This window comes from Synechococcales cyanobacterium CNB, assembly GCA_030263455.1.
In the GTDB taxonomy this organism is placed as follows: domain Bacteria; phylum Planctomycetota; class Phycisphaerae; order Phycisphaerales; family UBA1924; genus CAADGN01.
Window position 1 is genome coordinate 113,527 of record SZOZ01000005.1, and the last position, 57,671, is coordinate 171,197.

At 69.3% G+C, this 57,671-nt stretch carries 45 protein-coding genes, 1 tRNA gene and 3 pseudogenes (2 of these 49 only partly in view); 25 read left to right on the forward strand and 24 right to left on the reverse strand.

The genetic code is table 11. The features are described from left to right. A protein-coding gene (locus FBT69_06640) for a tetratricopeptide repeat protein (protein ID MDL1904478.1) crosses the window boundary here: on the reverse strand, positions 1-251 show its 5' portion. The gene continues 1,219 nt to the left of window position 1, outside the view; 251 of the gene's 1,470 nt are visible here — the first part of the coding sequence; it begins with the start codon at positions 249-251; its stop codon lies off the left edge, out of view. Positions 252-307: 56 nt separating this feature from the next. Here FBT69_06640 and FBT69_06645 point away from each other — a divergent pair, with 56 nt between their 5' ends. From FBT69_06645 to speB, 5 genes are all read left to right on the forward strand, one after another. Further along, complete coding sequence (locus FBT69_06645; GenBank protein ID MDL1904479.1) at positions 308-1,540, forward strand: M20/M25/M40 family metallo-hydrolase; 1,233 nt, start codon at positions 308-310, stop codon at positions 1,538-1,540. After that, complete coding sequence (locus FBT69_06650; GenBank protein ID MDL1904480.1) at positions 1,483-3,060, forward strand: aminotransferase class III-fold pyridoxal phosphate-dependent enzyme; 1,578 nt, start codon at positions 1,483-1,485, stop codon at positions 3,058-3,060. Before FBT69_06645 ends, FBT69_06650 begins: the two co-directional genes overlap by 58 nt. Positions 3,061-3,091: 31 nt before the next feature. Beyond that, positions 3,092-4,261: an arginine N-succinyltransferase gene (locus FBT69_06655; protein MDL1904481.1), complete on the forward strand. Its 1,170-nt coding sequence runs from the start codon at positions 3,092-3,094 to the stop codon at positions 4,259-4,261. Beyond that, positions 4,258-5,811 (forward strand): aldehyde dehydrogenase family protein, encoded by a 1,554-nt coding sequence (locus FBT69_06660; protein MDL1904482.1) that lies wholly within the window; start codon positions 4,258-4,260, stop codon positions 5,809-5,811. The genes FBT69_06655 and FBT69_06660 overlap by 4 nt, the downstream gene beginning before the upstream one ends. Before the next feature lie 89 nt (positions 5,812-5,900). Continuing rightward, on the forward strand, positions 5,901-6,866 hold the full coding sequence (gene speB, locus FBT69_06665) for an agmatinase (GenBank protein ID MDL1904483.1): 966 nt from the start codon (positions 5,901-5,903) through the stop codon (positions 6,864-6,866). On the opposite strand, the gene FBT69_06670 is transcribed toward speB, so the two are convergent. The 3 genes from FBT69_06670 to def are packed head-to-tail and all read right to left on the reverse strand — an operon-like array spanning position 6,796 to position 8,927. Further along, positions 6,796-7,410 carry a hypothetical protein gene (locus FBT69_06670; protein MDL1904484.1) on the reverse strand — a complete coding sequence of 205 codons (615 nt, stop codon included), beginning with the start codon at positions 7,408-7,410 and terminating at the stop codon, positions 6,796-6,798. The two genes, speB and FBT69_06670, sit on opposite strands and share 71 nt — an antisense overlap. After that, entirely contained in the window at positions 7,404-8,375 is a 972-nt protein-coding gene (locus tag FBT69_06675; GenBank protein ID MDL1904485.1) for a methionyl-tRNA formyltransferase, read from the reverse strand. Before FBT69_06675 ends, FBT69_06670 begins: the two co-directional genes overlap by 7 nt. A gap of 3 nt (positions 8,376-8,378) precedes the next feature. After that, positions 8,379-8,927, reverse strand: a complete 549-nt coding sequence (gene def, locus FBT69_06680; protein MDL1904486.1) for a peptide deformylase — start codon at positions 8,925-8,927, stop codon at positions 8,379-8,381. 133 nt (positions 8,928-9,060) lie between these two features. Between def and FBT69_06685 the strand changes: the two genes are divergently transcribed. Genes FBT69_06685 through FBT69_06700 form a run of 4 tightly spaced genes read left to right on the forward strand, consistent with a single transcriptional unit; the run spans position 9,061 to position 15,139 of the window. Then, positions 9,061-10,584, forward strand: coding sequence for a hypothetical protein (locus FBT69_06685; GenBank protein ID MDL1904487.1), 1,524 nt, complete (start codon positions 9,061-9,063; stop codon positions 10,582-10,584). A 6-nt stretch (positions 10,585-10,590) separates the two neighbouring features. Then, positions 10,591-11,382, forward strand: coding sequence for a 3-deoxy-manno-octulosonate cytidylyltransferase (gene kdsB, locus FBT69_06690; protein MDL1904488.1), 792 nt, complete (start codon positions 10,591-10,593; stop codon positions 11,380-11,382). Between the two features lie 30 nt (positions 11,383-11,412). Further along, on the forward strand, positions 11,413-13,146 hold the full coding sequence (gene ade / locus FBT69_06695) for an adenine deaminase (protein MDL1904489.1): 1,734 nt from the start codon (positions 11,413-11,415) through the stop codon (positions 13,144-13,146). Then, positions 13,139-15,139 carry a hypothetical protein gene (locus FBT69_06700; GenBank protein MDL1904490.1) on the forward strand — a complete coding sequence of 667 codons (2,001 nt, stop codon included), beginning with the start codon at positions 13,139-13,141 and terminating at the stop codon, positions 15,137-15,139. The genes ade and FBT69_06700 overlap by 8 nt, the downstream gene beginning before the upstream one ends. A gap of 9 nt (positions 15,140-15,148) precedes the next feature. On the opposite strand, the gene FBT69_06705 is transcribed toward FBT69_06700, so the two are convergent. After that, positions 15,149-15,670, reverse strand: coding sequence for a hypothetical protein (locus tag FBT69_06705; protein MDL1904491.1), 522 nt, complete (start codon positions 15,668-15,670; stop codon positions 15,149-15,151). A gap of 53 nt (positions 15,671-15,723) precedes the next feature. On the opposite strand from FBT69_06705, the gene tilS reads away from it, so the two are divergent. The 3 genes from tilS to FBT69_06720 are packed head-to-tail and all read left to right on the forward strand — an operon-like array spanning position 15,724 to position 18,424. Next, a complete protein-coding gene (gene tilS, locus FBT69_06710) occupies positions 15,724-16,782 on the forward strand; it encodes a tRNA lysidine(34) synthetase TilS (protein ID MDL1904492.1) in 1,059 nt (352 codons plus the stop codon). Continuing rightward, entirely contained in the window at positions 16,775-17,167 is a 393-nt protein-coding gene (locus FBT69_06715) for a hypothetical protein (GenBank protein ID MDL1904493.1), read from the forward strand. The genes tilS and FBT69_06715 overlap by 8 nt, the downstream gene beginning before the upstream one ends. 15 nt (positions 17,168-17,182) lie before the next feature. Continuing rightward, positions 17,183-18,424 (forward strand): aminopeptidase P family protein, encoded by a 1,242-nt coding sequence (locus FBT69_06720; protein ID MDL1904494.1) that lies wholly within the window; start codon positions 17,183-17,185, stop codon positions 18,422-18,424. A 6-nt stretch (positions 18,425-18,430) separates the two neighbouring features. On the opposite strand, the gene FBT69_06725 is transcribed toward FBT69_06720, so the two are convergent. Genes FBT69_06725 through cyoE form a run of 4 tightly spaced genes read right to left on the reverse strand, consistent with a single transcriptional unit; the run spans position 18,431 to position 22,060 of the window. Beyond that, positions 18,431-19,177: an SCO family protein gene (locus FBT69_06725; protein MDL1904495.1), complete on the reverse strand. Its 747-nt coding sequence runs from the start codon at positions 19,175-19,177 to the stop codon at positions 18,431-18,433. A gap of 14 nt (positions 19,178-19,191) precedes the next feature. After that, entirely contained in the window at positions 19,192-19,947 is a 756-nt protein-coding gene (locus FBT69_06730) for a hypothetical protein (protein MDL1904496.1), read from the reverse strand. Further along, a complete protein-coding gene (locus FBT69_06735; protein MDL1904497.1) occupies positions 19,944-20,936 on the reverse strand; it encodes an ABC transporter ATP-binding protein in 993 nt (330 codons plus the stop codon). The genes FBT69_06730 and FBT69_06735 overlap by 4 nt, the downstream gene beginning before the upstream one ends. Continuing rightward, the gene (cyoE, locus tag FBT69_06740; GenBank protein ID MDL1904498.1) at positions 20,936-22,060 is read right to left on the reverse strand and encodes a protoheme IX farnesyltransferase; all 1,125 of its coding nucleotides are present in this window, start codon (positions 22,058-22,060) and stop codon (positions 20,936-20,938) included. Before cyoE ends, FBT69_06735 begins: the two co-directional genes overlap by 1 nt. 638 nt (positions 22,061-22,698) lie before the next feature. Between cyoE and FBT69_06745 the strand changes: the two genes are divergently transcribed. The 7 genes from FBT69_06745 to FBT69_06775 all read left to right on the forward strand — a co-directional run bounded on the left by FBT69_06745 (position 22,699) and on the right by FBT69_06775 (position 38,143). Beyond that, a complete protein-coding gene (locus tag FBT69_06745) occupies positions 22,699-25,329 on the forward strand; it encodes a hypothetical protein (protein MDL1904499.1) in 2,631 nt (876 codons plus the stop codon). Further along, complete coding sequence (rbsK, locus tag FBT69_06750; GenBank protein ID MDL1904500.1) at positions 25,326-26,270, forward strand: ribokinase; 945 nt, start codon at positions 25,326-25,328, stop codon at positions 26,268-26,270. The genes FBT69_06745 and rbsK overlap by 4 nt, the downstream gene beginning before the upstream one ends. Then, positions 26,267-27,481, forward strand: coding sequence for a Gfo/Idh/MocA family oxidoreductase (locus FBT69_06755; protein ID MDL1904501.1), 1,215 nt, complete (start codon positions 26,267-26,269; stop codon positions 27,479-27,481). Before rbsK ends, FBT69_06755 begins: the two co-directional genes overlap by 4 nt. Positions 27,482-27,511: 30 nt before the next feature. After that, entirely contained in the window at positions 27,512-31,378 is a 3,867-nt protein-coding gene (hrpA, locus tag FBT69_06760) for an ATP-dependent RNA helicase HrpA (protein ID MDL1904502.1), read from the forward strand. 73 nt (positions 31,379-31,451) lie between these two features. Further along, a complete protein-coding gene (locus FBT69_06765) occupies positions 31,452-33,038 on the forward strand; it encodes a Re/Si-specific NAD(P)(+) transhydrogenase subunit alpha (GenBank protein ID MDL1904503.1) in 1,587 nt (528 codons plus the stop codon). Continuing rightward, positions 33,038-34,432 carry an NAD(P)(+) transhydrogenase (Re/Si-specific) subunit beta gene (locus FBT69_06770; protein MDL1904504.1) on the forward strand — a complete coding sequence of 465 codons (1,395 nt, stop codon included), beginning with the start codon at positions 33,038-33,040 and terminating at the stop codon, positions 34,430-34,432. The genes FBT69_06765 and FBT69_06770 overlap by 1 nt, the downstream gene beginning before the upstream one ends. Positions 34,433-34,513: 81 nt before the next feature. Then, complete coding sequence (locus FBT69_06775; GenBank protein MDL1904505.1) at positions 34,514-38,143, forward strand: VCBS repeat-containing protein; 3,630 nt, start codon at positions 34,514-34,516, stop codon at positions 38,141-38,143. 9 nt (positions 38,144-38,152) lie between these two features. Here the strand turns inward: FBT69_06775 and FBT69_06780 are convergent, their stop codons facing one another. From FBT69_06780 to FBT69_06790, 3 genes are all read right to left on the reverse strand, one after another. Beyond that, positions 38,153-38,548 carry a hypothetical protein gene (locus tag FBT69_06780; GenBank protein ID MDL1904506.1) on the reverse strand — a complete coding sequence of 132 codons (396 nt, stop codon included), beginning with the start codon at positions 38,546-38,548 and terminating at the stop codon, positions 38,153-38,155. Next, positions 38,545-40,209: a diguanylate cyclase gene (locus FBT69_06785; protein MDL1904507.1), complete on the reverse strand. Its 1,665-nt coding sequence runs from the start codon at positions 40,207-40,209 to the stop codon at positions 38,545-38,547. Before FBT69_06785 ends, FBT69_06780 begins: the two co-directional genes overlap by 4 nt. Positions 40,210-40,274: 65 nt before the next feature. Then, complete coding sequence (locus FBT69_06790) at positions 40,275-41,021, reverse strand: gamma-glutamyl-gamma-aminobutyrate hydrolase family protein (GenBank protein MDL1904508.1); 747 nt, start codon at positions 41,019-41,021, stop codon at positions 40,275-40,277. 48 nt (positions 41,022-41,069) lie between these two features. On the opposite strand from FBT69_06790, the gene FBT69_06795 reads away from it, so the two are divergent. Continuing rightward, positions 41,070-42,479 carry a hypothetical protein gene (locus tag FBT69_06795; GenBank protein ID MDL1904509.1) on the forward strand — a complete coding sequence of 470 codons (1,410 nt, stop codon included), beginning with the start codon at positions 41,070-41,072 and terminating at the stop codon, positions 42,477-42,479. A 10-nt stretch (positions 42,480-42,489) separates the two neighbouring features. On the opposite strand, the gene purD is transcribed toward FBT69_06795, so the two are convergent. Then, positions 42,490-43,833, reverse strand: coding sequence for a phosphoribosylamine--glycine ligase (gene purD / locus FBT69_06800; GenBank protein ID MDL1904510.1), 1,344 nt, complete (start codon positions 43,831-43,833; stop codon positions 42,490-42,492). Between the two features lie 179 nt (positions 43,834-44,012). Between purD and FBT69_06805 the strand changes: the two genes are divergently transcribed. Continuing rightward, positions 44,013-44,086, forward strand: a tRNA-Met gene (locus tag FBT69_06805). A gap of 138 nt (positions 44,087-44,224) precedes the next feature. Next, a pseudogene (locus FBT69_06810) lies at positions 44,225-44,323 on the forward strand (peptide-binding protein). Positions 44,324-44,552: 229 nt separating this feature from the next. Here FBT69_06810 and FBT69_06815 read toward each other — a convergent pair. The 7 genes and pseudogenes from FBT69_06815 to FBT69_06845 form a co-directional block, all read right to left on the reverse strand. After that, positions 44,553-44,825, reverse strand: a pseudogene (locus FBT69_06815) (hypothetical protein). A gap of 354 nt (positions 44,826-45,179) precedes the next feature. Continuing rightward, positions 45,180-45,635, reverse strand: a pseudogene (locus FBT69_06820) (recombinase family protein). Positions 45,636-45,869: 234 nt separating this feature from the next. Further along, positions 45,870-46,637 (reverse strand): J domain-containing protein, encoded by a 768-nt coding sequence (locus FBT69_06825; GenBank protein ID MDL1904511.1) that lies wholly within the window; start codon positions 46,635-46,637, stop codon positions 45,870-45,872. A gap of 449 nt (positions 46,638-47,086) precedes the next feature. Beyond that, positions 47,087-47,392 (reverse strand): hypothetical protein, encoded by a 306-nt coding sequence (locus FBT69_06830; protein MDL1904512.1) that lies wholly within the window; start codon positions 47,390-47,392, stop codon positions 47,087-47,089. 24 nt (positions 47,393-47,416) lie between these two features. Beyond that, positions 47,417-48,013 (reverse strand): hypothetical protein, encoded by a 597-nt coding sequence (locus FBT69_06835; GenBank protein ID MDL1904513.1) that lies wholly within the window; start codon positions 48,011-48,013, stop codon positions 47,417-47,419. An 85-nt stretch (positions 48,014-48,098) separates the two neighbouring features. Beyond that, complete coding sequence (locus FBT69_06840; protein ID MDL1904514.1) at positions 48,099-49,619, reverse strand: hypothetical protein; 1,521 nt, start codon at positions 49,617-49,619, stop codon at positions 48,099-48,101. A gap of 171 nt (positions 49,620-49,790) precedes the next feature. Then, a complete protein-coding gene (locus tag FBT69_06845; GenBank protein MDL1904515.1) occupies positions 49,791-50,921 on the reverse strand; it encodes a ParB/RepB/Spo0J family partition protein in 1,131 nt (376 codons plus the stop codon). Between FBT69_06845 and FBT69_06850 the strand changes: the two genes are divergently transcribed. Further along, on the forward strand, positions 50,902-51,480 hold the full coding sequence (locus FBT69_06850; GenBank protein ID MDL1904516.1) for a sigma-70 family RNA polymerase sigma factor: 579 nt from the start codon (positions 50,902-50,904) through the stop codon (positions 51,478-51,480). The two genes, FBT69_06845 and FBT69_06850, sit on opposite strands and share 20 nt — an antisense overlap. A gap of 12 nt (positions 51,481-51,492) precedes the next feature. Then, positions 51,493-54,786 carry a hypothetical protein gene (locus tag FBT69_06855; protein ID MDL1904517.1) on the forward strand — a complete coding sequence of 1,098 codons (3,294 nt, stop codon included), beginning with the start codon at positions 51,493-51,495 and terminating at the stop codon, positions 54,784-54,786. A gap of 5 nt (positions 54,787-54,791) precedes the next feature. Here the strand turns inward: FBT69_06855 and FBT69_06860 are convergent, their stop codons facing one another. Continuing rightward, on the reverse strand, positions 54,792-55,253 hold the full coding sequence (locus FBT69_06860; GenBank protein ID MDL1904518.1) for a hypothetical protein: 462 nt from the start codon (positions 55,251-55,253) through the stop codon (positions 54,792-54,794). 213 nt (positions 55,254-55,466) lie between these two features. On the opposite strand from FBT69_06860, the gene FBT69_06865 reads away from it, so the two are divergent. Then, entirely contained in the window at positions 55,467-55,670 is a 204-nt protein-coding gene (locus FBT69_06865) for a hypothetical protein (GenBank protein MDL1904519.1), read from the forward strand. Positions 55,671-55,703: 33 nt separating this feature from the next. On the opposite strand, the gene FBT69_06870 is transcribed toward FBT69_06865, so the two are convergent. The 3 genes in view from FBT69_06870 to FBT69_06880 are tightly spaced (at most 9 nt apart) and all read right to left on the reverse strand, a layout consistent with a single transcriptional unit that may run on beyond the window. Beyond that, entirely contained in the window at positions 55,704-56,684 is a 981-nt protein-coding gene (locus FBT69_06870; GenBank protein MDL1904520.1) for a prepilin-type N-terminal cleavage/methylation domain-containing protein, read from the reverse strand. A gap of 9 nt (positions 56,685-56,693) precedes the next feature. Further along, on the reverse strand, positions 56,694-57,098 hold the full coding sequence (locus FBT69_06875) for a hypothetical protein (protein MDL1904521.1): 405 nt from the start codon (positions 57,096-57,098) through the stop codon (positions 56,694-56,696). Next, positions 57,088-57,671: the 3' portion of a conjugative relaxase gene (locus FBT69_06880; protein MDL1904522.1), read on the reverse strand. Its footprint extends 2,023 nt past the window's final position; 584 of the gene's 2,607 nt are visible here — the last part of the coding sequence; its start codon lies beyond the right edge, outside the window — the gene reads right to left on this strand; its stop codon occupies positions 57,088-57,090. Before FBT69_06880 ends, FBT69_06875 begins: the two co-directional genes overlap by 11 nt.

Below are 57,671 nucleotides of genomic sequence, written 5' to 3' on the forward strand. Positions count from 1 at the left end.
AGGAGCTGGAGCAGCTCGGGATCGTCCGGCGTGATCTCGACGCCGCGCCGGGCGTGCTGCCGGGCGTCGGCGTAACGCCCGAGGGCGTTGAGACACAGGCCCATGAGATGCCAGGCCCGCGGGTTCGACTTCTCGCGGCGCAGGGCGTCACGGCAGGCGGCTTCCGCGCCGAGCGGATCGCCGCTCAGGTACAGCCGGAGAGCCTCGTGCAACTGAGGCGAAGGGCGAGCAGTCGCTGGTCGTGGGGGCATGACGAAAGGCAGGGTAGCGGGCGTGCGGCGCACGGCAAAGGGCCTACGGTTGCGTCATGCCAACACTCGGCGCGGCGGGACTGTCGGAACGCGAGCACGCCCTGTGTCGCGCCGTGGAGCGACGGCGCGACGATCTGCTCGCGGACCTTCGGTTGCACGTCGGGCTGCCGACCGGCGGCAACAACGCGGCGGCGCTGGACGAGACGCGCGAGCGGCTCACGGACCGGCTGCGGGCGATCGGCGCGACGGTTGAGCTGATCCCTGGCGATCCGAGGCCGGACTGGCTTTACGGGCAGTCGGGGTCTGGGCCGATCCCGCCGACGGCCGTGTGCAGGAAGCGATCGAAGCGAGGCGACGCACCGCGTGTGCTGCTTGTCGGTCATCTGGACACGGTGCATGACCCTGCGGGGCCGTTCCGAGAGTTGACGGTCGGCGCGGACGGCCGGACGGCGACGGGGCCGGGTTGCGTGGACATGAAGGGCGGGCTGGTGATCCTCGTGGCCGCCCTGGAGTCGCTGGTCGAGTCGGGGATCGACGCGGATTGGACGGTCGTCTTCAACAGCGATGAAGAGACGGGGTCGTACCACTCGGACGCGGTGCTCGCTGCGGAAGCGGTGAAGCACGACGCAGGACTGGTTGTCGAGCCTGCCTTGCCGGGCGGCGCGCTGGCGGTCGAGCGGATGGGTTCGGGGCAGTTCTGCCTGCGGACGTACGGACGCTCGGCGCACGTCGGGCGCGACTTCACGTCGGGAGTGTCGGCGGTGACCGCGCTCGCCCGCTGCCTGATCGAAGTTGCCGAGATGGCGGACGCCGAGCGGGGGATGATCACGAACGTCGGGCCGCTCGAGGGCGGGACGGTGACGAACGCCGTGCCGGATCGGGCGCGGGCGTGGGGGAACGTGCGGTTTTCGACGCCTGCATCAGCCGCCGCGCTGGGGTCCAGGCTCGATGCGCTTGCGACCGGCAGTGACGCCATGCCGCGCGTGGAGGTGCTGCGGAGTTTCAACCGTCCTGCCAAGCCGCTGACGCCCGGGACAAGCGCGCTGGCGGAACTGGCAAGAACCGCGGCGCAAGCCCTCGGGCAGTCACTCCCGTTCACGAAGACCGGGGGGGTGTGCGACGGGAACCAGTTGCAGGCGTGCGGGCTGCCGACGATCGACACGCTCGGCGTGCGCGGCGGCGGGCTGCACACGCCGGAGGAGTGGATCGAACTGGCGAGCCTGGTGGAAAGATGCCAGTTGCTGGCCGTGGTTGTTTCGCGGCTGTCCGAGGGCCGATTGAAGGTGTGAGCGCGCCCGCTGGACGGCGTGGAGCCGGTGGGCCAAGGATGCCCCGCCGGGAAAGGACCGATATGTCGCAGACCGTGCAGACGCCGACGACGCAGGGAAGCCAGTTGCACGCCAGCCCGGCGGTTCGGGAGGCGATCGGTGTGCTGCGCGAGGAGGTGCGCAGGCGCAGCGCGACGATCACCGGGCCGCGCGCGGGGCGCGAGGAGTTGCGGGAGACCTACGCGGACCTGCTCGAACGGGCGAAGAAGGTTCGCGGGCGCGAGCTGCTGTACCCGTACATCGGCTCGGGCGTGGGCAACGGCGCGCTGGTGGAACTCGCGGACGGTTCGGTGAAGTGGGACATGATCTGCGGGATCGGGGTCCACTTCTTCGGGCACTCGGACGAGGAGTTGATCGCTGCGGGGGTGGAGGGCGCGCTGGAGGACACGCTGCAGAACGGGAATCTGCAGACGAACTTCGAGGCGTACCGGTTCGGTGAGACGCTGCTGGCCGAGGCGTCGCGCAGCACGAGGCTGGCGCACTGCTACGCCTCGCCGACGGGCGCGCTGGCGAACGAGAACGCGCTGAAGGTCTGCTACCAGAAGCACGCCCCAGCGAGCCGAGTGCTTGCATTCAAGGACTGCTTCATGGGGCGGACGGTGACGCTCTCGCAGATCGGCGACGCCGCGGCGAACCGGGTGGGGCTGCCGCTGAGCACGCTCGTGGACTACGTGCCGTTCTACAGCGAGGTGGTCGCGGAGCGTGTGGGGCAGGCGAAGCACATCGGCATGATCGTCGATCACGTCTGCTCGTACGTGGAGCGGTACCCGCGCCAGCACGCGTGCTTCATCATGGAACTTGTGCAGGGCGAGGGCGGCTTCAACACCGCGCCGCGCGAGTTCTTCCTCGCGCTGGTCGAGGTCTGCCGGGCGAACGGCATCGCGGTGTGGGCCGACGAGGTGCAGACGTTCGGACGCACGACAGCGATGTTCGCGGCCGAGGCGCTGGGCATCGGCGAGCACGTGGACGTGATGACCGTAGGCAAGATGTCGCAGGTGTGCGCGACGCTCTACACGCCGGAATACAACCCCGGCCCCGGGCTGCTCTCGGCGACCTTCACCGGCGCGGGGCCCGCGTTCACGGTCGGGCGGAGGATCATCGAACGCCTCCGCGACGGGGATTACTACGGCCCTGGCGGACGCATCGCGCAGCATCACGCCGCGTTCCGCGAGCAGGTGCGCGCTCTGGCCGCGAAGCATCCGCAGTGGTTCCCGCCGGTCGCGGACGGGGTGCTGACGCCCGCGCCGAAGGGGGTCGTGGGGGGGATCGGTGGGATGATGCGGTTCAGCCCGTTCGGCGGGCGGAAGGAACGGATCACGAAGGCGTGCCGCACCTGCTTCGATGAAGGTGTGATTCTCTTTTCCTGCGGGCACGGGCCGTACCACCTGCGGATGCTCCCGCCTTTGGGCGTGATGCGGCTGGAGGACTGGTCGCGGGTGTTCGAGTGCGTGGAGCGCGGGTTGGCGAAGGCGGCATCGTGATGATCGTCTGTCGGCGTGCAGGGAGGCTCGTGTGATCGTCATCCGTCGGGCGAGGGTCGAGGACGCGGGCACGCTGCTGAAACTGGCGCGGATGGTGCACTTCATCAATCTGCCGGCTGACAAGGAACTGATCGACCTGAAGATCACGCAGAGCCGCCTCTCGTTCCTGCGGGCGGCGTCGGGCGAGAGGCCGCCGGGAGACAACGGGGCGGCACGAAAGCCGGAGAAGCCGGTCGGCGTGACCGGCCTTTCGTCGGCGGACTTCACGCGAGACATCTTCATGTTCGTGGCCGAGAGCCGGGAGGACCGCACCGCGCTCGGCACCTCGCAGGTGCTGGCGCGGATGGGTGGGCCGGGCAACCCGAACTACTCGTTCAAACTGGAGCAGCGATCGACCTTCGCGCCGGACCTGAAGACGGGCACGACGCACGTCGTCGCCCGGTTGCACGGCGACGAGACCGGGCCGACGGAGATCGGTGGGCTGATCCTGCAGCCGGCGTCGCGTGGGCACCGGGTGGGGCGGTTCTTGAGCTTCGTGCGATTCCACTTCATCGCGCTGCACCGGCACCTCTTCGCGGACCGTATCCTGGCGGAGATGATGGCGCCCATCACCGAGGACGGGCGGAGCCTGCTGTGGGAGTACCTCGGCCGACGGTTCATCCCTCTGAGCTACACCGAAGCGGATAAGCAGTGCCAACGCTCGCGGAAGTTCATCCCTGCGCTGCTGCCGTCGGGAGACATCTACCTGTCGCTGCTCCCTCCCGAAGCGCGCGACGTCGTGGGTGAGGTTGGGCCGGAGACGGTGCCGGCGCGCCGGATGCTGGAGCGGCTGGGCTTCCAGTACACGGGGTTCGTTGATCCGTTCGACGGCGGCCCGCTGCTTGAAACACGAACGGACGACGTGCCGATCATCCGCGCGACGCGAGAGGCGGAACTCGGCGAGCCGGCGGCGAGGAGCAAGTGTCGGCAGCCCGCGATGGTGAGCACGCTGCACCAGGACGGGGAGTTCTATGCCGTGCAGGAGGACTGCTGCATCGACTCGAAGGGCCGCGTCTGCCTGCCTCGCGAGGCGATGGAGTCGCTGCACGGCGAGCCGGGGATGGCGGCGGGTTACACCGACATGGCGTCGATCGCGAGCGATGAGTCTCCGCCCGCTCGCGGCGGGGCGAAGCGCAGGGCGAAGGCGGGGGCGAGGCCGTGAGCGTACGTCATCCGTCGCTTGCGCGCGAATGCGCCGACCTGATCGCGGGGGAGTGGATTCCGCTGCCGAGGGGGGGCATCCGATCGGTCAATCCTGCCCGTCCGGCGGCGGCGGTGTGGGAGGGGTCGGCACGGCTGGAGCATGTTGACAGGGCCGTCGAGGCGGCGCGGGCGGCGCAGTCCGCATGGGCGGCGTGGCCTGCGGAGCGGCGCTTCGGCGCGCTGCGGACCTACCGTGATCTCTGCAAGGCAAACGAGGACCGGATCGCCGCGCTCATCCGGGATGAGACTGGCAAGGTCGGCTGGGATGCGAAGGGCGAGGCTTCCGCGCTGGCGGCGAAGGTGGACGTGACACTGGACGCGACGGAGCACGGCGGGCTGCGTCGCGTCGCGGGGTTCGAGGTCGACCTGGGCGGGTCCAAGCGCGGCCGCTGCTGGTTCCGCCCGCACGGGGTGATGGCGGTGATCGCCCCGTTCAACTTCCCGATGCACCTGCCGAACGGACACGCGGTTCCCGCGCTGGCGATGGGCAATACGGTGGTCATCAAGCCCAGCGACAAGACGCCGGCCTGCGGGCAGTTGCTGGCGGAGTTACTGGACGAGGCTCTGCGAGGAGCGGGTGCGCCGCCGGGCGTCGTGAACCTCGTGCAGGGGGGGGCCGAGGCTGCGTCGCGGCTGGTCACGCACGACGGGATCGACGGCGTGCTGTTCACGGGGTCGTGGCCGGTGGGTCGGCGGATTCTGGAGTCGAACCTCGACCGGCCGGGACGGATCATCGCGCTGGAAATGGGCGGGAACAACCCGGCCGTCGTGATGGACGACTGCGGCCTGCGACAGGCGGTGGTGGAGTGCGTTCGCTCGGCGTTCGTGACGACGGGTCAGCGGTGCACCTGCACGCGGCGCGTCATCGTGCATAGGGCGGTGGCGGGCCGGTTCATCGCGGCCGTGTGCAAGGTGACGAGCAACCTGATCATCGGCGACCCGGCCGCGCCGCACCCCGTCTTCATGGGGCCGATCATCTCGGAGCAGGCGCGGCGTGCCGCACTCGACGCGCAGGCCCGTTTCGCGCGCGCCGGCGGCGAGGTGATGGTCGAGAGTCGGGCGGTGGAGGCACAAGAAGGTGGGTTCTTCATTTCGCCGGGTGTCGTACGCGTCGATCGCTTCACGGCCGACGATGGCGGCGGGGCGGGGTGCGACGAGGAGGTCTTTGGTCCCATGCTTCGGGTCGCCGTAACGGATTCGCTCGACGATGCGATCGAGCAGGCGAACACGACGCGCTTCGGCCTCGCGGCCTCGATCTTCACGCGCAGCGAACGCCACGCGGAGCGGTTCTTCAACGCCGTGCGGGCAGGCTGCGTGAACCTGAACGCCGGCACGGCCGGCGCAAGCAGTCGCTTGCCCTTCGGCGGGCTGGGCATTTCGGGCAACCATCGTCCGGCGGGGTCGTTCAGCCTCGACTACTGCGCGTACCCGGTGGCCGGGATGATCGAGACCGGCGACGCGGCCGCGGTGCACCCGGGCATGCGCGTCGAGGACTCGTGGCTGGCATAATGCGCGGGAGACCTTCCCGTCCTGGAGCATGTCGTGAGAACCCGGGAGTGCGCCTGGACCGAGGGTGATGGCACCGCGAGGAGTTCGACATGCCGACGATGCTGCCCGATCCGCGTCAGTACCCCCGGTTCGCCGGCGTGGCGACGTTCTGCCGCTACCCGCTGCTGGAATGGGTCGCGCCCGAGCATCGTCCGGTGGACTGGGCGATCTACGGCGTGCCGTTCGATGGGGGCGTGACGTTCCGGCCCGGCGCGCGGTTCGGGCCACGGGCGGTGCGGGACGCCTCGCAGTACGTCAAGCGGTACTCGATGGAGCACGGGCTGGATCTGTGCGAGGAGCTGAGCCTTGCGGACGCGGGGGATGCGCCGGTGCAGCCGTACTCCTGCCGCGCGACGGCAGAGGCGGCGACGGCGTTCGCACGCGGGCTGGGCGAGCCGTCGCACACGCGGCTGTTCGCGGTTGGTGGCGATCACTCCATTGCTTACGCAAACGTGCGGGCGACGTGGGAGCGGCGCGGCTCGCCGAAGGGCGGTCTGGCACTCGTGCACTTCGACGCGCACTTCGACACCGTGGACCAGGTATGGGGCGAGCGGTGGGGGCATGCCTCGCCGTTCATCCGGGCGGTTGAGGAGGGGATGATCGACCCGAAGCGGATGATCTCGGTCGGCATCCGCGGGCCGCTGAACACGTGCGAGGACGCCGAGTATGCCCCGAAGCACGGCGTTCGGATCGTGACCTGCAACGAGTGGCGACGGAGCGGGAACGGCGTGCTCGAACGGTTCGTCGCGGAACTGGGCGGAGCGGAGGCGTACCTGAGTTTCGATGTGGACTGCTGCGATCCCGCCTTCGCGCCCGGCACGGGGACGCACGCGATCGGCGGCTTCGCGTCGCACGAGGCGCTCGGGGCGATCCGTTCGCTGCGGGGGCTGAACGTGGTGGGGGCGGACGTGGTGGAAGTGCTGCCCGACCGTGACGTGGCGGAGATCACCGCGCTGTTGGCCGGGACGGTGATCTTCGAGGTGCTGTGCCTCGACGCGGTGCGTCGCCGGAAGTAGCGACTTTGTGCGGCGGCTTGTGGCGGGGTTCGGCGTAGGGCAGCAGTTCGGCGGGGAGCGCGCGCAGACCGCGCCGGCGGGCCTTCATCACGGCGTAATGCAACGAGTCGTGGACGCGGTGGCGCACGCGGTCGGTGACGTTGAGGCCGAGCGCCCCCATTTGGGCGAGGGAAAAGGCCCAGGCGTGGTACTCCTCGAGGCATCGGGGCTTGTAGCGGTGGAAGCCGATGGCGTGGTGGCCGATCTCGTGGAGGAAGATGGCGGCCGAGACCGGGCCGCGTGGCCGCGGGGACTCGATGAGTCGGCGCGTTTCGCCGTTGGCGTAGGAGACCTCCCACGCGAGGCCGGTCATGTCGTTGCGCCAGCGCCGGACACGAACGCCGTAGCGGTCGAGCATCGCGCGTGTCATGGCGTCGTAGCGGTCTTGCATGGAGGGGCCGGACGGCGGCCTGCGCCGCAGGCCGGAGCATGGCGGTCGTGCAGTGCGCGGTCCCGGAGGCGGGCGCACGCGGCGTGGTGAGATGAGATCCCAGAGCGTCAGCACGGCGACGCTCCGTGGCAGGATGCGAGCGTCGCTCCTCGCTCGATGCGGTGGCCGCGTGCGAAGTCCGTCCATGGCATGGCGCGTCCGCCCGCTGGTTGAACGGTGAGCAGGCGAAGCGCGGTTCCGCCGCCGCAGGCGACGATGCCTTGCTCGGGATTCGTGATCGTGCCCACGGCGGATTGTTGGGTTTCCGTAGAGAGAGGTTCAACACGAAGGAGCCTGAGCGATCGACCGCCGAGCGTGGCTGTGACGCCGGGCCAGGGGGTCAGGCCGTGGATGCGCCGGCGGCAGGCCTCGGCGGGCTGGGCGAAGTCCACCCAGCCGTCGGCCTTCGAAAGCTTCGGCGCGAGCGTGACGAGGGTTTCATCCTGCGAGCGTGGCGCGAGCGTGCCCCCGGCGTGCGCGCGCAAGACGGATTCCACCAGGGCCGGACCGTCGGTGGCGAGGAGGTCGTGCAGTTCGCCGGCGGTCAGGGCGGGGTCGAGCGGGCGGCCCGACTGGGCGAGGATGTCGCCGGCGTCCATGCGATCGGCGAGCGTGATGACGGAGTTCCCGGTCTGGGCATCGCCGGCGAGGATGGCGGCATTGATGGGCGCCGCGCCGCGCCACCGAGGGAGGAGCGAAGCGTGCAGGTTGATGGCGAAGCGCCCTTCGAGCAAGGCACGCCCGAGTTTCTGTCCGAAGGCGATGACGACCCAGGCGTCTGCGTGGAAGGCGCGAATCCGCGAGCACACGGAAGGCTCGTTGACGTGCCCTGGCTTCAGCAGCGGCACACCCTGGGCGTGCTCCGCGGCCCACGCGCCGATCGGCGTCGGGGTGAGTCGACCGCCGCGCCCGGCGGGGCGATCGGGCTGCGTGACGATGCACCGCACGCGGTGATGCGTGGCGAGGTGTTCGAGCGTCGGCAGGCCGAACGCGCCGGAGCCGAAGAAGACGAGGTCCATCCGCGGGCAGGATAGTGCCATTCGTCAGGCGCGCTCGAGTTCTCGGATGAGGCGACGATTGCGGATGCGGTCCATCTGGGCCATGCGGTCAAGGATGAGGATGCCGTCGAGGTGGTCGCACTCGTGCTGCCAGCAGCGGGCGAGGAGGCCTTGGGCGGTTCTGGTGAAGGGTCGGCCTTCGAGGTCGAGCGCGGAGATGGTGATGATGGGAGGGCGGAGTACACGGCCGACGACGTCCGGGATGCTCAGGCAGCCTTCATCGGCCGGCTCGACCGGGCCGGACGGGTTGGACAGGACCGGATTCACATAGACGGTCGGCTGTGGCGTCGCGCCGGCCGGGTCGGAGTCCGGGCTTCGGCCATCCAGCGCGGGAACATGGCAGACGAACAACCGCCACGGCAGCCCGACCTGGGGCGCGGCTAGGCCGATGCCCTCGGCGAGGCGCATGAGCTCGATCATCCGCGACGCGACGCGACGAACCTCGTCGGTTATGTCCACGATCGGCTCGGCCTTGGCGCGGAGCGAGGGGTCGGGGTAGTGCAGGATGTCCAGCGAGGCGGGATCGACCGTCATTGGGCGATCGTATGAGGGGAGGGCGTCGGCTGGCGGGAGCGGGGCGGTTCGCTACAATCGCTCCGCCCGGGTCGGCTCGGCGGGTGGTCGGCGACGGTTCGGGACGCAAGGCAGCATGATCGGGGACTGAAGCGTGGCGTTGTTCCGCAAGAAGGGACGAGATGAGGCCGGAGAACCGGCTTCGGAGGGCGGCGCACCGGCCGCGACGGAGGGCAACGGCGAGGCGCCCGTTTACTCGCCCGAGAAGGCGGCGAGGTTCTTCGAGCACGCCAAGACGGTGGCGGAAACGGGCAACCACGAGTACGCCATGCAGCTGTGGCTCAGCGGGCTTCGGCAGGACCCGACGAGCATGGAGGCCATGGAAGCGTTCTTTCGCAGCGCGGGGATCGTGGCCGGCGGCGACAAGCCCGCGAAATCCGGCCGAGAAGCCGCCAAAGCAGTGGAGGGCCGGGGTCCGGTCGAGCGGTACCTCCAGGCGTTGCTGGCGTGGGGCTTGAACCCGATGGACGCCGCTGCGGCGGTGCGTGCGGTGGAGGCCGCAGTCAAACTGGACCTCGGTGAGCAGGCGTACTGGATGGGGGAGCGGGCGCTGGCGATCGCCCAGCGCGACAAGAAGCCTCGGAAGGATCTGCTCGTCAAACTGATGGAATCGCTCGCGGCCGTGCAGGCGTATCCGCTCGCGGTCAAGGCGGGCGAAGCGGCCAAGCAACTCGACCCGAGCGACGGCGAACTGGCGGCGCGCGTCCGCAACATGTCGGCGGCGGAAACGATGACGCGAGGAGGGTTCGACGAAACGGGGCAGGCCGGTGGCTTCCGCAAGAACGTCAAGGATATCGAGAAGCAGCGGCTGATGGAGGACGCCGACCGCGTCTCGAAGACGGAAGAGACGATCGACCGGCTGATCGAGGCGGCTGAAGCGGACTACGCCCGTCGGCCGGAGGACATGTACGTCGTGCAGACGCTGACGAAGAGGCTGCTCGAACGCGGCCGCGACGAGGACGAGCAGCGCGCCCTGCGCCTGCTGATGAAGGCGTACGAGGAAACCAGGAGTTTCCGGTTCCGCCAGGAAGCGGGAAGGATTCAGGTCCGGCGTGCGCGACGGGCGCTTGTGAAATACCGGGATGCCGCCGAGGCGAACCCCAACGATCCCGAGGCGAGGGCGAGGTATGAGGAGGCGGAGCGGAAGTTCCTGGAGATGGAAGTCACGGAACTCCTGGCGGCTGTCGAGGCGTATCCGACGGACCTGTCGCTGAAATACGAGCTTGGCAAGCGGCATTTCGCGCTGAAGGACTACGAGAAGGCGATCCCGCTGCTGCAGGAGGCGAAGGGCGATCCCCGGTTCCGCGCGCACGCGCTGGGGCAACTCGGGCACGCCTTCCAGGCGATCGACTTCGTGGACGAGGCGATCACGACGTTCCGGCAGGCGATCGAGGCGCACCGCTCGACCTCGGACGAGACAGGCATGGAACTGCGGTACGGGCTGATGGCCGCGCTGCAGGCGAAGGCCGAGCACGAGCGCGACCTCGTGGCCGCCGAGGAGGCCGAGAAACTGGCGTCCGCGATCGCGATCGAGCAGTTCGGGTATCGCGACGTTCGCCAGCGGCGCGAGCAGTTGAAGAAACTGGTGGTCGAACTGCGGCAGGGCGCGGGGGCGTAGCGAACGATGGCACAGGGACCGGCCGGATCGTCGTCGTCGGTCGGCGGCGCGGTCGCCATCATTCCGGCGCGGATGGGATCGGTTCGATTCCCCGGCAAGGTGATCGCGGACGCGACGGGCAGGCCGCTGATTCAGCACGTCTACGAGGCGGCGCAGGCGGCACGGTCCGTTGTGCGAACCGTCGTGGCGACGGACGACGCGCGTGTGCTCGCGGCGGTTCAGGGGTTCGGCGGCGAGGCGGTGATGACGGGCGAGCACCCGAACGGCACGAGCCGTCTGGCGGAAGCGGCGGCGACTCTCGGGCTGGAGTCGGATCGCGTGATCGTCAACGTCCAGGGCGACGAACCGGAGATCGAGCCGCGATTGATCGACCTGAGTGTGCAGGCCCTCGTCGAGACGGGCGCGGAGGCGGCGACGGCGGCGTGCCCGTTCGGCCCGGACGAGCAGCACGACGATCCCAATGTCGTGAAGGTCGTGCTTGACGGGCGGGGAATGGCCTTGTACTTCTCGCGCGCGCCGATTCCGCACCGCCGCGACGATGACGATGGCCCGTGCGCACGCCCGCTGCGGCACGTCGGGTTGTATGTCTATCGGCGCACGTTCCTGGAGGACTATCTGCGGCTGCCCGCGACGCCGCTGGAAATGACGGAGAAACTCGAACAACTGCGGATTCTCGAGCACGGTCGGCGAATCGCGGTGGCGGTCGCTGCCGGTGTCAGCCGGGGGATCGACACGCCGGAGCAATACGCCGCGTTCGTGGAGCGGTGGAGGGCGGGCGGGCGCGGCAGGGCGGAGTAGACTGCGGGCGTGACGGCCGACACGCACACGATGGTCGAACGGACGGACCCGCGGCTGCTGGCGGTCGCGCGGGGCGACGCGCCGGCCGACCTGCTCATCAGCGGCGCTTCGGTCGTCAATACGTTCACCTGCGAGATCGAGCGGGCTGACGTGGCAGTCTTCGGCGGGCGGGTTGCGGCGGTGGGGGAGCCGCGCGAGGCGAAAGAGACAATCCACGCGCGCGGGGCGTTTGTCACACCGGGGTTGATCGACGCGCACATGCACGTCGAGTCCACGATGCTCATGCCGCGGGAGTTCGTGCGCGTCGTGCTGCCGCACGGGACCACTGGGGCGGTTCTGGACCCGCACGAGATCGCAAACGTGCTCGGGACGCCCGGCATCCGGCTGCTGATGGACGACGCGGCAGGGATGCCGATGGAGCTGATGTGGTGTGTGTCCTCGTGCGTTCCCGCCTCGCACCTGGAGACGAGCGGGGCGAGCCTCGGCGTGGGTGATCTTGAGCCTCTGTTCGACGATCCCCGCGTCGTCGCGCTCGCGGAGATGATGAACTTTCCCGGCGTCGTGAGGGGCGTTCCCGAGGTGCTGGCCAAGGTCGCGATCGGGCTGCGGCGGCGCATCGTGGACGGGCACGCTCCGGGGCTGCGCGGAGCGGGGTTGCAGGCCTACGTCGCGGCCGGGATCACCTCCGACCACGAGTGCACAACCGCCGAGGAAGCGAGCGAGAAGGTCCGGCTCGGGATGACCGTCTACATCCGCGAGGGGAGCGCGGCCCGGAACCTGGAGGCGTTGCTGTCTGCCGTGATGCCGACGAACCGGCATCGGTTCTGCTTCTGCACCGACGATCGCCACCCCGCGGACCTTGTGGACGAGGGACACATCGACCACGTCGTTCGCCGGGCGGTCGCGCTCGGGCTGGACCCGGCGGTTGCCGTGGCGATGGCGTCGCTCCATCCCGCTCGTCATTACGGCAAGCGAGACCTGGGCGCGGTTGCGCCCGGTTACGCGGCCGACCTGCTCGTGCTGGATGATCTGCGCGAGTTTCGGCCTCGGCTCGTGCTGTTCCGTGGGCGCATGGTTGCGCACGAAGGGCGGTACAAGGGACCGGACGCGCCGGCTCGCGCCGGGCTGCCGGCGTCGGTGGTGCGTCTGCCGGCGGACTTCGGTGCTGCGTCGTTGCGTGCCCCTGGGCCGCGAGGCGGGCGCATTCGCGTCATCGGCATGGACCCGCACCAGTTGGTGACGGAATCGCTCGTGCTGCCGGCAAGGATCGAGGGCGGCATGTGCTTGGCGGACGCCGACAGCGACGTGCTGAAACTCGCCGTCATCGAGCGGCACAAGGGCACGGGCAACGTCGGGATCGGGTTCGTGCGGGGGTTCGGGCTTCGTCGCGGTGCGCTGGCCAGCACGGTCGGGCACGACTCGCACAACCTGGCCGTGGTGGGGACGAACGACACGGACATGGTGGTCGCCGCGCGCGCGCTGGCAGAGGCGGGAGGGGGCCAGTGCGTGGTCGAGGGTGGGCGCGTGCTGGCGATGCTTCGCCTGCCTGTCGCCGGGCTGATGTCGGATCGATCCGCGGGCGAAGTGATCGTTGCGCAGCGGGTTCTGCTGGACGCGGCTCGCTCGCTGGGGTGTCCGATCCACGACCCGTTCATGCCGCTGAGTTTTCTGCCGCTCGTGGTGATCCCTCACCTGAAGTTGAGCGACCGCGGGCTGGTGGACGTGGACCGTTTTGACTTCGTGCCGTTGGACGCGGATGCGTGATCGTGGCTGCGGGGCGGACGGGCTAGGATTTACACCGCGGTCGGCCGGCGATCCGATCCCGGTGGGCGTGCGTACAGGGAAGAGTCCGCCATTGCAGCCCGGACCGGGCCGCGGCGCGTGGGGCGGGAAGCCGCCGGCGGGCAATCGGCAACATGGAGAGTCAGTGATGCTCGATCAGAACCTCGGAGCGTTGGTGTCGGACCCGGCGGGTTGCTGGGCCGGTCTTGAGGCGCTGGAGGCGCGGGTCGTCCTCGACGCGACGCCGACGAACCCGCTCTATCCGGTGGTCGAACTGAACACGAACCTCGGGAGCGTGTTCATCGAGTTGTACCCGGACACCGCGCCGCAGAACGTGGCGAACTTCCTGGGCTATGTCGAGCGAGAGGACTACGACAACACGATCTTCCACCGGCTCGTCAAGGGCTTCGTCCTCCAGGGCGGCGGGTTCGTCTGGAACGAGGCGGAGAGCGATTTCGACCAGATCAAGAAGCAGGATCCGGTGGTCAACGAGTTCAGCCGTTCGAACGTGCAGTGGACGGTCGCCTTCGCGAAGATTCCGGCCACGGACGACAACGGCGACCCGATCGAGGGAGGCGGGCCGGACTCGGCGACCAACCAGTTCTTCTTCAACCTGGCGAACAACTCGGCGAACCTCGACAACCAGAACGGCGGGTTTACGGTCTTCGGCGGCGTGGTCGCGGGGCAGGAGATCATCACGTCGATTACGCAGTTGCCGGTCGGGAACTTCGGAGGCGCGCAGGGGTCGGTGCCCCTGATCCGGATGCCGACCTCCCGCGAGGACGCGAACCCGGAGGATTTCGTCACGATCCTCACGGCGCGCATCGTCTACGACCCGGCGACGAGCCTCGCGGTCGGGAACGGCGTGCTGCCCGGCGGCTCGGCGGATGCTTTCGACCGCGCGACGGTCGGCGTGCTCAACCGCTTTGGGGGCGCGACGGTCTTCCGCCAGACCTCGGACGGCACCGGGTGGACCGTCACCGACCTCGGCCTCAAGACGCAGAGCACGGGCCAGACGGGTCCGCTCGTGACGTGGGTCGATCCGAAGGACGGGCGGACGTACGCGGCGGCGCCGTCGGCGGCCGGGCTGCGGCTGTACACGAACACCGGCGAGGGTCAGTGGACCGCGCGCAACCTGAACGCGGAGATCGCCGGGGCCGGGCAGATCGCGACGAGACTGACCGCATTCATCACGCGTGAGGGCCTTGTCATGCTGGCCGGGCTGAGCGTGACGGGCGAGTTGCTCCTCTTCTCGCAGACGGGCGGCAACGACGGTCAGGGGAACCTTGCGTGGAGTTTCAGCAATGTCTCGACGGCCGACCTTGCCGATCAGGGGCTGGCGACGCCGACGTTCACGAGCGACCTCGTGAGTTACGTGACGTCGTGGAACGGGCTGAACATCGCGGGCCTGGACGCGAGCGGAGCGATCCACGCCGTCTGGTGGGCGCCGGGCCTTGAGAAGTGGACGACGAGCAACCTGAGCGAGATCACCGGCGCGCCGGCGCTGTTCGGAGGGCTGACCCCCTACCTCACCGGATGGGGCGGGATCAACCTCGCCGGGATCAACGCCGACGGCGACGTGACGACGACCTGGTGGGTGCCCGAGTTCGGGGGCGACTGGCGACAGGACAACCTGAGCCAGTTGTTCGGCGGCCCGGGGCTGGAGCCTGGGTCGCTCGCCAGTTACGTGACGCCTTGGGGCGGGTTGAACGTCGTCGGGCGTCGCGGCGATGGGCACACGGTCGTCTACTGGTGGGCGCCCGAGATCGAGGGCGACGCGTGGGCGGTGACGTCGATCAGCGAGTTCATCGAGGGCGCCCCGCTGTTCGCGGGTCGTGTCTCGGGCATCGCGTCGCCGGTCGGCACCATCAGCCTCGTCGGTGCGTCGGCCGACCACGACCTGCTCCGGTACTGGTGGCAGCCCGGCGGCGAGTGGCAGGCGGAGAACGTGTCGGCGAAGGCCGTGCTGGTCTGAAAGGGATGCTCAGCCGGTTCGGCGGAGCGCGAGGATGAGTTCGACCTGTCCCGTGGGGCGGTCGATCTCGCGTGCGATCTCGACCGTCGGCAGGCCGCGATCGGCGAGTTCATAGACTCGCGCGTGGAGAGGATCGGTGGCCGGCGCTTGCGGACGGGATCGGACTGGCCGCGCCGGTGGCGCCTCGACGCACTCAAGCCGTGCGAGGCGTTCGTCCGCGTCGCGGATGAGTTTTTCGAGCTTGGCGGACCTGGCTTCGAGCTGTGCGGCCAGTTCACGGGCGAGATCATGCATCTCGGCCATGACGGCCTCCGCGGAATCCCGCCCCGCGGCCTGCGCCCGGATCGCGTCGATGCGCTCGCGCGGCGACAAGTTCTGTTGTGCTCGGGCGGCCAGGCGCTGCTGCACCTTGCGCATGGCGATGAAGAGGATGATCATCAGCCCTGCGGCGATGAGCAGGCCGGGCAGTGGACCGACGGAGGGTCGCGTCTGCGTGGCGGCCGCGAGCACGAGGATCGAGGTCGCGTCCATGCACTCCCACGATACCACGGGTCGGCCGAGCGCGTCGCCGTATCATTCCCCTGATGCCCGGCTCAAAGGGAGTGGTGAGACCGTCCCGCCACGATTCAGCGGTCGGCATGGTGGTCCGCCACTGGCGCCGCCTGGCAGGAGGCGCGGAACGCAGGGACCACGACCGGCGGACACTGGTGGCCTGTTCGGGAGGAGCGGATTCGTCCGCGCTCGTGCTCTGCCTTGCGTCGGCCACCGACCGGGTGGTCGTGGCGCACGTCGTGCATGACCTTCGCCCTCGGACCGAATCGCTCTCGGATCGTGCCAAGGCGAGGGAACTCGCGGCGGGGCTTGACCTGCCGTTCGTCGAGGAGCACGTCCGGGTCGCCGGCCTGCCGGGGAACGACGAAGCGAACGCGCGTCGGCTGCGGTACGAGGCGCTGGAACGGATGGCGTTCGAGCAGGGCTGTCCGTACATCGCGACGGCGCACCACGCGGAGGACCAGCTCGAAACAATGCTGATGGGGCTTGTGCGTGGGACCGGCCTGGCCGGGCTTGCGGGCCTGCGCCCGAGACGGCCGGTCGGAGAGCGGGGCATTCATGTCGTTCGACCGATGCTGAGGCTCGCTCGGGTGGAGAGCGAACGCATCTGCCGCGAGTGCGGGTGGACGTGGGCGGAGGACTCGACGAACCGCGACGTCACACGGCTGCGAGCGGCGTTGCGTGCGGGTCCGGTGAAGGAGCTGCTCCGCATCCGCCCGGCGACGTGCGACCACGCGGTGAACGTGGCGGAGTTCGTGCGGGAAGCGGCCGCGCTCGTCGAGGACGGCGTGGCGGAGGTGTGGCCGACCGCGACCCCGGTCGAACGCGACGGTCGCGTGGTCGCGTACTCGTTCGATCGAGCTCGGTTGCGTGGCCTGCGGTGGATCGTGGTCGGAGCGCTGCTGCGCTCGGCCTATGCTCGGCTTCGCGACGGCCGGGGGCTTGATCGCCTCCGGGCGAGGTCGATCCGGGCCGCATCGCTCGCCGTGCGAGAAGCGGAAGACGCGCGGGAGTTCCGGTGGCATGGCGCTCGGGTGGTGGTGGGGCGTGACAGCGTCGAGGTCAGGTTGGAGGAGTCCGCTGATGGGTGATCGGGCGAGCAGGATCGTGCTGGTGGGCCATTGCGGGCCGGACGCCGCGATGCTGCGGTCGGCCGTGCGCGGGGCGGTTCCGGACGCCTCGTTCGAGACGGCGAATGACGATGCGTCGCTGTCGAGGGCGATCGAAGGGGCGGACCTCGCGCTGGTGAACCGGGCGCTGGAGGGCACGTTCTCTGCCTCGGATGGCGTGGAGTTGATCCGACAGCTCGCGTCGCGGCGCACCGGCGAGCGCCCCGCGCTCATGCTGGTGAGCAACTACGAGGATGCGCAGGCCCGGGCGGTGCGTGCCGGCGCGGTGGAAGGGTTCGGCAAGCTGGCGATGTACGATGACGCCGCGAAGGAGCGCCTGCGTCGGGCGCTCGGCGCGTCGGCGTAAGGGCTGGAGTGTGAGATGGCGAAGCGTGGCCCGGCGAGCGTGGCGGCGAAGAAGCCCGGTGTGAAGGACTACGCGGCGCGCCGGGCGGCGGTGCTTCGCGAGCTGAGGGGAGCGATCGGGCTGGTCTTCGCGGGCGAGGGGGGCGGGCACCTGCGCGGGCAGTGGGAGGCCGACCGTTCGTTCTACTACCTGACGGGCATCGGGGACGAGGCCGGAGCGGCGGTGCTCTTCGACGGGGCGAACCCCGACCCGCGCAGGCGGTGCATCCTGTTCCTCAAGCCGCGCGACCCCGAAGTGGAGATGTGGGACGGGCACCGCGACGCGATCGGTTCCGCGCTCAAGGCCCGCACCGGGTTCGACACGGTGCTGCGGACACGCGCCCTGCCGAACGTGCTCGCCACGATCACGCGCCAGCGGAAGCGGCTGGCGACGCTGCACCCCCCTTCGCTGCACACGGGGGCGGTTCCGCCGGACCTGGCCCTCTTCCGGCAGTTGTGCGAGCGGACCGCGGGCGTGAGCATCGAGGACAGGTCCGGCGTTGTTCCCTCGCTGCGGGCGATCAAGTCGCCGATCGAACTGGCGGCGATCTCCCGGGCGATCGACGCCACGCTCGCCGGGCACAGGGCCGCGGCGGCCGTGATGAAGCCCGGCGCGAACGAGCGGGACGTGCAGGAGGCTCTGGAACGGGCGATGCGCGACGCGGGCGGAGACGGCACGGCGTACAACTCGATCATCGGCGCCGGGCCGAACGCGGCTGTCCTCCACTACATGCGCAACAACGCCGCGATCGAGCCGGGCGACCTCGTGCTCATCGACGCGGCGGCCACGATGGACGGGTACGCGGCCGACATCACGCGCACGTACCCGGCGTCGGGGAAGTTCTCCGCTGACCAACTGGACGTCTATCGCACCGTGCTGCGCGCGCAGCGAGCGGCGATCGCGGTCGTGAAGCCGGGCAACCACATGTGGCAGGCGGACGAGGCCGCGCGCGAGATCATCGACAAGGCCGGGTTCGCGGACGCCTTCTACCACGGCATCGGGCACCCGCTGGGGCTGGAGGTGCACGACGTGGCGTCGGACGGCGCGCTGAAGGCCGGCATGGTCGTCACGGTCGAGCCGGGCGTCTACGTCGAGGAGCGTCGGCTCGGGATTCGCCTGGAGGACGACGTGCTGGTGACGCAGGGCGGGAGCCGGAACCTGTCGGCGCACATCCCGATCGAGCCGAAGGACGTCGAGGCGATGGTGCGCGGGCGGTGAGCGCGCTCAGCCGCGGTCCTTGCCGGCGATGGCCCTGAGGCGGGCGGTGAGCGCGGCGCGGTCGTCCTCGAAGTTGGGGGAGTAGAGGCCGATCAGACGCCGGTCCGGGCCGACGAGGATCATGCGGTCGGGGTGCCTGATGTTGGCCATGGACTCGCCGTCGGGGAGGGTGATGCGGTTCGACTCGTCGGGGTCGTCGGAGACGTCGAACTTGAGGCTTTCGGAGGCGATGCGCCGGATGGTGGCGGCGTCGCCGGTGAGAAAGCGCCAGCGGGAATGATCGACGCCGAACGCGGCGGCGTACTGTCGGAGGCGCTCGGGCGTGTCGTTTGCGGGATCGACGCTGATGGAGACGAAACGGACGCTGGTGCCGGCGAGGTTCTCGTACTGCTCATACATGCGTCCGGTCAGCATCGGGCAGACGAGGACGCAGTGCGTGAAGACGAAGCTGAGGACGGTGACCCGGCCGTCGAAGATCGACTGGTCGGCGGGCTTGCCGTCCTGATCGACGAGGTTGAACTCGGGGATGCGGAGTTCGCCCAGCGGCTCCGGGATGGGGCGGAGAAGCTCCGCGAGCGATGCGCGGCGGACGTCCAGCCGGGCGTTGGTGGAGGCGTGCGCCTGTTCCTGCGCGAGCCGGCGTGCCTCGGCGGCCTTCTCGGCCTGCCTGGCGCGGAGCATGAGCGCGGCCGAGACGGAGAGCGCGAGTCCGACGACGGCGACGATGAGCAGCGGGGCGAACCACCTGGGCATGTCGGCCTCCCGAGTCAGCGCCGCGAGCCGATGGTCGAGGCGGCGAGAGCGATACCGGCGGCGGCGAACAGCATCGTAGCCCCCCAGGCGATCGGATCGAAGACGCCCGCGAGCGAGGCGTGCAGGGCCTGCGTGGGCCACGTCATCGGGTTGACAAACATGACGGCACGCAGCCAGCCGCTCGCGCCCTCGAGCGGAAAGACCGAGCCGGAGAGGAGCCACATGGGCATGAGCAGGAGGTTCATCACGCCGTGGAATCCCTGCACCGAATCGACGCGCCAGGCGAGCGCGAGGCCGAGGCCTGCCACGCCGACCGCGACGCACGCGAGCGCGGCGAGCGCGGCAAGATGGCCGGGCGCGCCCGCGGGCAGCCCGAGGATCGCGGCCGCCGGGAGCAGCAGGGCGGCCTGCGCCGTCGCGATGGCGGATGCGCCGGCGAGCTTCGATCCCCACGCGACCCAGCGCGGCGCGGGGCTGACGAGCACGGACTGGAGGAAGCCCGCGTGCCGGTCGTTGATGAGCGAGATCGCGCCGAGGATCGCGGTGAACATGACGGAGACGGTGAGGACGCCGGGCAGCAGGAACGCGGCGTAGGTCGTGGCGGCGTGCCCCGCGGGGGGGGCGAACGACCCGGCGAACCCGCTGCCGAGCAGGAGCCAGAGCAGGACGGGCGTGCCCAGCGTGGCGACGATGCGCGACGGCTGGCGCACGAAGCGCACGAGCTCGCGCGCGGTGAGGCGGACGAAGGCGTGGACGCCGCCCGCGCTCATGGCGTGCTCCCTTCGGCGAGCGGGCGTCCTGTCGCGGCGAGGTAGGCGTCGCCGAGCGTCGGCGGCGAGACTTCGAAGGGCAGGCCGGCGAGGGCGAGTCCCGAGGCGGCGGCGGCGAGGGCGTCGCGATCGTTGCTTCGGCCGATGATGCCGCCGTCGGGCGCGACGGAGACGCTCAGCCCGCACCGCTCGAGGATCGGCGCGGACGCGCTGTCGGAACTTCGGACGGTCGAGCCGCCGAGGGAGGCGCGCAGCACGGCCGGCGCGCCGTCGGCGACGATCCTGCCCTCGTGCATCATCACGACGCGGTCGGCCCGCTCGGCCTCGTCCATCAGGTGCGTGGACATCAGGGCGGTGAGCGGTCGCCCCGCGTCGGCGGCCTCGCGGCGCAGCGCGGCGAGGGTGTCGAGGAAGCGGGTGCGCGCGTCATGGTCGAGGCCCGCGGTCGGTTCGTCGAGCAGCAGCAGGGTCGGCCGGTGGAGGAGGGCGCGGGCGAGGTCGGCGCGCCGGGCCAGCCCGCCGGAGAGCGAGCCGACGCGGTCGTCGAGGCGGTCGGCGAGGTCGAGGCGGCGGGCGGCGTGGGCGATGCGGTCGGCCGCGTCGCGCCCGGAGAGGCCGTGGAGCGCGGCCTGGGCGAGCAGGTTCTCGCGGACGGTGAGGAGGCGGTCGAGGCCGGGGGATTGGAAGACCACGCCGAGGCGTGCCCGGTAGCGGCGGGCCGCGTGCGCACCGGCCGCGACCGTGTCGCCGAAGGCTTCGAGCGTTCCGTCGTCCGGGCGGTCGGCGGTGGCGAGGAGCCGCATGAGCGTCGACTTGCCCGAGCCGTTGGGCCCGAGGAGCGCGACCCACTCGCCGACCGGGACGGTGAGCGAGAGGGCTTCGAGCGCGACGCGCGCGGGGCGGCCGCGCGAGCCGGGAAATGCGCGGCGCAGCCTGCTCGCCCTGACGGCGATCGGTGGTTGCTCGCTCGCGGCCGCGGCGTGTGGCATCAGAGGAGGGCGTGGGCCATGCCGTCGGCGACCATCGCGCACAGCAGGATCGGCAGGTGCACGATGGACGCGATGAAGACGGGGCGGGCGAGTTCGCGCCGGCGCGCCGCGGCGAGGCGGGCGCAGAGCATGAGGAACGCGCCGCCGGTGAGGAGCGCGGCGGCGAGGTAGCCCGGCCCGAGCAGCGTCGGCATCGCCCACGCCGGGGCGAGCGTGAGCGCGACGAGCAGCGGGGCCGTGAGGCCGATGGCGACCGCGGTGCGGTGCTCGCCGCGCTCGAGCGCGGGCAGGACGCGGTACCCGCCGCGGGCGTAGTCCTCGCGGTACATCCAGCCGATGGCGAGGAAGTGGGGGAGCTGCCAGACGAACATGATCGCGAAGAGCGCCAGCGCGCCCGGCTCGACGAGCGCGGCGATCCCCGGCGTCGCCGAGACGGCCGACCAGCCGATGAGCGGCGGGAGCGCGCCCGGCACCGCGCCGATGAGCGTCGAGCCCGCGGTGACGGGCTTGGACGGCGTGTACACCCACACGTACAGCGCGACGCACGCGAGCGAGACCAGCGCGGGAACGACGCCCGCGAGCAGCAGCAGCGTCAGCACGCCGAGCGTCGAGAGCGCGAGACCGGCCGTGCGGACGGACGACGGCGTGAGCCGCCCCTCGGGCAGGGGGCGCGTCGCGGTGCGCTGCATGAGGGCGTCGCGGTCGCGCTCCATCCACTGGTTGAGCGCGTTCGCGCCCGCCGCGGAGAGCGCCGTGCCGATCGTCGTGCCGAGCACGAGCAGGGCGAGCTCGCCGAACGCCCAGCGGTGCCCCGCGGCGGAGCGCTCGAGCGCGGCCATGCCGAAGCCGACGAGCGCGGTGATGGTGACGAGCCGCGTGATGCGCGGCTTGGTGGTCTCGACGATGGCCCGCAGGCCGCGGACGGTGGCGAGTTCGCCCAGGTCCGCGGCGGGGATGGATGTCGATCGGCTCAACGGGCGTCTCCGTCGTGCGTGGGGGGGGTGGCGGGTCTGCGAGACGGCGGGGTTTCGGGCTGGCCGGAAGGGTTGCGGTCTGGCAGGAGGGGAGTCTAGGCGATTGGTGCTCCGGATTGTGCCCGTGATTGCGCCCGGGGGGCATGCCATCTTCCGGAGCGGCCCCGCGCCGTTCCCCGCCGCCGGACCGGCACGGGCTTCACCCCGCTTGTACGAACCTGAACAGCGCGGATTCCGCGCTCCGGCCCGCGCCACGGCCCCGGCGGCCCGTGCCCGCGCGGTTGCGGCCCGTGCCCGCGCGGCTCGGGCACGAGTCCGCGAGGCTGCGGCACGTGCCCGGGAGTCTGGAGCGCGTGCCCGCGCGGCTCGGGCACGGGTCCGAACGGCCGCGGCACGCGCCGGGACGGCCGGGGCACGTGCCCGCCCCGGGGCGGCGGCCGGGGACCGCCCGGATCAAGGGCCGGGCGCGGGGTTCGCGGGCCGTCCCTCGACGAAAAAGGGGCCGACCCTCGCGGGGCCGGCCCTCGTGGAGAACGCGGGTTGACGGTCGGATCAGCGGCGGCGGCGGAGCATCAGCCCGCCCGCGGCGAGCAGGGCGAGAGAGCCGGGCGCGGGGATCTGCATCTCGCCGCCCCGGATGTTGCCGAAGTTGTCGAGTCCGGCGACGAAGATGCCCTGCAGGGGCGTGCCGTCGAGGGCGTCCTGGCGGATGATGTTGCGCTTCGGTCCGCGAACGCCTGTAGGCTGCCGCGGCCGGTTCTCAACCGGCGAGGCGCGGAGGCCGCTGGATGTCGCGACGCCCCGTCTATTACACCTTCGGCAACCACATGCACTGGGTGGACATGCAGTGGCTGTGGGGGTACGACGTGCTCCCGGGGTCGGTGCGGGACATGCTGCGCCTCTGCCGCGAGACCGGCGCGCGTGGCTGTGTGAACTTCGACGCGATCGGGTACGAGAAGATGGCGGCCGAGTGCCCCGATGCGCTCGCTGAACTGCGGGAGGCGGTGCAGGCCGGCACGATCGAGCCGGTCGGGTGCTCCTACGGGCAGCCCTATGGCCTGTTCCACGGCGGCGAGAGCAACGCGCGGCAGTTCACGTTCGGCGTGCGGAGCGTGCTGCGGCTGCTGGGCGTGAGGCCGCGCACGTTCTGGGAGGAGGAGTTCTACTTCTTCCCGCAGCTGCCGCAGGTGCTGGCGTCGTGCGGGTTCACGGGGGCGAACCTGTTCTTCCAGTGGACGTGGCACACGCCGGAGGCGCCGCGCGAGCGGGCGAGCCTGATCCTGTGGGAGGGCGCGGACGGCACGTGGCTGCCGACGCTGCCGCGCAACGAGCTGAACGTGCACCAGTGGCCCGAGGACTTCGACGGGCTGCTCGAGCAGGGGCTGATCCGGGAGCTGGAGGCGCCGGCGATCGTGCAGTGGCTGGAGTTGATGCCGAGCCGGGACTGGATGTGCCGGAGCGAGGTGCTGCTGCCGCGGCTGAAGGCGTTGTTCGCGGACCCGCGGTTCGAGGTGCGGCCGCGGACGTGCGGGGCGTTGATCGAGGAGTTGCGTGGGTCGTCCGAAGGCGATCCGCCCGTTCGCGCGTACACGATGGACGACGTGTGGCACGGGATGACGCTGGGAAAGAACGGGGACCGGCACCCGCGATCCAGCGGGCTGTGCGAGCAGCGGCTCGTCTGCGCCGAGGCGATCTCCGCGCTGCTGGGATTGTTCGGCCGCCCCTACCCCGGGTGGGACGTCTACCCGACGTGGGAACTCGAGGAGGGGTGGCGCGAGGCGCTCGCCGCCCAGCACCACGACAATCACGAGTGCGAGGGGCTGTGCGGGTTCATCGGCGAGGCTTCCTTCGAGCGGGCGTCCACCCTGGCGAACGAAGTGGCCCGGCGTTCGATGGAGGCGCTCGCGTCGCGCATGAACGCCGTCGAGGGGGCCACGGTCGTGTTCAACGGTGCGGGTGTGCCGCACGACCTGCTCGTCACGACCTCGCTCGACCTGCGCGGCGAGGTGGTCGAGGATGTTCCCGCGTTCGGCTACCGGGTGGCGCCCCGCGCGGCACGCGGAAGCCCGAAGGTCAGGGCGTACCGGGAGCGAGGGACGATCATCCTCGAGCGGGGCGCGTTCCGGGTGGACGTGGACGCGGAGCGCGGCGTCATCACGCGGCTCCGTTCGGAGCGATTCCCGGAGGGGGTTGTTGCGCCGGAGAGGCCGCTCTGCGCGGTGTCGATGGCTCGCGCCGGGGGCGTCGAGACGTTCGACGACGTGCGGGTCGAACTCGACGAGTTCCAGGGACGGCCGACGGTGTTCATCGCGAGGGCGAGCCGGTCGGGCGACGGCGGATTCGGCGCCCGTGTGTCGCTCGCGCCTCTCCGGGACACCGTGGACGTTCAGATTCTGTCCGATCAGATTCCCGATCCCGAGCCGGGAATGCGCGGAGGGCTTGCTGCCGAGTTCGTGCCTCGATTCCGCATCGCGAGGGTCGTGTGCGACTACCCGTTCGGGATCGGCCGGGTGGAAGCGGCGGCGACGCGCCCGCGGAAGTACCCGACGGGCGACTGGATGACGTCGCCGCAGGTCTTCGAGGACGTCCACCGGCCATTCACGGCGTTGCGGCTCGTCGATCTGCTCAACGATCAGGGCGACGGGCTGCTGATCACGCACGACGGATCGCAGCAGTGGTTCCGAACGGAGGACGGGGTGCGCTGCCTGCTGACGGCGCGCGACCCGTGGGACGGGAAGCGGTACGAGCGAGGGTTCGATGCGAGCCTCGCCATCACGCCGCACGGCCCGCTGACCGATGCGGAGCGGGCGAGCCGGGCCGCCCGATCGTGGCTCGTCGGCGTGCACGAGGGCGAACGGGGCGATCTCCCCGATGTGTTCGGGCCTCTGGAGATCACCGGCGCGCCGGCGGTCCACGCGCAGGCCTTCTTCCGCGAATCCATGAAGTCCGGCGAGCGCCTGCCGGACTGGGCGGGGCACCGAATGGCGATCGAATCGAGCGGCGCGTGCACGCACCCCTTCGTGATTCGCCTCGTCGAATGGAACGGCGAACCGGCCGAGGTCACGCTGAAACTGCCCGGGACGGTCGCGCTCGCGGCCAAGACGAACCTCATGGGCGAGTGCGGCCCGTGGCCGGCCGGAGCCGCGCCCGCCGAGGCCCCGCTCCATCTGCGCGACACGGGTTGGCTCTCCCCCGAGCCTGCCGATCCGCCCGACTGGGCGCGCGGGGCCGTGCTCCGCGGCAGGCTGGTCGAGTGGTCGCGGGTTCGCTTTGCCGTGCGGCCGCGCGAGATCGCGACGGTGATGGCGGACCTGGTGATGGGGCGCAAGGCATGGCGCGACCTCGACGCTAAACGCGAGGTCTGGGCGACGGTGCATCGGACGACTGAGCCGCGGGACAGCGAAGGAGCACGGGCGTGAGCGGAAGCGTGTGCGTCGTCGGCTCGATCAACATGGACTTGGTGGTGCGCACGCCGCGCCTGCCCGTGCCCGGGGAGACGATCCTCGGCGGCCCGTTCGCGACGTTCCCCGGCGGGAAGGGCGCGAACCAGGCCGTCGCGGCGGCCCGGATGGGGGCGCGCGTGTCGATGGTGGGGCGGGTCGGCGCGGACGACTACGGGCAGTCGCTCCGGGCCATGTTCGTCCGCGAGGGCGTGGATGCGACGGCGATCCGCGCCACCGCCGGAACGGCGACCGGGGTCGGTGTCATCATCGTGGACGAGCGCGCGGGCGAGAACACCATCGTCGTCGCACCCGGCGCGAACGCGAGTCTCACGCCGGAGGACGTCGAGAGCGTGGCCGGGATCGTCCGTTCCGCGGCGGTGCTGCTGCTGCAGCTCGAAACGCCGTTCGAGACCGTCGCGGCTGCGATTCGTGTTGCGCACGGAGCCGGGCGTCGCGTCGTGCTGAACGCCGCCCCGGCCGCGGTCGTGCCCGAGGGAATCCTCAGGCAGGTCGATCTGCTGGTTGCGAACAGGGGCGAGGCCGCGCTGCTGACGGGGGGGGCAGAGGAGGACGATCCGCTCGCGCTGGCCAAGGACGTGCTCCGGCTCGGATCGGGCGCAGTGGTGGTGACGGCCGGGCCGGATGGGGCGTGCCTGGCCGCGAGCGACGCCTCGGTGCGTGTGCCGTCGATCCCGGTGCGGGCGGTGGACTCGACCGCGGCGGGGGACGCGTTCTGCGGGGCCTTGGCGGCCTGTCTGGCGGCGGGCGGATCGGTCGAGGAGGCGGTTCGCACGGGTTGCGTCGCGGGCGCGCTGGCGGCGACGCGGCCCGGCGCGATTCCTTCCCTGCCGGGGCGAGCCGAGGTCGCGGAACGGTTGCACGTCACGCACGCGGAAGGCGGAGAGCGCACGCGATGACAGGCGAGAAAGGAGTCGGCGCGGGGTTCATCGAGCACATCCCGGGCACCGCGCCGGTCGCACCACCGGAACGCCACCCGGGCGCAAAGGGCGTCGGCGTGCTCGGGCTGCACGAAGGGCGGACGCTCCTGATCGCCCTCGAGTCGCGGTGCGTGTTTGCGCGGGCGGTGGCGGGATGCGACCTGAGCGAGGAGAAGATCGCGGCCTCGCGCCGCGAGTTGCCGGGGCTGTACTACACCCCGGATTACGGCTCGATGCTGTCCCGTCCCGAGGTGGAGATCGTGGCGATCTACACGCCGGACCACCTGCACGCCGAGCACGTGGAGCGGGCCTTCGAGGCCGGCAAGGACGTGATCTGCACCAAGCCGCTGGCGAACTCGCTGGAAGGGGCGAAGCGCATTCTCGAAGCGGGCCGGCGGACGGGTCGGCGGCTGCTGGTCGGGCAGAGCACGCGCTTTTTTGAGCCGTTCCGGCGGCAACGGTCCGCGCTGGAGCGAGGCGATTTCGGCGGCCTGAACGCGGTGGAAATGGTGGATGCGCACTACATTCACCGCATGGACTGGTACTACCGCAAGAGCCGGTGGGCGGCGACGGAGACCGACTGGGTGTTCCTGGGGTTGAGCCACCCGGTCGATCTCGTGCGATGGTACCTGGGGAGGATTCGGTGCGTGCACGCGCTCGGCGTTGTGTCCGCGATGGGGCGGGCGTTCGGCGTGAATGGGAGAGACATGTACGTCGTCAACCTGCTGGCCGAGGACGGGCGGATCGCGCGCGTGATGGGGCATTATGGATGCCACGAGTTGCCGACAGCACGCAACTGCATCGAATGTCTCGTGTTCGCGTCCGGCGGGACGAGCCTGGCGCAGTACCACGACATGCGGTACGTGCACACCGCGAGCGGCGCGGACGACGAAGCCGTGGGCGTGGGCGGGGGCGCGTTCCGGCCGGGCGCGCACGCCGAGATCGTCGAGGACTTGCTCTACGCGGGCCGCCATTACTACTTCAACAGCGAGGTGCACGGGATGCACTACGGCGAGTTCGCCAACTACGCCGATCACTTCGCCTCCGGGCTGATCTCGGGCGAGCCGCGATCGCCGGAGCTGGAGGAGGGCGTCGAGACCGTGTGCGTCATGGAGGCGATCAGGCGATCGGCGGAGACCGGTGAGCCGGTCGAGATCGCGCCGTTGCTTCGGCAAGTGGGTCTGGCCTGACGAGCGGCCGCGGGCCGCCAACGATTGCCCGTGTCCGAGTCCGCGGCCATGGTGAGAAGCCTCCTCCCGTCGTGCATGGCGACGGATCGGGAGCGGATCGCGCGCCGGCTGCGGGCGGCCGACCACGCGGGACGGCGCGACGAGATTCGCTCGCTGCACGCGCAGGCGGAGCGTTCGGCGCAGCGGGCCGCGGCGCGGGCCGGGCGCATCCGTTCCATCGACTACCCGCCCGAGCTGCCCATCGTCGCGGAGCGAGAGCGCATCCTGTCGGCGATCCGGGAGCACCAGGCCGTCGTGGTGTGCGGCGAGACGGGTTCGGGCAAGAGCACGCAACTCCCGAAGTTCTGCCTGGAACTGGGGCGCGGCGCGACCGGCGTCATCGCGCACACGCAGCCGCGGCGCGTCGCGGCCCGGAGCATCGCGTCGCGGGTGGCGGCGGAACTGCGCGTGCCGCTCGGGCGCGCGGTCGGCTACAAGGTTCGGTTCAATGATCGCACGTCGCCCGACACGCTCGTCAAGGTGATGACCGACGGGGTGCTGCTCGCCGAAACGCAGGGCGACCGCAGGCTGCTCGCCTACGACACGATCATCATCGACGAGGCGCACGAGCGGAGCCTGAACGTCGACTTCCTGCTCGGGTACCTGCGCCAACTGCTGCCCAAGCGGCACGACCTGAAGGTGATCGTCACTTCGGCGACGATCGACCCGGAGCGTTTCAGCCGCCACTTCGGCGGGTGCCCGGTCATCGAAGTCTCGGGGCGGACGTACCCGGTCGAGGTCCGGCACGCGCCGCCGGACGCCGCGGACGCCACGATGTCCGAGGCGATCGTCCACACGCTGCTGGGGCTTGAGGCCGAGGGCTTGGGCGACGTGCTCGTGTTCCTGCCGGGCGAGCGTGAGATCCGCGAGGCGGCCGAGGCGTTGCGGGCCGCGCCGGGCGCGGAGGGGCGGGAGGTGCTGCCGCTCTACGCCAGGCTCTCCGCGGAGGAGCAGGACCGCGTGTTCCGCGCGCACAACGGGCGGCGCGTGATCCTGGCGACGAACGTGGCGGAAACGTCGCTTACGGTGCCGGGCGTCCGTTTCGTGATCGACACGGGCGTCGCGCGGATCAACCGCTACAGCCCGCGCTCGCGCATCCAGCGGCTGGAGGTCGAGCCGATCTCGCGTGCGTCGGCGGACCAGCGGGCCGGCCGGTGCGGACGCGTGCGTGAGGGGATCTGCGTCCGCTTGTACAGCGAGACCGACGACGAGTCGCGCCCCAGGTTCACCGATCCGGAGATCCTGCGGACGAACCTGGCGGGGGTGATCCTCCAGATGGCCGCGCTGCGGCTGGGCGAGGTGGAGCGATTCCCGTTCGTCGAGGCGCCCTCGGCGCGGATGATCCGCGACGGGCGCGACACGCTGGTCGAGCTGGGCGCGATGGGAGCCGACGGCGGGCTGACCGAGATCGGCCGTCGACTGGCGCGGTTGCCGGTCGATCCGAGGCTCGGACGGATGCTGCTGGCGGCGGAACGGGAGGGGTCGCTGCGCGAGGCGCTGATCATCGTGGCGGGCTTGTCGGTGCGAGATCCGCGCGACAGGCCGATCGACAAGCGGGACGAGGCGGACGCGGCGCACCGGGCGAACGCCGACCCCCGTTCGGACTTCCTGACGCTTGTGCGTGTGTGGGAGGAGTTCCACAAGGCCGCGCGGGAGTCGTCGCGCCGGGGGTTGCAGGGCTGGTGCCGGGAGCGGTTCCTGTCGCACGCGCGGATGCGGGAGTGGCAGGACGTTCACCACCAGCTGCACGCGATGGCGATGGAACTCGGGATGCGGATCAACGCCGCGCACCCGCACGAGGACCGCGTGCACCGGGCGCTGCTGACGGGGCTGCTGGTGCACGTGGGCCGGCTGCGCGAGCGCCACGAGTACGAGGGGCCGAGCGGGACGAAGTTCAGGATTCACCCGGGGTCCGTGATGCACGGGCGCGATCCGCCCTGGATTGTTGCGGCGGAGCTGGTGCAGACGACGCGGCTGTACGCGAGGATTGTCGCGCCGGTGCGAGCGTCGTGGGTGGAGCGGCTCGGGTCGCACCTGCTGTCGCGGACGTATTCCGAGCCGCGATGGGATGCGCGGCGCGAGCGTGCGGTCGCGTTCGAGACGGTGTCGCTGCTCGGGCTGCCGGTGGTCGATCGCAGGCGGGTTGATTTCGGGGGCGTGAACCCGGCCGAGGCGCGGGCGCTGTTCATTCACCACGCGCTGGTCGAGGGCGGGCACGCGAGCGGGGCCGATTTCGAGCGGCACAACCGGCGCGTGGTCGAACGAGTGCGCGCGCTGAGCGCGAAACTCCGCCGCGACGAGAGTGCGGCGCAGGCCCAGCGGCGCTTCGACTTCTACGACCGCAGAGTGCCGCCGGGCGTCTGGACGGGGCGTGCGTTCGAGGCGTGGCGGCTGCGCGCGGAACGCGACGATCCGATGGCCCTCTACTTCGACGAGCGAGAACTGGCCGGTCCGCTCGCCGAGGCCGCGTCGGCGGAGTCGTTTCCCGACACGATCCGCGTCGGCGGCGTGGAACTGCCGATTGACTACGCGCACGACCCCGGCGGAGATGCGGACGGAGTCACCATCACCGTGCCGCTCGGGGCGGCGTGGTCGCTCACGCAGGCGGCGGTGGACTGGGCGGTGCCGGGAAACGTCCGCGACGCGGCGATCGCGCTCGTGCGGACCCTGCCTCGCGCGGCGCGGCGGTCGCTCGGGCCTGCGCCCGAGATCGTGGATTCGTTCCTGGCGTCGTCGCCGGATCGTTCGTGTCCGCTGGTTGAAGGACTCGCGGCGTTCATCGGCCGCACGCGCGGCGTGACGGTCCGTGCCGGCAACTTCGCCCCGGACGCCGTGCCGGAGCACTTGAGGGCGCGTGTCGCCGTGGTGGACGAGGGCGGCCGCGCGGTGGCTTGCGGGCACGACGTCGCCGCCGTTCGCGCGTCGATACGCGGCGCGCTGGCCGAAGCGCTCCGCGTCGTGCGGAGCGACTACAACCGGGCGGCGATCTCCGACTGGACGATCGGCGACCCGCCCGAGAGCGTCGTGATCGCGCTCGGCGGCGCGAGCGTGCGGGCGTGGCCGGCGATGGCCGAGGAGATGCGAGCGGCTGCGGTGCGGCTGTTCACTTCGCGCGATGAGGCCGAGGCGGCGTGGCCGATCGGCGTCCGACGACTCCTCCGCGTTCGACTTGCCGGCGAGTTGCGGACGCTCATCGAGCACCTGCCGGGCGTCGAGCGGCTCCGGCTTCTGTACGCCACGCTCGGAAGCGCGGACGCGCTGCACGAGGATCTTGCGGTGATGGCGGTCGAGCGCGCGTGCCCCGTCCCGCTCGCGGCGATCCGGACGTCGGCAGCGTTCGAGCGGGCGGTGTCCGAGACGTGGGGCCGCCTCTCGCCCGCGCTCGTCGAAGCGGCGAGGGTTGCAGAGAGGACGCTCGAAGCCGTGCAGCGGGTTCGCGTACTCATTGAAAGCAACCCCGAACTCCTGCATGGCGAATCCGGGGAGGACATCGCCTCGCAGTTGGATCACCTGATCCCGGCCGGGTTCCTGGCGTCCACGGCGGCCGACCAATTGCGGCACTATCCGCGTTATCTCGCCGCGCTCGAGGCCCGGCTTCGCAGGCTGGCGGCAGGCCGCACGGCGGGAGAGCGGGCCGCGTTGGACACGGTCGCGCCGGCGTGGTGGCGCTACATCGACGCTCTTGGGCGGCTCGACTCGCATCCGCCCTTGGCGCGCGACGAACTCCGCTCGTACCGATGGATGGTCGAGGAACTTCGCGTCTCGGTGTTCTCGCAGGGACTCGGCACCGCTCAACCGGTTTCGGCGAGGCGTCTCGATGAGCAGTGGGGGCGGGTGCAGGCGGCTGCGGCGGGCTGAGACGCCACGCGGCGGACACAGTATCCTTCCGCCTCCCGGCCCGGAGCGGGTCACTCGACCGGAGAATCGGACCGTGCTTGTCGGCATCCCGAAAGAAGTGCACCAAGGCGAGCGCCGCGTTGCCGCCACGCCGCAGACGGTGTTGCGCTACCGCAAGGCCGGGTTCGGGGTTCTGGTCGAGCGAGGCGCGGGCGACGCGGCGGGCTGTTCTGATTCGGCGTTCGTCGAGGCCGGAGCCGAGATCGTTGACGGGGTGCGAGACCTCTGGCAGCGAGCGGACCTGATCGCGAAGGTGCGCGGGCCGGAGGCGCACCCAGGGCTGGGCGTGCACGAGGCGGACCTGATCCGGGAGGGCGGGAGGCTCGTTTGCTTCATCTGGCCGGGGCAGAACCGGGAGCTGCTGGAGCGGTTGGCGTCGCGGCGCATCACCGCGCTCGCCATGGACTGCGTGCCCCGCATCACGCGGGCGCAGAAGATGGACGCCCTCAGCGCGATGGCGAACGTCGCCGGGTACCGGGCGGTGGTCGAGGCCGCCCACTCTCTGCCGCGGTTCTTCGCTGGGCAGATGACGGCTGCAGGGCGTGTCGATCCGGCGAAGGTGCTGGTCATCGGGGCCGGCGTCGCGGGGTTGTCCGCGATCGGTACCGCCCGGAGCCTCGGAGCGATCGTGCGTGCATTCGACACGCGTGCCGCGACGCGCGACCAGGTCCGCAGCATGGGCGCGGAGTTCCTCGAACTGCACGTCGATGAGGAGGGCGAGGGGGGAGGCGGCTATGGGAAGGAAATGTCCAAGGCCTACGTCGAGGCGGAGATGGCCCTCTTCGCGGCGCAGGCGATGGAAGTCGACGCGATCATCACGACCGCACTCATCCCCGGCAAGCGGGCGCCGGTGCTCGTGACCGCGGGCATGGTCGAGAGCATGAGGCCTGGTTCGGTCGTGGTGGACCTGGCGGCTGAGCAGGGCGGGAACTGCGCGCTGACGCGACCGGATGAGGTCGTGGAGCACAAGGGCGTCACGATTGTCGGATTCACGGACCTGCCGAGCCGGATGGCGAGCCAGTCGAGCCAGTTGTACGCGACGACGGTCTTCCACCTGGTCGAGGCGCTGGGTGCGGACCTGGAGCCGGACTTGGGGGACGAGGTAATACGAGGTGCGCTGGTCGCGCACAGGGGCGAGATCACCTGGCCGCCGCCGAAGCCGCAGGTCGAGCCGGTGGTCGCGACCGGGCGCGAGCGTGCAGAGCCTGCGAAAGTGGCCCCGGTGCCGGCCGCGGTCGAGAGGAAGTCGCGGCCGTGGCAGAGGGTGTTCTGGCTGGGGCTGGCGGGCGTGCTGCTGCTGCTCATCGGCCTGACCGCGCCGCCCGCGCTGCTCTCGCACCTCACGGTGTTCGTGCTGGCGTGCTTCGTGGGCTGGCTGGTGGTGTGGAACGTCACGCCCGCGCTGCACACGCCGCTGATGAGCATCACGAACGCGATCAGCGGCATCATCGTGATCGGCGGGATGCTGCACCTCACGGGCCAGGGGCGGGGGTTGCCGGCGGTGTTGGGGATGGTGGCGGTGCTCGTTGCCACGGTGAACGTCGCGGGCGGGTTCCTGGTGACGCGGCGGATGCTCTCCATGTTCCGGAAGCACGCCCCGACGGGAGGATCGTCAGCGTGATGCCGGAGAGCATGGTGACGGCGTCGTACATCGCTGCCAGCGCGCTGTTCATCCTCGCGCTCGGCGGGCTGTCGCGCCCCGAGACGGCACGGCGCGGGGTCGCGTGCGGCATCGCGGGCATGGCGCTTGCCCTGACCGCAACGACGCTCGGAGAACGAGTGGGCGATTACGCCCTGCTGGCGGCGGCGATGGCGCCGGCGGTGATCGTCGGTGCGGTGGTCGCGGCGAGGGTCCGGATGACGGCGATGCCGCAACTCGTGGCGATTCTGCACAGTTTCGTCGGGCTTGCGGCGGTGCTGGTGGCGGTGGCGGGGCACCTCGAGCCGCACGCCTCGCAAACCGGATCGGGCGAACTGGTGCATCGCGTCGAGGTGTATCTCGGGGCGTGCATCGGTTCGATCACGTTCACCGGCTCGGTCGTCGCGTTCCTGAAGTTGCAGGGGTTGGTGAGCGGCAAGCCGCTGATTCTTCCGGCCCGTCACGCCGCGAACGCCGCCGCGCTGCTGGTGACGGTCGTGCTCGGCGTTCGCTACGGCATGGCGACCGGCGGGGCGGGAATGGCGGAGTTGCTGATCGCGACGGCCATCACGGGTGTGCTGGGGATGCACCTCGTGGCCGCGATCGGTGGGGCGGATATGCCGGTCGTCGTCTCGATGCTGAACAGTTACTCGGGTTGGGCGGCATCGGCGGCGGGCTTCATGCTGGAGAACGACCTGCTGATCGTGACAGGCGCGCTGGTCGGCAGCAGCGGCGCGATCCTGAGCTACATCATGTGCCGGGGGATGAACCGTTCGTTCATCAGTGTTATCCTCGGCGGGTTCGGCACCGAGGGCGGGGCCGCGCCGTCGGGCGAGGCACCGGGGGGTGAGGTCACGCCGATCGACGCTCCCGCCGCCGTCTCGCTTCTGAAGTCGGCGCGGAGCGTCATCATCGTGCCGGGGTACGGCATGGCCGTCGCCCAGGCGCAGCACGCGCTGGCGGAATGTGTCCGCCTGCTCGAATCGGCCGGCGTGCTCGTTCGTTTCGCGATCCACCCGGTTGCGGGGAGGCTGCCGGGGCACATGAACGTGCTGCTCGCCGAGGCGGGCGTGCCGTACGACGTCGTGCTCGAGATGGAGGAGATCAACCCCGACTTCCCGCAGACGGACGTCGTGCTCGTCATCGGGGCGAATGACATCGTGAATCCCGCTGCCCAGGACGACCCTGGGAGTCCGATCGCCGGGATGCCTGTGCTTGAAGTCTGGAAGGCCCGCACGGTGATCGTGATGAAGCGGGGGATGGCCACGGGCTACGCGGGCGTGGACAACCCTCTGTTCTACCGCGAGAACACGCGGATGCTCTTCGGCGACGCGAAGAAGGTCGTCGAGGCGTTGCTGACGGGGCTGCGTTCGTAGCCGGTTCGCGTCTGTGGATGATCGTGCCCCGGCCTGCCGATAGACTTGGTCCGGCCGGGTGGCCGTGCGCACAGGCAGGGGATGCCCATGAGCAAGACGCGAGTTCGTGCCCGCTCCGAGTCCGCACTTTCCGCGGGAGATTCGTGCCGATCCGAGGCCCTCGAAGGGCGGGTTCTTCTCGCGGTCGTGTACGACGCGCCGACCACGGCTGTCGGTGACGCGCCGACCGGGCTGGTCGTCGCGGATTTCGATGACGACGGCATCCTCGACGCGGCAACGGCGGACTTTGATTCGAACACCGTCACGGTGCTGCTCGGACGCGGCGACGGATCGTTCACACGCTCGCAGACACTCGACACGCTCGGCTCGGCGTCGCGCGTTGTCGCGGGCGACCTGAACGGCGACGGGGCGATCGACCTCGTCGTGAGTGAGTTCGGCAACAACTCCATCGCGGTCTTCCTCGGCAACGGCGACGGAACGTTCGGCGACGCGACGCGCATCGCCGGCAACGGCGGACCGGTCGGGCTTGCGCTGGCCGACCTGAACGGCGACGGCGACCTCGACCTTGTGACGACCAACTTCCTCCTGAACTTCGTCGGCGTCTACATCGGCGACGGGACGGGCGGATTCGGTCCCGCGACACTTCTCCCGGGCGGAACCGCGCCACGGGCGGTTGCGGTCGGCGATCTTACGGGCGACGGCGCGCCGGACCTCGTGGTCGCTGCCTCGGAGGACGACGCGATCCGTGTCTTTATCAACGACGGCTCAGGCGCGTTCGCCGCGCCAGTGCAGTACCTCGTGAGCGCGAACCCGGAGGACGTTGCACTCGGCGACCTGAACGGCGATGGGCACCTCGACGTGGTTGTCGCGTGCGCCGATGACGACGTGGTCACGGTCCGGCTCAACGACGGCACGGGCGCGCTGACCAACCCGGGTTTCCTGGTGTCCGTGGACGCCAGGCCGCGCTCCGTTGCGCTGGCGGATCTCAACGGCGACGGCCGCGTCGACTTCATCACCGGGAACTCCGACGCGAACAACGTTCAGGTCGGCTTCGGCGTGGGCAACGGGAACTTTACGACCTCGCCGGCGTTTCTGGTGGGCCAGGCGCCACGGGCCGTCACGCTGAAGGACATGGACGGGGATAGCGTGCTCGACGTCATGGTCGTGAACGAGGAGAGCGATACGCTCACGATCCTATTCGGCGCGGGCCACGGCGTCTTTGCCGCTCGACGGGACTCCGTGACCGGTGCGCCCATCGGCGCAGCAATGGCGGCGGCAGATCTTGACGGCGACGGCCGCGATGATCTGGTGGCCGTGTTCCCGGAGGACGGCACGGTTCGCGTCTTCTTTTCAGATGGGACAGGCAACTTCCTGGCAGGCCCCTCGTTCGCCACCGGCGGCAGGCCCGTCTTTGTCTCGATCGGCGACCTGAACGGCGACGGTCGTGCCGATATCGCGGTCAGCCTCAACCTGGACGACGCCGTTGCTGTCTTCTTCGGCGACGGCGCCGGCGGGTTCTCGGCGGGCGGCGTGTTCGCAACCTCCGGAGGTCCGCAGGAGGTCCGCATCGGCGACATGGACGGCGACGGCGTACCGGACCTCGTCGTCGGGTGCTCGACGGCGTCGGTGATCGACGTGCTCCTCAATGACGGGAGCGGCTCGTTCGGCGCGCCGGTTTCGTTCGCCGTGCCGGGAAACCCGGTCTCGATCCGGCTTGGTGATCTCGATGAGGACGGCGACCTCGACATCGCCATGGTGACTTCAACGGGCGGCGCTGCGCTGCAATGGCTCCGCAACGGCGGCGACATGAACTTCATCGGCCCGTCGATCGCGGCGAATCTCGGTGGGCTGGGTGTTCGACTCGCACTCGCGGACCTCGACGGCGACGGCGACCTGGATGCGATTGCGACCACGACCGAGGGGAAGGTCGTGGTGTGGCGCAACAACGGGCTGGGGTTCTACTCGCCGGCGGGCGTCTCCGTGGAGGTTGGTGCCGGAGCGGGCGCCATCGAGTTCGCCGACGTGAACGTGGACGGCAGGCCCGACGCGATCGTCGCCGTGCAGGGTTCCGATCGCGTGGTTGTGCTGGAGGGCGATGGGGGCCTCGGATTCCTGACGCCGATTCTCTCGCACGTCGTCGCGGCCGCTCCGGCCGGGCTTGCGGTCGGGAGGTTCGAGGGAAGGGCGTACCTCGGCGTCGCGACGCTGAGCGCCACGGCCGGGACCATCAGCACATACAACAACATCCGCACAGCGTCGAGCATCGACGGCCTGCAGTCCACCCTGCTCACGCTCACGCGCGACCAGCAGTTCACCCTCTCGGTGCAGGCACGCGATAACCCGGCGTCGATCCGGCGCGTCGCGTTCTGGGCGGACTTTAACGGCAACAACGCGATCGACGAAGGTGAGGCGCTCGGCACCGATGAGGACGGCGAGGACGGTTGGTCGATTCTCGCCGTTCTGGGGAGCGGCGCGCCGCTCGGCCCCGGGCTGACCATCATCGCCATCGGCGTCGACTTCGCCGGTGTCGAAACGAACAAACTCACGCTCGATCTCACGGTCATCTATTCGCTGCTGGCCGCGAACGGGGCTGTCGTCTCCGGCGTGCAGGGCGCCGACGGCCGCTACTACGTCGGGGCGAGAAACTCCGACAACCGGCCGCTCGTGTACCGGCAGATCGACCCCGGTAGCCAGGCGTGGGAAGCACGCGATCTCCAGGCGGCGACGGGTTCGCCCGCGCTCGTCGGCGACGTGAGCTTCTTCGTGGACGACAAGGACGGGCTGCTCTACGCGGCCGCGGTCTCTGTGGACGGGCTGCTGCTCTTCGTGCTGCGGAACGGCGCGTGGAGTTTCCGCAATCTCTCGACCGAGATGGGACTTGCTGACGACCTGACCGGGCAACTGACGGCGTTCGTGGATACGACGGGGATCGCGCACGTCGCGGTCATTTCTGCGGCCGGGCATCTGCTGCTCTTCGTGCAGACCGGCGCGGTGAACCCGGACGGGGGCTTCGTGTGGTCGCTCGTGAATCTGAGCACGGATCATCTCGCCGCGCAGGGCATGAGCACTCCCGCGTTCGTGGGTCGCATCACGAGTTACGTCACGAGCTGGAACGCCCGCAACATCGTGGGCGTGGACGCATCGGGCCGTCTGCACACGGTCTGGATCGCCGATGCCGAAGGGTTCACGCTCTGGCGCACCGACGACCTGTCTGCCATTACCGGCGCGCCGACGATCACCGGCGGTCTGACCATCTACCTCACGTCGTGGGACGGGATCAACATCGCCGGCACGGACGAGTCCGGTTCGGTGCTCGTGACGTGGTGGGTTCCGCAGTTCGAGGGCAACTGGGAGGTGAGCGACCTCACGGCCCTCTTCTCGGGGCCGCAACTGGCGGTCGGCTCGCTCACGAGTTACGTCACGCCGTGGGGCGGGCTGAATGTCGCCGGCGTCGGGCCGGACGGCGACCTGGTGATCTACTGGTGGGTTCCGCAGTTCGAGGGCGAGTGGGTCGTCAGTTCCTTTGATGAAGTGCTCCCCGGTGGCTCACCGCGTCCCGACGGCGGCGGGCTGAGCGGGTATGCGGGGGCCGACGGCAGGCTCAACGTCTTCGGACGGAACACCAACCGGGAGGTCATCCGCTACCACTGGGATCCGGGCACGGACGTCTGGACGCCGGAGAACCTGACGGAGGTTGCCGTTCGCGTGTGATCCTGCCGCTCAGGCGATCCGGCGAGGGCGGCCGTTGGGCAGCGCTCTCGTGCGCGCCCGCGTGCTGCGGCGCTCTTCAGACGACACTCTCCGACATCCGACCATCACGCCACCGTCCTTGCAGCGCGCAACCCTGACGACGCGGCAGTGCGATGGAGACGCTTGGTTGCGCGCCAGCAGGACGAGCGCATCCCCCGTTCGCGGGGCCAGTTGGTCGGGAACGACCAGGCCGAACCCGCTTTTCGACGCGTCGCGCAGCCGGCCCGGACAAAGGGAGATCGAGCCGACGATGCGCCAGGCGACGCGGTCGTCGCAGCAGTAGGCGCGGTGGTCCTGGCGGCGTCGAAGCTGGAAGGGCGCATCGGCGTTCCATCCGAAGTCTCCTCTCTTGGCGTCGGGTTTCATGCGGCCACCCCCGCTGTTGTCGAAGCGGCCTTCTCGGCGACCTCGAGCACGGCGGGATCGAAGCGGCCGCTTCGGTCCCCTCGAAGTTCGGCCACCGCCTCAGCGCGAGTTCTGGCACGCCGGTAGGGACGGTCGCTCATCATCGCCGCGAGCGCATCGGAGACGGCGACGATGCTTGCGCCCACGGGAAGCGAGCTCCTTGCCTGCGCTGCACCTTGCGTGTGTGATCGGCGGACGTACATCGAGCCGGCGGTGCCCGCGCCGAGCCGCTCCGCGAGGCGGGCGCTTTCCTCGCCGACCGCCCCCAGGATCGACCGCTCCAGATTGTCGAGCGCGGCGGGGTGTGCCAGCAGGTCGTCCGGAGCGGCGCACTTGCCGACGTCGTGCAGCAACGCCGCCAGCCGAATACGTTCCGATTCCGCCCCGCGGATACCGAGTCGATCCATGATCTCGCACGCGAGTGATGCGGCCTGCTCACAGTGCGTGCCGGTGTGCTCCTGCTGCGAAGGACCCATGGAGGGTGCGAGGCGGCGAATCAGCGCCTCACGACGCTGTTCGACGCTCATCGTTCGGGCGAGTTCGAGGTCGTCGGCCTCCCGTTCGGCGAGCGCCATGCCCCACGTGCAGACACGGTTCCGGCCTCGGTCTTTGGCCATGCACAGGGCATGGTCGGCCCGGAAGATGATCTCTTCGCTCAGGCCGTTCGTGGGGGCGATGGCCACGCCCGCGCTCACCGTGACGCGCAGCGGGCCGGCGCGGGTCTGGATGCGCTGTGCGGCCACTCTGCGGCGGAGGAGTTCCGCCGCGCGCCACGCCTCGCTCTCTCGCCCGACGTGGCGTAGAAGGACGAACTCCTCGCCGCCCCAGCGCACGGCGGTCGCACCTGGTCCGGCGGCGTGGGCGATCGTGGCGGCGATGGCGCGGATCACGTCGTCTCCCGCGGCGTGACCGTACGAGTCGTTCACCCGCTTGAAGTGGTCGACGTCAAACATCACCGCGCTCATGAACCGTCGCCGGTCGTGCCTGGAGCGGCTGCCGGACATGAGCAGGTCGAGGTGCCTGCGGTTGAAAAGACCGGTGAGGTGGTCGGTCTCCGCGAGGCGTCGCATTCGGGCGAGGCGGCGAGCCTGGGTACGGCGTTCGCCGTGGCTCCGGCGCGCCTCGGCGATCGCGTTCTCGACGCGCCTCCAGAGCGTGTCCCCAAGCAGGGCATCCGTCATCGGTACGAAGTCCGCCACGCCTGCACGGAAGCACTCGACGGCGACCTGCTGCTCGCTGCAGGCGGAGACGACGATGAGCGGACAGGGTGCGATGGTGCGGCGTACCGCGTCGAGGGCCGCGCTCGCCGGACGCGGGACAAGATCGGCGTCGAGAACCGCACAGTCGAAGTGCCTGTCACGCGCGGCTCGGAGAAGGTGATCCCCGTCGCTGACGCACATGACGTCCAGGAATGGTCGCCCCTCTCCCAGCCTCGCGTTGAGCAAGCCACGCCGCGTCGAGTCCCGCTGGGCCAGCAGCACCCTCGTTCTCGCCATGGTCGTGCCTCCCCGGAGCGGCGCGGCCACCCCGATCAGGGACGATCGGCGGGCTGCTCGCGGGAGTTCAGTCGTCACACGGGTTCCTCGCGCGGGTGGAACGCACCATCGATGCACGCTCGTCATCCGGCACACGTGCTGCGCGGCGCAGGACTGTCATCGAACGCGAACGCGTCCCACGTTGCGGGGGGTCAGGCCGTGCCGCACGCAGCAACGAGCCTTCGGAAGAGGCCGATGCCCGCGGCTTCATGCTCCGTGCGCTCCGGGTGCCACTGCACGCCGACGTAAAACACGCGGTCCGGATCCCAGACAGCCTCGATCACCCCATCGGGGCATCGCGCGAGCACGCGCAGCCCCCCTGAATCGGAGACGGCCTGCCGATGGCGGCTGAAAACGACGAGCGGACCTGCACCGAGTGGTCTGTGCGGGCCGGTGTCGGCCGGCACGACCTCGTGTGTTCCATCCCGGTGCATCGCGGCGATCGATGGCGAGGATTCCTCCATGCGCTGGTCGAGAGCGCCGCCTGCGTGGAGCGCCATCATCTGCATGCCGAGGCAGACGCCGAGGACGGGCTTGTCGCGGTGGCGTTGCTCGAGTACGTCGAGCAGGGCGGCTTCGTATGCCTGCCGGTCGGTGTGAACAGGTGTGGCGAGCGGGTGGGTTGTGCCGCCGAACGGCTCCATGCGGGGATCGTCGCCACCCGTGAGAACGAACGCGGAGAATCGGCGTGCGTGCTCGCCCGCCGCTGCCCTGATCGGCGGCAGGAGGACGGGCACTCCGCCCGCGGCGGTGACCGCGTGGGCGTAGCGCGTGTAGGCGAAGGCACGCGCGCCGTTGGGAGATTCGCAGAGGTCCGTCGTGATGCCGACGAGCGGCGGATCGGCCGTTCGCCAGGTTGGCGTGCGAGCCGTTCGTCCGTCGCTTGGCTTGCCCGCCATCGCTCTCACTCTACGCCGCGGGGCACGGTCGTGCGGTAGAGTTGCCCCGTGCGACGGCTGCGGGGCGTGATCGTGCTGCTGAGTGTCGCCCTCATCGGGGCGGCGGTTCTCGTGGTGCAGTCCCGTCCCGTGCGGAGCGGGCCGGTGCCCTTGTTGAGCCTCCTGCCCTCGCAGGTCGAGTCGATCCGGCTCGATTCGCCGGGGTCTCCGTCAATCATCGTGAGGTCGGAGGGTTTCGCCCGCGAGTGGATGATCGTGGTTCGCGGGTTGGATGGGACGGAATCACGCTGGCCCGCATCGGAGCCTCGCGTGCGCGCCGCGTTTCGCGTGCTCGCTTCGCTGTCGGGTGAAGCGAGCGATCCTCTCCGGGATGCCGACGTCGGGTCGGTCGTGACGATCACGGCCACGGACGGGTCCGAATGGAGGCTCCGGCTCGCGGCGCAGACGCTGGCTGGCCGAGGACGGGTGCGTGTCGAGAGTCCGTCCGGCCGGATCGTGCACGCCCTCGTGGAAGGCGAGACCCACGCGATGCTCGCGCGGCAGAGCGTCATGCAGTGGCGCGATACGCGGGCCATCCCAGGTTTCGACGGCACGGCGTCGCGGTTCCGCGCTCAAACCGCCGACACCCAGTTGGGCATTGCCTCCGTGCGGGGTCGGTGGGGGATCCAAGGCCCGTTCATCGCGCCCGCGGAGCCGCGCATCGTCAAGGAGCTGCTGCGGGCTGCCGAGTCGCTGACCGTGGCGCGGTTCCGTGACGAGCCGCACACGGCGACGGACGCCCGCCCGTTGCTGGTCATCGAGGTCGAATCAGACCTGCCCTCGCCGACCGGCGACGAACGCGACCGGCGAGTGATCGTGCGGAGGCTGTCGGTGCTGGAGCCCGCCGATGCCTCCGGGGCGCGCTACCTGGCGCTCGCGGAAGCGTCGATGCTGACGCCGCACACGCGAAGGAGCGATACGATCTCCGGTCCAGCGCTGGTTGAAGTACCCTCCGAATCCATCGCCGCGCTCCCGTTGGACCCGGAGGTGTTCATTGTGCGGCGAGCGGTGGCTGTCCCATCGGCGGATGTCGGACGGGTCTCGCTCGGATCGCTCGTGCTCGAACGCACGCATGAGGGTTGGGTGCGGATCGACAGCGAACAGCCCGTGCCGCTCGCGACCGAGGATGTTGCCGGCCTGGAAGCGGTGCTGACGCTCCTCGTGGACGTCCCCGCGGACGTCGTTCGTCGGAGCGGCGATGAGCCGCCCGAGGGATTCGAGCAGGTCGCCACGCTCTCACTCCGTGGGCTGGACGGTTCCGACCTCGGCTCATTCGCCGTCGGTGTTGCCCCGCTCGATGCGGCGAGTCCGCAGCCCGACGCGGCAGCCGTCGTGCGCGACGCCGTGGCGACGCGCTTCTACCGTGCTGCCCGATCGCACGACGCGATCGCCTGGCTGGCCCGGCGCGTGCCTTGGTGAGCCTCGCCCCCTACGCGCGCGATGACTGGCGCTCGACGGGCGTCGCGTGCAGAGCGATGTCTCGCCGGTAGACCATGCCTTCGAAGCGGATTCGCTCGCACGCGGCGTAGGCCCGTTCGCGAGCTTCCGCAATCGTCTCGCCGAGCGCGGTCACGCCGAGCACGCGCCCTCCCGCCGTGACGATGCGTCCCCGCTCGTCCGCCTTCGTGCCAGCATGGTAGACGGTGACGCCCTCGACCTCTTCGGCTTCGTCCAAGCCCTTGATCGGCACGCCCGTCCGCGGCGCGTCCGGGTAGCCCTGGCTCGCCAGGACGACGCACACCGCCGGGCGAGGATCCCAATCCAGGTCAACCTCGTCAAGCCGCCGGTCGCACGCGGCGATCAGCGTCCGCAGCAGGTTCCCCCGGAAACGCGACATCAGCGGCTGGCACTCCGGGTCGCCGAAGCGTGTGTTGAACTCCAGCACTTTCGGCCCGCCCGGCGTGAGCATCAGCCCCGCATAGAGCACGCCGCGGAAGTCGATGCCTTCGCGCCGCAGAGCATCGACCGTCGGCACGAGGATCTGCCGTTCGACACGGGCCATGAGTTCGTCGTCGATGCCCTCGGCCGGGCAGAACGCGCCCATGCCGCCGGTGTTCGGGCCTTCGTCGCCGTCGCGGAGCCGCTTGTGGTCCTGGCAGGGCGGCAGGATGTGGATGCTTCGCCCATCCACGAGCGCGAGCACCGAGACCTCGCGCCCCTTCAGCCGCTCCTCAATGACGACGGTGCGGCCGGCGTCACCGAAGACGCGCTGCCGCATGATCCGGTCGATCGCTACCCGGGCTTCGTCCAGCGACTCCGGCACGACGACGCCCTTGCCCTTCGCCAGCCCAGCGGCCTTGATGACCTGCGGCTCGTCGCGCGATTCCAGGAACGCGATGGCTGCTTCGGGGTCGCTGAACGCACGACCCTCGGCGGTCGGAATCGCCGCGCCGCGCATCAACTGCTTCGCCCACGCCTTGTCGGCTTCGAGGCGAGCACCGTCCGCCCCGGGTCCGAACACGCGACGGTGGGGGGCACTCAGGGCGTCCGCCCATCCCTCCGCGAGCGGATCCTCGGGTCCGATGACGACGAGACCGATCCGCTTATGGTCGCAGAACTGGACGAGGCGATAGATCTCGCGCTTGCTGGCCGGGAAATCGATCGCTCGCCCGAGCGTCGCCAGCCCCGCGTTGCCCGGGGTGGCGAGCCAGAGATCGCCCATGCCGGACGAGCGTGCGAGCGCGACCGCCAGCGCGTGCTCGCGTCCGCCGCCGCCGACGAGCAGGACGTTGGTGCGTGAGCCTGTTGCCTGTGGTTCAGGGCTTGGCGACATCGGGCGATGATACGGCCCCATGCACAGGCCGCACGGCATCACGCGGCGTTCGCTTCCGAGCGGCTGCATTCAAACAGGCCTCCCCCGGCGTCGACCGCGTGCGTCCAGCCCTCCGTTGGTTCCCGTGGTTTCCGCCGCGGGTTGACCCACGCGGAGATCAGCCATACGGTTGCCCAGATTGCGGGGTAGAGCAGCCTGGTAGCTCGTCGGGCTCATAACCCGGAGGTCGCAGGTTCAAATCCTGCCCCCGCTATTCCGGCCGCCGCAACTTTTTCGGTTGCGGCGGTTTCTTTTTGGACCACGCGGCCGTCCGGCAGGACGGTCATCGGCCCGACGACCTCGGCAATGAACCGGTTGACCTGGGCCGGGGTCATCAGCCCGGCGAAGTTGGCCTTCGCCTCCAGGAAGGCCTGCCGACAATCGGCCATCAGGTCGTCCATGTCCGCCACCGACTGGACCGCGACCGCCTCCAGTGCCTGCCGGAGTTCCTCCCGCTTCGCGTCGTGCTCGGCGAGCTGGCGGGCCACCGCCTTCTTGGCGCCGGCCTCGATGTCCGGGTCGGCGAGCAGGCGGGTGAGGTTCCCGATGAACTTGTCCGCCTCCGCGATCTCCCCCCTGAGCCGCGTCGTCTCGCTGCGGTTCGCCTCCAGCGCCTCGCTCGCCATCGCCGCGACTTCGTCGAGCACGCCGTCCATATCGTCGAAGACGGCGCTCATCGCATCCTGCACGCACTCCAGCAGCTTGTCCTCGCGCAGCGATGCCTTGTTGCCGCAGGCCTCCGGCCCGTGCGACTGCCGATGGCCGCAGGCGTAGTAGCGGTACGCGCCCTTGGAGTTCGCACTCTTGCGCGCGTAGAAGACGTTGCCGCAGCCGGCACAGAACAGGTGGCGCGTGAATGGGCGGACTTCTTTTGCCTCACGCGGACGGTTGACCCGGTTGGCCGCAAGCTGTGCCTGGGCGCGCTCAAAGGTCGCGTCATCGATGATGCGCAGTGACTCGTCGCGGTTGACGACGTGGCGATCCTCGTCGCTCCAGCGCGGAACGCGCCGCCCCGTGCTGCGGTCGAGCTTGAAGCAGCGGCGCAGGTAGCGCACCTCGCCGACGAGCATGGCGTTGGTCAGGATGCTCCGGATCGTCCCGAATCCCCACGGCCCGCCGAGCCGCGTCGGCACACCGCGCGCCCGCACGCGGCGGGCCACTTCCTTCAGACCGATGGACTCGGCGAGGTACGTCTCGAAGATGAAGTGCACCGTCTCGGCTTCCTCTTCGTGGACGGCCAGCCGCTTCTTCCCGTCCTCGCCTTGCACGATGCGGTAGCCGTAGGGCGGCGGTCCGCCCGTCCAGCATCCCTCGCGGTGGCGCTGCACGAGTCCGGCCCGCGTCCGCTCGGCCAGCACGCGGCTGTAGTCGGCGGCGACGACGAGCTGCACCCCGCGGGCCAGGGCGTTCGTCCCTTCGGTGACGCTCACCACTTCGATGCCGTGCTGTTCGAGATCCTCGACGAGCACGTGCGTCTCGGCGGCGCGGCCGAGCCGATCGTACTTGTAGACGTAGAGCCTGCCGATACGGCCGGCCTCGGCTTCCTCCATCAGCCGCAGAAGTTCGGTGCGCCCGCCCGTGGTGCGGCCGGTCTTCGCCTGGTCGATGAAGTGGCGCAGTTCCTTGCCGGCGGCGCGCTCACACGCTTCCACCTGCACGGCCACGCTGGTCGAGTCGTCCTGCGCGTGGCTGGAGTAGCGGGCGTAGAGCGCGTCGTACTTACGCCCCGTGTGACCGTTTTGTCCGTTCGCTGTCGTGACCATCGGCGCTCCCGTGCGGCCCAGCCGCCTTGTCGATACCGCTTCTCCTCTCGTGGTAGAGCGCGACGGCCCGTGCCGCGACGACGCGGACCACCCACCCGCGAAGGGCGGCGTGATCGCGTATCACTATACCGCCCGCGTCAAGCGCGGTTGCGCCTTCTGGGGCGGTTTCGCGCCCGTTCGCGGAGGTCCAGGATGGAGCACGTCGCGGCACGCACGGTCTCCGTTGAATGCACCTCAGGCGCGCTGCGCCATGCGGTCGCGCAGCCGCTGGTAGGCGGCGGTCACTTCCTTGAAGCGCTGCACGGCGAGTTCGACCAGGTGCGGCTCGACGTTCTTCCCGCTCAAGCCGTCGGGGTGGTACTTGCGGCAGGCGTCGCGGTAGGCGCGCTTGACCTCGTCACACGACGCGCCGCGCTTGAGGCCGAGCAGTGCCAGGTCGGCGTCGAGTGAATCCGCCGGAGCCGACGCGCCCTGCGCCGCTTCCTCTTTGTCATCGCCCGGATACCAGCGATGGTTCGGGCGACGCCGGCGGCGCTTCCACTCCCGCCATTCGGAATGCTCGCGCGCGAGCAGGTTCAGATGCTCGATCACGCGATTGAACTTGGCGGCGGCCAACTCCCTGAAATCATCCGCCGCCGTGCGCTTCAACCGGACGAATGCGCCCGAAGCGAAGCACAGCGCAATCCCCGACCCTGACCCATCACGCCAGACTGATGCGGTGACGATCAGGGACATGCATGACCAGTCGTACTCACTGACGCGGGACAGGCGCCGGCTCACGTCTTCCCCGCGCCGGAACTTCAAGGGGTCCGCCCTGGCGTCGTACCCTTGTTCTTTCATGTACCGCACCAGTTCGGCGCGCGCGATTGAGGGGGGCAGCGACACCCGGGCGTGGCTGGACCACGTTACGTAGTCGTCACCGCCGCCCCACTCAATCCACGCAAACAGGATCGCCCAGCCGACGGTGACAAGCACGCCGATGACGATGATGACGGCCGTCATCGCGGGTGCCTCCGCTGGGTCAGCCGGTCGGCGGCATCGAGGCCGCGCCGCATGGCATCGGTGTTCCCCGACAGGAAGCGCCCGACGGGAACCAGAATCCACTTGTACACACCGACCCAGACGAAGAACCCAGCGACGTAGGTCAGCAACATGCCGAGGCTTTCCATGACGAGTCTCCTGTGACGATGGTGCTCACTTGCGGAACAGGCGCCGCCCGATCTCGAAGCCGCGCTTGGTGAGTTCGGGATTGCGCGCGCCGAAGCGGAAGATGGGAATGACGACGTGCTTGAACACCAGCACCCAGAACGCGATGGTGATAACGATGCAGAGCAGATTGACCAGACCGTCCATGACGTTGTCCTTTCAGATGGGGTTGCCGTCAGGCGACCCTGTTGATGCGTGCGCCCGCCGCCACGCGCGGTGGGTCGTAACGACTCTCCGTCGCGCGATCAGTCGCGCTCAGGCTCGGGCGGTTCGGGTTCATGGCCGCGCTCGGCGTCGCGCTGCTGCTCGGCCTGTTGCAGGCGCTCTTCGAGGATGGACGGCGCGGCGTCGTCCTTCGACGCCGCATGTTCCTTGTCCGGGCGCAGACCTTCCGTCACCAGGCCGGGCGGCCGCGTGCCGATCATGCCGTACTCGGGATGTTGGGCAGCCGTCCCGGGACCCCAGAACGCCGAACCCAGTTCGTGGAGGCCCTGGCGCCAGTAAGCGCCGAGCACTTCGCGGCTGCGGCTGAGATTCTCACGCAGATTCATCCTGTACTCCTTTCTGAATGGGGTTCACTCACCGCGCATGCGGCGGAACGCTTCCGCCGCGTCGCGTTGTTCAACGAATGCATCGTGGAGATCGAGCGAACGGCGATGTTGGAGCGCGCCGCTCATGCCGGAGGTGGCGCCGGCGCCGAAGGCGGCGAACATCAGGTAGGCGCCGAGCGGCTGGCTCACCGGGAGCAGCAGCGCGCCGGCGAGGAACACGACCAGGAACTCCAGCCCCGTCTTGATGCGCTGCTCCGGCGTGCGCCGGAAGACGCGCTGCAACAGCGGCGCGCCGTTGAAAAGCGAGTGCGGCTGCGGACCGCCTCGCCGGACGCGCGCCGCCGTGCAGATGCGCGCCCGCAGCAGCGCCAGCCAGTAGAGAGCCAGGAAGCCGAGCATCGGCTCAGCGCTGTGCCCTTCCCAGAACACCGGCCAGAACAGGATCAGGGCGAAGCCGGCCGCCGCCTGCATGCCGAAATACCGTTGACCAAACGTATCGGCGCGGCGCAGAAACACCTCGACGGTGACGGCGAACGTCCGCGCAATGAACGTCAGCACGCCGAGGAACTGGTTGAAGTCTTTCTTCGAGACCATCGGGTCAGGTTGCTGTTGCTGGAACATGGCGTTTGTCTCCGTTCACTTGTGCGCGCAGTCACCGCGCGGGCGGTCCGCGCCGCTTTTCCCTGCCGCTTACTTCACGCTGGCGCTACGACTTCTGGTTGAAAGACACCGGGAGCCAGCTGCGACCCGATGCCCTGAATACCCGTCCGTTCTGAAACGCGATGCCGTCCACGATCCAGCCGTTGTCCGGCCCGCCCGTGCGCAGCCGGGTGAACGCGCGCGGCTCGACCTCCGCCTCCATGACCTCCGAGAAGCCGCCGCTCGTCGTGCCGTTGTCGCGCGCCCAGTCGAGACCGAGCAGCGCGCTCACCTGGTCGTCGGCCGCGTGCGAGTGATTGCCGCTGGCGCGGACCTGCAAGGTGCGGCCGATCAGGCGCGAGCTCCAGTCATTGGTTTGAACGTCAGAATTGGCATGCAGCACTTTGAGCGCGCAATTGCCGAAGATGGCATCCGCCTCGGCGCGCCCCTTGTCGCCGCCGCCAAGCGCGGCGTACACCCCGGGCACGCCCTGGGTCAGCAGCACGCAGCCGACGCGCGACGACCGGCATGTCGCCAGGAACTGCGCGTCGTGCGTCGGCGAGACGAACGTCTGAAACTCATCGCACCACAAGCAGATCAATCGGCTGTCAGGAGTCACACGACGGCCCTGCATGCTCCGCTGCCAGCAATACTTGAGCACGGCGTTGGCGATGACGCCGGTTTCGCGGTAGGTCTGCGTCGGCAGGCCACAGACGATGATGGCCCCGTCTTCGCAGTCGCCCGGTGTGACAGTGGTGTCCGCGCCGAAGAGCGATCGAAGCTCGCCGCGCTGCATGGGGTCGAGTTGCGAGGTAAGACAGCTCACGACGACCGATCGTGTCTTTGGCGCCAGCGCGGGAAGCTCGCAGAGGACATAGTCGGCGACCAGCGCGAAGTCCTGCGCCTGCGCCGTGCTCTTGCTACGCCTGTCCGCCTCCGACAGCAGTTGGAAGCAGTAGGACGACTTTCGCCACTCTTCCGAGCGCACGTCGTCGAGCGACTGCGGCGCCGAGATGACGGCGCGGTAGAGCGCGTCGATCGTGACCGTGCCCGTCGCGAGGATCAGCAGATCCACGAAGTTCCTGATGAGTTGCTTCGTCGCGCGCCGCCAGTACGCCTCGTCGTCGCGTGCGCCGCCGCTGCCGCCTTGGCGGTCGGCGCACTCGAGGATCGCTTCGAGCAGGCCGACGACATTCTCGGCGGACGAGACCGAGCCCTCGCGCGCCAGCTCGTAGGACACGGGGTTGAACCGCCAGGGACCGCCGGGACGTATGACCCGAAGGTCGGCGCTGCGTCCGGTCGCGGCGGCGTATTCCTCCCACAGCGTCACCTCATCCGCTTTGGCGCAGCACACGAGGAGGCCGGCTTTCGCGGTCCCGAGCAAGGCGAGCGCCAGCGCCCGCCCGCTTCCCGTCGTCTTGCCCGCGCCGCTGGCTCCAGTCACGAGGACGTTCTCCGTCACCATCCTGGCGGTGTACGCGTCTTCCGGCGATAACCAGATCAACGGCGCTGCGAGCGCGTCCGCTTGCGGCGCATGGGCTTTCGCGTTGCGCTTGCGCCGGATTTGCAGGCACACCAGCAGCAGCATGAGGACGAGGCAGCCGATGCCGACGGCGTCCGACAAGGTGTCCGGGTTGGGAGGCGAGGCGTCAAACACGAGTCACTTACCCGCCTTCCGCCGCGCGTCCGCGTCGCTCTTGATCAGCGTGGCGATGATGAACAGGACAAACGTGGGAATCAGCTCCATGACGAATCTCCGTTACTTGCCGTTGACCGAGATGCTCCTGACGACTTCCGCCAGCGGTCGACCGTCGGCGCCGGCGTGCCTGAGCTGCTCGGCAAGGTCCATGAACCAGGTCATGACTGACTCGACCGTCAGCGTCGGGGCGGACACGGCGATCGAGCGGCCGCCATCCAACTTGATGACGACGCGGTCGCGCGGCGTGCGCTGCCGCTGGGTGGTGCGTGCAGCGGACCGGCCCGCCCTGACGGCCTTTGTCTCCGCGACCAGCCGGTCGCGCGTCAGCCGGCCTTCCAAGACTTCCTGCGCCAGGCGGCGCTGTTCCGCGACATCGCCGATCCTGGCAAGTTCGTAGGCGGTGCTGTAGGGAATTCGGCCCGCTTGCACGTGCTCCAGAATCTCCGGGGCCAGCAGCAGCAGGGACATGACCTTGGACACGGTGGCGGGCGAAGTCCCGACGCGCTTTGCAATCTCCGCCGCCGGCCGGTTCGTCGCCTTCATCAGCCGGTCATACGCTTTCGCCTTCTCTGCCGGGTTCAGGTCCTCACGGGCGCAGTTCTCGATCAGCTGGAGTTCGATGATCTCCGCTTCGCTCAGTTCACCCTCCATGAGGATGGCAGGGATGGCCGTCAGACCTGCCATCGTCGCGGCGCGCCAGCGCCGCTCCCCCGCGATGATCCGGTAGCGCTCGCCGACTCGGCGCACCGTGATCGGTTGCTGCACGCCAACGACCTTGACAGTCATGGCGAGTCCCAGCAAGGACTGCTCGTCGAAGTGCTCCCGCACTTGTGGTTCGGGGTCCACCAGGTCGATGGGGAGGTCTTGAACGGTCCGCTTCGGCATAAACGTCTCCTTGCGCCTGCCACTTCCGGGGGTGAGAAGCGCGGGCACGGCACGCGGGCCGTGCCCGGCTCTCACCACCCCTTGGCGGGGGCTCCCGTGACGGGCCTCCCGCCCGCCGCTATCCTTTTGCCGGGGCGTGTTTCCTGCTGTATGCGCACCCGTGGAACGCCACGGGGAACGCGTTCGCCCCAAGGCAGAGTGCGCGGACGGGCCGGGCGCTCTCGCCGCCAGTTCCGTTTTTTTTCCTGGAGGCTTCGGCCACTTGGCCCTATCCCGGACCGGTTCGATGCAAGCCGACGATCTCATTCAGCTCGCCAGCCAGGGGGACGCCGATGCGCTCGAACGTCTTCTCCGCCGCTACCGATCGTGGATGCTCGGAATCGCACGGGCGGAGATCGGCGAGTCGCTGCGGCGCTACGTGGACGACGACGACATTGTCCAGCACGCTTCCGCGCAGGCCTTCCGATACATCGCGACACTGGACATCACAGAAGATCCCTCGAAGCAGTTCGAGGCATGGTTGTCACAGGTGTTGCGAAACAGCGTCCGTTACTTCGCCCGCAAGCACCGCAGAAGAATGGAACGCCTGGCGACGAGCGTCATGGAGGTCCATCCGGAGCGCGGACCGACAGCCAGCGCCGTGGCCCGCGCCACCGAGCGCAGGAGCCGCCTGGAGGACGCGATTGCCGGGCTTCCGGAGGAGTACCGCGTTGTGATCGAGCTGCAACTCAAGGGACTCAAGCAGAAGCAGATCGCGGATCGACTGGGCACGACGAAGGCCGTCATCAACAGTCGTCAAGAGCGAGCGCGACGGCAACTGCGCGAACTGCTGGGGTCAACGTCGCTCAATCTGCCGTCGGCGTAACGGGACCGGGCCATGCGCGACGACGAGCGGTCAAACCGTATCGATCAACTCGTGGACGAGTTCCTTGTTGCCGGCCTCGGCGAAGACCAGATTGATGGATTCTGCCGTGACCGGCCCGAGTTCAGTCACGATCTTCGCGACGCGTTGCGTGATGCGATTCTCATTCGCGCCGCACGCCATCGCGCCGAACTGCCGGTGGCTGCTTCGGAAGAAGAATCGACCCAGCACTCCGCTGACGCGAACGCGCGGTCCATCACCCGCCGCATCGGCGTGTACACGCTCGGCGCTCGCCTTGGCGGCGGGGGATTCGGCGAGGTGTATGAAGCGACCGCCGAGGATTCAGGCGACACGGTTGCCATCAAGCTACTTCGTTTAGAGCACGGCGAGCGGGCCGACATCGTGCATCGCTTTCGCCGGGAAGCGGCCATACTGACGAGCCTGGGCCATCCGTCCATCGTTCCCGTAAATGAAATCGGCGAGGCGGACGGGCGTCCCTACATCGTGATGCAGCGTATCCGGGGCCTCGACCTGCACCGCCTGTCGCGCGCCCGACCGATCGACCCCGAACTTGCCGCGCGGTACATCGCCGACGCAGCCGATGCCTGCGCGTTCGCGCACCAGGCGGGCGTGATCCACCGCGACATCAAGCCTGAGAACATCCTCGTCGAGGATTCCGGCCGCGTCGTCCTTTCCGACTTCGGCCTTGCCAAGCAACTCTACTCCAAGACAGAGCTGACGCTCTCGCTCCAGCGACTCGGCACGCCGCACTACATGGCGCCTGAGCAGGCGGATCGACGCTTGGGTTCCATCACTGCACGCTCCGACGTGTACTCGCTCGGCGCCACGCTGTATTTTCTGCTCACCGGCCGCCCACCCTTCCCGACGATCGAGGGTCTGGGCCGGGATGCGGCGCTCGATCAGGTCAAGTGGGACGCGCCCGTCCCGCCGTCCAGGCACAACCCTGTCGTCCCGGCAGACCTCGAAACGATCTGCCTGCAATGCCTGGAGAAGTGGCCCGGCGACCGGCCCGCCGATGCCACGGCACTCGCGGCGGATCTCCGCGCCTTCATCACCGGGCGGCCGGTGTCGGCGAGGCTCCCGGGCCGATTCCGTCGCGCGCGGCGCTGGTGCGCACGCCGCCCCTTGGCTACATCCCTTCTCAGCGTGGCGCTCGCGGCTCTGCTGGCGGGCTCCGCCGCATCCATTCACTACGCCTCGCGCGCCGTCGCCAGCGAAGCCGAGACGCTGAAGCAGCGCGGCGAGACGGCCAAGGCAGACCGTGAGCGCCAGCGGCGCGAATACCTGGCGGACATGCGCGACGCACAGGCGGCGCTGATTCGCGGCGAAACGCCCATCGCCCTTGGTCTGCTGAGCAAGTATGAAAGCCCTGCAGCCGCTGCGGATGACCCGCGATCCTTTGAATGGCACTACCTGCGGCGGCTGGCGCAAGCGCCATCACCCGTGCAGGTCGGCCTCGAGGACGGAACATGGAACCGGCTGAGCCTGAGCCCCTCGGGCGACCGCATCGCCTGCATCGACCAACGCGGCAACTTGGCCGTCTTTCTTCTGCCCGACGGCGAGCCGCTCTTTCGCGGTGCGGGGCCGGTCAAGGACTGCGCGTTTGTCCCCGACGGCGCAACCATCGTCGCGCTCACGGCTTCCCTGGAGGGTCGGCTCAGCGTCCTAGACGCAACTACCGGCACGGTTGCGAAGGAGTTCCCCGTGGGCCTGTACGCGACGGCGATGGCGCTGAGCCCCGCCGCCCCGACCTGCTTCACGGGGGATGCCGGCGGCGGCCTCTGGCTCTGGTCACTGGAGAACGCCGACGTGGTTGATCTTGCCGCCGGCCACAAGCGCGGACCGTTCGATCGCAGTCTCGACATCCAGCACGGCACCGTGACAGCGGCGGCGTTCTCGCCGGACGGCGACTCGCTGGCCGTCGGGTACGAAAGCGGCGCAACACAGGTCTGGGATATCCGCCGTCGTGACATCACGGCCCGCGGACCGGTTCATAACGGTATCGTCACGGGGCTGTCCTTCAGCCCGGACGGCACGCGCATCGCCAGCCAGAGCTTCGGTCGCTACGTTCCTCAGCTGGAGAGCGACACGCACGGTGAAGTCCGCGTGTGGAACGCCGCGACCGGCGAATCACTCGGGGTGATCGTGCCGCACCAGGTCATGCTTGCCGAATCTTCCTTTCTCGACGAGCGGCTGAGCGTTCCGTTCGGTCAACTCACGCCGTGGTTCGCGGCCGATGGCCGCGAACTGGTCACTACCGGCCCGCTCGCCGTGCAGCGATGGAATGTCGAAACCAGGCGGCTGACAGGGCAGTACACCGGCGACGGCACAGTGGTTCATGCCGTGGCAATGTCAGCCGATGGCCGACACGTCGCCGCCGCCGGTGCTTCGGCTGGCGTCCGCGTCTGGCCGACTGACTCCGCCGAGCCAGCCACCACCCTTCTTTCGGAGGACTTCGGCATCCGGGCGCTGTGCGGTGATGGCGAACGCCTGGCCATCGTCCGCGAGAACGGGGCGGGTATGACCGTCGGAGAGCGCGGCCAGCTCTACTCCCGTTCGGAACGACGCGAAGCAGTGGTCTGGGACTTGGAGAACAACACGCCCACGAGCACCACGCGCCTGCCGACCAACGTCAACAGGATCACGCCGGTACTCGGAGGATTCCTCTGCGGGGACGTAGTCGTCGGAGCGGCGACGGCCCCCGACCTCGCAAAGCGGCTTCGCGGGCTTTCGGATTCATCCGCTATTGCGGTGAGCGCCAACGGACGCTGGATAGCAATTGGGCATGACGATGGTACGGTGCAACTTGTGACTGAAGACGAGGCGACGGCGTGGACTGCTCCGGTGCATCAGGGCGCAGTCACGGCGCTCGCATTCGCGCCCGATGCAAGCGTGGTCGCCTGCGGCGGGGAAGACCAGCGCATCCATGTACTCGATTGCCGCACGGGCGCCATCGTCGCCAGCCTTCAGGGCCACCGCCGCGAAATCGGAGGATTGGCGTTCTCGCCGGACGGTCGGCGCCTTGCCAGCAGCAGCGGCCTGCTGCAAGTGGAGAGCACGCAGCCGGGCGAGGTACGGTTGTGGGACTGGGCCGTTGAACAGTTGTGCCTTGAACTGTCGGCCGGGCCTTCCGACGTCTATCCCGGCGTGGCATGGAGCGGGGATTCGACGCGGCTGTATGCGGCGGCCAATGCGATGACACCGGGAGAAGTCGCGCCCGGTCGCGTCGTGATGTGGGATTCCGGCGATAGATGGGCTGCCACGGAAGGAGCAGCACCCTCGCAGTGAGGGTACTACTCCCTGTATCGCGAGCGTCCCTCCTTGCGCGGCGGATCCTCCACGAGTTCGAGTTCGGGCACCCAACCGGACGACGGCGAGTGCTTCTTGCGTCCTCGCTCGTCGCGCGACATGATGAGGAAACGGCTCCCCTCGCGCTCATCACCTGACCGGCCGGCGGCGGCAATCAGGATTCCCGGGATGTTGGATGCCGGCGAGCGGATGGCAAGCCCCAACTGCCTCAACTCGTGGTTCACCCACGCGGCGGTTTCTCGCTTCTCCACGAGCGTATCCTGCGGCAATGTGTTGAGGTGGGCATTCAGCACCGGCCCCAGCGCGGACGCGATCTCCGCATGTACAGCCGAGCGGACTCCGCGCGCGCGTTCCGCGTGCGCCTCAAAACCCGCCGGTCCTGATTCAATCACCTTCCGCACGAGCCGGCGGAGTTCGGCAAGGTCATCGGTATCCTTCTCTGTCACGGGCTGCCGTTGCTGGTTTTACACTTGGCATACGCCATCCCTTCGACTCAAACACAAGCCGACAGCCGCCGTCAAGCCCTTTCACCGCTGCGGGCGGAGTTGCGGATCGCCCGCATCAATGACACGGCGAGCGTTCAGCCGAGCCGAACTTGTTGGACGCGCCCAACAAATCGCCGCTTCCGGCGGCGCGATGGCCCGTGCTACGGTGGAAACATGACCACGCCCGACCCGCTCCACATCGCCAACGCCGCCCAGCAGATGGCCCGCACCGCCCCTGGCAACGACGCCGTCGTCTTCGGCCGCGTCGCGATGGTGTGCATGGGAGTGATGGCGGCGGCCTCCGTGGCCCAGGTGTTCCAGTCGCTGCTCCGCGACCTGAACCGGCGCGAGAAGGGTTCGCAAGGTCGTTGTCGCTGAGCCGTCGCGACGCAGTTATCCACGGGTGTTTACCTAGAACGACGCCTTTATAACGACACCGCAACTTCCATATTGAGCAGTGCCAGTATAGAGCACATTGTATACGAATGGGTCGGTGTCTGTACGGACACAAACCGGCGTGCTGGTGTCACCATATGTATAGCCGAAGATCAAGCCGCCATTATACGTGAGGTGCTGCGGTGGCTCGAGGGCTAGCGCTAACCGAATCGCGATTACTTTGCCGCTGACTGGAAATCCATCATCGATCTTATTGTCAATATAATGGAGATCTGCCGGCGCGTAGCCATTGAAGACAGTTCCAGAGGCAGCAGGCCACGCTCGGATGCTACCCAGCGCAAAGCTATGACCAGTGAGTGGCGGCGGTATTCTGCCTGGATAGGATTCAAACGTGACATTTCCGTGTACAATCCACCCCCCCGATGCAGGGCTTCCTGCGAGGCCCATGTATCGAAGTTTCATTCCCTCGACCGGTGGTGTTGCAACGCCGGGCATATCCGGCGTACTCGGGGGCACTGCTGTGACAGCCGCTATCGCATAGGGAATCAGCCCTGCTGCGTGCAAATGATACCAGAAATTAATATGCTCATGTCGTGCTGATATAATGCACACTCCCAAGCCATCGCATCCGGGAGGGTAACCGACGGTGCCATCGCCGTTTCCGCTTGACAATGCGCTCCACCCAAAGACAGTGGCATTCAAGCAGTCGCCAGGGAGACAATTATACCGATTGCGGAATACATTGGCGGCGCTGTCGAACAATTCCACCTGCCGCACTGCAAGGCGCCGCTCTGATGCGGTGATCAAATCAGTTCCCACAAGAACGCCACCGACAATCAGAGCGATTATAACAAGTGCTATTGCTAACTCGATCAGCGTAAACGCTTCACGTGTCCATCTCAGCACGGCCACTCTCTTTCTGACACACACACTATCTGACTTACTATGATACCCGCTATATAATTGGTTGTGTATGACATTTTTATGACACTTCAGACGAGATGATCACCACTCAATCGCATCCACCACTGTCTCCCGCTCACCGGCCTGTAGGCCGGCGCTGCGGTCCGCTTCGCGTATGAAGGACACGCGGTGGCGCGTGATGCCCTCGAACAGGCGCACGGAAGGGCGCACTTCCGCGTTCAGGTTGCGCCCCTTGATGCGGATGGTCTGCCCGCCGACGGTGAGCGTGATGCCTTCCGATGGATTGAACTCGGCGCGTTCGAGACGCGCGTAGTCCACGGCCACGATGTTGCCGTCCCGGCGGCGCAGCTCCAGCATCCGCGCGAAGTCGCGCACTCCGCGCAGCCAGCCGAAGGCGCGACAGTCGGCGCAATCGGAATCCGGCTGCTCGCTCGCGCGTGCGCCTTGGTTGCCGATATACCGTTCCAGCAGCGTCTCATCGCTCATGGACCAATACCTCCCGTTCGCGCGTCGCATCGCGCGGCGGTTCATGTTCGAGGTGGCGCGCCCGCCCGCCGGTCAGTTCCGTCGCCGTCAGCCGGTCGTCCGAGCGGCTCACGGCGGTCAGCAGCGCGTCCTTGTCGTCGGTGTAGAGGGTCGCGTGTTCACGCGCCCGGCTGACGCTCACGTATGCCTGTTGGCGCGACGAGGCGGGAAACGACGCCGACGACTGGGCGATGAGCACATGATCTACAGTGCGTCCCTGGCTGGCATGGCTCGTGGTGCAGTAGCCGTGCGCCAGGTGCCCGTAGTCCTTCGCGATCCTCCAGCCGTTCGTGAGCACGAGGTTGCCGGCGCGGTCGAATCGCTTCACCGTGTAGAGCGCGCCGTTGTTGAGCCGGTGCCTGCCGTTCGCCGTCTTGCCGTTGCGCGTGACGCGCACCACGTCGCCCGGCGCCACCGGCAGCACCGAGGGCCGGTAGAGCTGGAACCGCGCCGCCTGATCGAGCGGCAGCGGCGCGTCGCCGACCACCAGCCGTTCGCCCTTGCAACGGCCCTTGGCATTCTGGTGGAAGACCA

What these genes read in the sequence shown, in the direction of transcription:
- FBT69_06875 (MDL1904521.1), bottom strand. Translation starts at nt 57,098, where the DNA reads ATGAGCGATGAGACGCTGCTGGAACGGTATATCGGCAACCAAGGCGCA.
- FBT69_06745 (MDL1904499.1), top strand. Translation starts at nt 22,699, where the DNA reads ATGTCGCGACGCCCCGTCTATTACACCTTCGGCAACCACATGCACTGG.
- FBT69_06725 (MDL1904495.1), bottom strand. Translation starts at nt 19,177, where the DNA reads ATGCCCAGGTGGTTCGCCCCGCTGCTCATCGTCGCCGTCGTCGGACTC.
- FBT69_06850 (MDL1904516.1), top strand. Translation starts at nt 50,902, where the DNA reads ATGCAAGCCGACGATCTCATTCAGCTCGCCAGCCAGGGGGACGCCGAT.
- FBT69_06730 (MDL1904496.1), bottom strand. Translation starts at nt 19,947, where the DNA reads ATGAGCGCGGGCGGCGTCCACGCCTTCGTCCGCCTCACCGCGCGCGAG.
- FBT69_06735 (MDL1904497.1), bottom strand. Translation starts at nt 20,936, where the DNA reads ATGCCACACGCCGCGGCCGCGAGCGAGCAACCACCGATCGCCGTCAGG.
- FBT69_06705 (MDL1904491.1), bottom strand. Translation starts at nt 15,670, where the DNA reads ATGGACGCGACCTCGATCCTCGTGCTCGCGGCCGCCACGCAGACGCGA.
- FBT69_06830 (MDL1904512.1), bottom strand. Translation starts at nt 47,392, where the DNA reads ATGAATCTGCGTGAGAATCTCAGCCGCAGCCGCGAAGTGCTCGGCGCT.
- FBT69_06835 (MDL1904513.1), bottom strand. Translation starts at nt 48,013, where the DNA reads ATGTTCCAGCAACAGCAACCTGACCCGATGGTCTCGAAGAAAGACTTC.
- FBT69_06825 (MDL1904511.1), bottom strand. Translation starts at nt 46,637, where the DNA reads ATGACGGCCGTCATCATCGTCATCGGCGTGCTTGTCACCGTCGGCTGG.
- speB (MDL1904483.1), top strand. Translation starts at nt 5,901, where the DNA reads ATGCCGACGATGCTGCCCGATCCGCGTCAGTACCCCCGGTTCGCCGGC.
- FBT69_06770 (MDL1904504.1), top strand. Translation starts at nt 33,038, where the DNA reads ATGCCGGAGAGCATGGTGACGGCGTCGTACATCGCTGCCAGCGCGCTG.
- FBT69_06650 (MDL1904480.1), top strand. Translation starts at nt 1,483, where the DNA reads ATGCCAGTTGCTGGCCGTGGTTGTTTCGCGGCTGTCCGAGGGCCGATT.
- FBT69_06790 (MDL1904508.1), bottom strand. Translation starts at nt 41,021, where the DNA reads ATGGCGGGCAAGCCAAGCGACGGACGAACGGCTCGCACGCCAACCTGG.
- FBT69_06675 (MDL1904485.1), bottom strand. Translation starts at nt 8,375, where the DNA reads ATGGCACTATCCTGCCCGCGGATGGACCTCGTCTTCTTCGGCTCCGGC.
- ade (MDL1904489.1), top strand. Translation starts at nt 11,413, where the DNA reads ATGGTCGAACGGACGGACCCGCGGCTGCTGGCGGTCGCGCGGGGCGAC.
- FBT69_06780 (MDL1904506.1), bottom strand. Translation starts at nt 38,548, where the DNA reads ATGAAACCCGACGCCAAGAGAGGAGACTTCGGATGGAACGCCGATGCG.
- kdsB (MDL1904488.1), top strand. Translation starts at nt 10,591, where the DNA reads ATGGCACAGGGACCGGCCGGATCGTCGTCGTCGGTCGGCGGCGCGGTC.
- FBT69_06865 (MDL1904519.1), top strand. Translation starts at nt 55,467, where the DNA reads ATGACCACGCCCGACCCGCTCCACATCGCCAACGCCGCCCAGCAGATG.
- def (MDL1904486.1), bottom strand. Translation starts at nt 8,927, where the DNA reads ATGACGGTCGATCCCGCCTCGCTGGACATCCTGCACTACCCCGACCCC.
- FBT69_06855 (MDL1904517.1), top strand. Translation starts at nt 51,493, where the DNA reads ATGCGCGACGACGAGCGGTCAAACCGTATCGATCAACTCGTGGACGAG.
- FBT69_06845 (MDL1904515.1), bottom strand. Translation starts at nt 50,921, where the DNA reads ATGAGATCGTCGGCTTGCATCGAACCGGTCCGGGATAGGGCCAAGTGG.
- FBT69_06720 (MDL1904494.1), top strand. Translation starts at nt 17,183, where the DNA reads ATGGCGAAGCGTGGCCCGGCGAGCGTGGCGGCGAAGAAGCCCGGTGTG.
- FBT69_06755 (MDL1904501.1), top strand. Translation starts at nt 26,267, where the DNA reads ATGACAGGCGAGAAAGGAGTCGGCGCGGGGTTCATCGAGCACATCCCG.
- FBT69_06700 (MDL1904490.1), top strand. Translation starts at nt 13,139, where the DNA reads ATGCGTGATCGTGGCTGCGGGGCGGACGGGCTAGGATTTACACCGCGG.
- FBT69_06840 (MDL1904514.1), bottom strand. Translation starts at nt 49,619, where the DNA reads ATGCTGCTGCTGGTGTGCCTGCAAATCCGGCGCAAGCGCAACGCGAAA.
- cyoE (MDL1904498.1), bottom strand. Translation starts at nt 22,060, where the DNA reads ATGGCATGCCCCCCGGGCGCAATCACGGGCACAATCCGGAGCACCAAT.
- FBT69_06775 (MDL1904505.1), top strand. Translation starts at nt 34,514, where the DNA reads ATGCCCATGAGCAAGACGCGAGTTCGTGCCCGCTCCGAGTCCGCACTT.
- tilS (MDL1904492.1), top strand. Translation starts at nt 15,724, where the DNA reads ATGCCCGGCTCAAAGGGAGTGGTGAGACCGTCCCGCCACGATTCAGCG.
- FBT69_06715 (MDL1904493.1), top strand. Translation starts at nt 16,775, where the DNA reads ATGGGTGATCGGGCGAGCAGGATCGTGCTGGTGGGCCATTGCGGGCCG.
- FBT69_06645 (MDL1904479.1), top strand. Translation starts at nt 308, where the DNA reads ATGCCAACACTCGGCGCGGCGGGACTGTCGGAACGCGAGCACGCCCTG.
- FBT69_06785 (MDL1904507.1), bottom strand. Translation starts at nt 40,209, where the DNA reads ATGACGAGCGTGCATCGATGGTGCGTTCCACCCGCGCGAGGAACCCGT.
- purD (MDL1904510.1), bottom strand. Translation starts at nt 43,833, where the DNA reads ATGTCGCCAAGCCCTGAACCACAGGCAACAGGCTCACGCACCAACGTC.